Consider the following 54,884-nt stretch of genomic DNA (forward strand, 5'->3'; position numbering starts at 1 on the left):
GACTTCCCCCGATGACCACCGCGTGACGTGTCGCGCGGTGCTCCAAGTCGTCGGCCATACCCGCCCTTTCGTGTCGTCGGAACTCCAACGACCCAGTATCCACGGGGGTACGTGTCCATGGGCGGCACCGCCACCCGGTTTCGGCCGCCCGGGAGCCCGGCGAGGGTGAGGTACGTGACACACCGCGCGCGATCCGCCGCACCGTGGCCCTGTACGACTGGCCCCGCTTCCGGCAGGACTGCAGTGCTCCGGTCTCTGGTTCGCCTGAACGCGGCGGCCCGGGCGGGTCCGGAGAGGACCCGGTCGGGCCGTCACTCCGTCCCGAGCTCCGCCAGCGCCCCCGTCAGCCACTCCACCCAGAAGCGCTCCATCTCGATCCCGCCCCGCAGGACGAGATGGCGCAGCCGGTCGGGTTCCGACCGGCGGCGTTCGCTCGGGAAGTCGCGGGTCTCGATCGCGAGGTACTCATCCAACTGCTCCTGGTGCAGCGCCAGATGACGGGTCAGTTCGGCGCGCAGACCCGACGCGCCGACCACCGCGGCCGCCCGCATCCGGAGCAGCAGGGCGGCCCGCATCGGCTTCGGGTCCTCGGACCTCGCCACCCAGGTGCCGAGCTCCTCGCGGCCCGCGGGCAGCACCTCGTACTCCTTGCGCTGCCCCCGTACCGGCACCGGGGCGGGCAGGGCACGGATGTGCCCCGCCTGCTCCAGCCTGCCCAGCTCGCGGTAGATCTGCTGGTGCGTGGCCGACCAGAAGTAGCCGATCGACTTGTCGAAGCGGCGCGTCAGTTCGAGACCGGAGGACGGCTTCTCGAGCAGCGCGGTGAGGATCGCGTGCGGGAGGGACATGAACGCATCCTAGGAGTGGCCGGCCACGGTGATCACAGGCTGGCCGCGAGGCGGGTGCCCTGGTCGATGGCCCGCTTGGCGTCCAGCTCGGCGGCCACGTCGGCGCCGCCGATCAGGTGCGCCACGCGGCCGGCCGCGACCAGCTCCTCGTACAGGTCCCGGCGCGGCTCCTGGCCCGCGCAGAGCACGACGGTGTCGACGGGCAGGAGCTGCCGCTCGCCGCCGATGGTGACGTGCAGGCCCTCGTCGTCGATCCGGTCGTACGAGACACCCGCGACCATCGCGACGCCGCGGTGCTTGAGCTCGGTGCGGTGGATCCACCCCGTGGTCTTGCCGAGGCCGGCGCCGACCTTGGTCTCCTTGCGCTGGAGCAGGTGCACCTGGCGGGGCGGCGCGCCGCGCTCGGGGGCGCGCAGCCCGCCGCGGTTCTCGTACGAGGTGTCCACACCCCACTGGCGGAAGTACGTCTCGGGGTCCTGGCTCGCGCCCTCCCCGCCGTCCGTCAGGTACTCCGCGACGTCGAAGCCGATGCCGCCCGCGCCGATGATGGCGACCCGCTCGCCGACGGGCGCGCCGTCCCGCAGCACGTCCAGGTAGCTGAGGACGCTCGGGTGGTCCACGCCCGCGATGCCGGGGGTGCGGGGGGAGACGCCGGTGGCGACGACGACCTCGTCGAAGTCGCCCAGGTCGGACGAGGAGACCGGGGTGTTCAGACGGACGTCGACCCCGCGCTCGGCCAGCTGCACGCGGAAGTAGCGCAGCGTCTCGTCGAACTCCTCCTTGCCGGGGACCTTCTTGGCGATGTTCAGCTGACCGCCGATCTCGGCGGCCGCGTCGAACAGGGTCACGGCGTGACCGCGCTCGGCCGCCGACACCGCGCAGGACAGGCCCGCTGGGCCCGCGCCGACGACGGCGATCCGCTTGGCACGGCGGGTGGGGGAGAGGACCAGCTCGGTCTCGTGGCACGCGCGGGGGTTGACCAGGCAGGACGTGATCTTCAGGTTGAAGGTGTGGTCGAGGCAGGCCTGGTTGCAGCCGATGCAGGTGTTGATGGTGTCGGCGCGGTCGGCCGTGGCCTTGGCGACGAACTCCGGGTCGGCGAGGAAGGGGCGGGCCAGCGAGACGAGGTCGGCGCGGCCGTCGGCGAGGATCTCCTCGGCGACCTCGGGGGTGTTGATGCGGTTGCTGGTGACGAGCGGCACGGAGACCGCGCCCATCAGCCTCTTCGTCACCCAGGTGTAGGCGCCGCGCGGCACGGAGGTGGCGATGGTGGGGATGCGCGCCTCGTGCCAGCCGATGCCGGTGTTGATGATGGTGGCGCCGGCGGCCTCGATCTCCTTGGCGAGCTGGACGACCTCTTCCAGGGTGGAGCCGCCGGGCACGAGGTCCAGCATGGAGAGGCGGTAGACGAGGATGAAGTCCTCGCCGACGCGCTCGCGGATCCGGCGGACGATCTCCAGCGGGAAGCGGACGCGGTTCTCGTAGGAGCCGCCCCAGCGGTCGGTGCGCTGGTTGGTCGCGGCGGCGATGAACTCGTTGATGAGGTAGCCCTCGGAGCCCATCACCTCGACGCCGTCGTAGCCGGCCTCCTTGGCGAGCTCGGCGCAGCGGGCGTAGTCCTCGACGGTCTGCTCGACCTCGGCGTCCGTCAGCTCGTTCGGTACGAAGGGGCTGATGGGGGCCTTGAGGGCGCTGGGCGCGACGAGCGCGGGGTGGTACGCGTACCGGCCGAAGTGCAGGATCTGCATGGCGATCCGGCCGCCCTCGGCGTGCACGGCGTCGGTGATCAGCCGGTGCTCGGCGACCTCGTCGGCGGTGGTGAGCTTTGCGCCGCCGTCCCAGGGACGGCCGGCGTCGTTGGGCGCGATGCCACCGGTGACGATGAGGCCCACGCCACCGCGGGCCCGCTCGGCGTAGAAGGCGGCCATGCGCTCGAAGCCGTGCTCGGTCTCCTCGAGGCCGACGTGCATCGATCCCATGATCACCCGGTTGGGCAGGGTGGTGAACCCGAGGTCGAGCGGGCTCAGCAGGTGCGGGTACGGGGTCATGCGGGCGCCTCCTCGCGCAGGATCGTCGCCCTCAGTTCTAGGGGACCCCCTCCCTTTGTGCAACTAGTTGCAGAAGATTCGGGACGTGATGTCTACTACTCGGTAGCTTCCGGTGGCCGCCCGCTCCGAGCTACTCGGTACCGAACGGAGCCGCCGCCGCACCGAGCCACGCGTCCAGCTCCTCCGGCGTCCGCGGCTCGGTCGCCCCCTCCGCCAGCAGGCCGTGGGTACGGAGCAGCCGGGCCACCGCCGTACCCCAGGGGCGGCGCAGCCGGGCCTCGTCGAGCAGCGCGTCGTCCGCGAGGAGCTCCGCGACCGGCCCGGTCCGCAGCCCCGACGGGGCGAGCACCGCCGCCTCGTCCGCCCAGCGCAACGCCAGATCAACGTCGTGCGTGGCCATCAGCACCGTCGTACCGGCCTCCCGCAGCCGCTGGAGCGCGTCGAGCAGCCGCTCCTGCCCGTGCGGATCGAGACCGGCCGTCGGCTCGTCCATGATCAGGACCCGGGGGCGCATCGCCACCGCGCCCGCGATCGCCGCCCGCTTGCGCTGCCCGTACGAGAGCAGATGCGTCGGCCGGTCGGCGAGCGCCGTGATGTCCAGCGCCTCCAGGGCCTCGCGGACCCGTCGCCGGACCTCCTCCTCGGGCAGTCCCAGGTTCATCGGACCGAACGACACGTCCTGCTCCACCGACGCGGCGAACAGCTGGTCGTCGGGATCCTGCACCACCAGCTGCACGGTCGTCCGCAGCCGGGTCAGTCCCTTCCGGTCGTACGCCACCTCCGTACCGTCCAGGCGGAGCGAGCCGCTCACGCACCGCAGCCCGCCGCTGAGCAGGCGCAGCAGCGTCGTCTTGCCGCTGCCGTTGCGCCCGAGCAGCGCGACCGCCCGCCCCTCCGCGACGGCGAAGTCCACGCCGGACAGGACCGGGGGCCCGTCCTCGTAGGCGAAGCCGGCGTGCACCAGTTCCACGACAGGGGTCGGAGACGTCACGGAAGGAGCCTTTCCAGTACGAGGGTGAGGGCGACGAGTCCGGCGAGCAGCGCGCCCGTCGCCGCGAGGAACGGGCGGGACAGCGCACACGCGGGCACCAGGACCCGCAGCGTCCCGTCGTACCCGCGCCCGGCGAGCCCCGACTGCAGGCGCTGCGCCCGGTCGAAGGCCCGGACGAAGGTGGTCGCACCGAGGCCCGCGAGGGAACGCCAGGTCGCGGCCCGCGTGGTGTGCCCGAGCCGGGCCGCCTGCGCCTGCCGGATCTTGGACATCGCGTCGAGCAGCAGGAAGATGATCCGGTACATCACCAGCGCCACGTCCACCACCGGCGCCGGCACCCCGGCCCCTACCAGCCGGGGCAGGACGTCGGACACCGGCGTCGTGAACGCGAAGAGCAGCACCCCGAGCGAGGCTGAGGCGGTCCGCAGCAGCAACTCGCCCGCGTGCGTCGGACCGTCCGGCGCGAGGGCCACGAGCCCCCGGGCGCTGCCCACCTCGAAGAGCAGCGGAATCGCGCCCGTGACACAGAACCCGAGCGGGATCCGGAACGCGCGCCACAGCGCCCGGCCCGGCACACCGGCCGGACCGAGCAGCACCGTGAGCGTGGCCGCCGCGACGAGCACCGCGCCCGGCCACGGCGGCAGACCGACCGCGCACAGGGTGAGACCGAAGCCGAGAAGCGCCTTCTCGGCGGGATGGCGGCGGCGCCAGCGACTGCTGTGCGCCGCCGCGTCGATCGGCAGCATCGGCGGCTACGCGCCCGGCCCGCCGACGGACCCGCCACCGGAGCCGCCCGCGTGGTCCGCGGTCGCGCTCGCGGTCGGGACCGCAGTCGAGGCATCGGCATCGGCATCGGCGTCGGTATCGGCCGGCCCGGCCGTCTCCGCCCGCGCCGCCCCCTGTCGGCGGCCACGCCGCAGGCCGAAGTAGTACGCCAGGACACCGGCGCCGAGGGCCGCCTGCAGGGCGAACAGCGCCGACTCGATCTCACCGGAGGGCGGCTCGTAGAGCGGGCTGAACCACGGCTCGTAGTCGGGCTGGAGTTCCGAGATCGCCGTCTCGGCCTCCGCGTCGGCCCCCGCGAAGGGTTCCTCCTTGTGGTCCCCGAGCCCCAGCGCGAGCGGCAGGACCGCGAGCGCCGCGACGACGAGCAGCAGCAGGGCGTTGATCTTCGTGTTCCGGCTCATCGCGCGGTCGCCTCCTCGCGGCGCTCCGACGTGCGTCCGGCGAGGACACCGAGCCGGACCAGGTCGCCCTTGCTGGACTGGGTGAGCAGGCGCATCACGAGCACGGTCAGCAGGCCCTCGCTGACCGCGAGCGGAATCTGCGTGACGGCGAAGATCCCGCCGAACTTGGCGAGTGCGCCGGGGATGCCGCTGCCCGGGTCGGGGAAGGCGAGCGCCAGCTGGACGCTGGTCACGCAGTACGTGGACAGGTCGGCGACGAACGCGCCGAAGAAGACGGCGACCATCAGCGGCGCGCCGAACCGGCGCAGCAGAACGAAGGCCCCGTACCCGGCCCAGGGTCCGACGATCGCCATCGAGAAGACGTTCGCGCCGAGCGTGGTCAGGCCGCCGTGGGCGAGCAGCAGGGCCTGGAAGAGCAGGGTGATCGTCCCCAGGACCGCCATGATCGGCGGCCGGAACAGGATGGCGCCCAGACCTGTACCGGTCGGGTGCGAGCAGCTACCGGTCACCGAGGGCAACTTGAGTGCCGACAGGACGAACGTGAAGGCGCCGGCGGCGCCGAGCAACAGGGTGGACTCAGGATTCGACCGCACCTCGCGGGTCAGCGCGCGGACCCCGTGGACGACGAACGGCGCGGACGCGACGCCCCAGGCGGCCGCGTGCACAGGGGGCAGATACCCCTCGGCTATATGCATGGTTGGGAGACCCTCTCCAGCACCTCGTGGATGGACAACGCACCCTGGCCGGTCTCCTGGCTGACGGTCATTCCGCCCGACTCCGCCTTCCCACACCACGACGGTCTCCCGACGTGGTCCAGTGGCTTCCCCGAGGGCGTTTCCCGCGGGGGTGGAGCCGGACCTCCCGATCACAGTGGCGAGGGCCGCACCGGTACTGCACCGGTTTCCCGTACACCAAGGCCCTGCGACATTAGTGCGTTGACCAGGTACATCACAATGTGGGCGCTTGCCGGGTCCCGTGGGCGGGGCCGTGGATCCCCCGGATTCCCGCCGCCTGGCTGTTCCTGCCGTGGCGCACGAGGGCCGCGAGGGCACCGGGCGCCACGACGACCGCCGCCGTGAGCGCCGCGAGGAGCGTCCCGCGCCCTCACTCCTTGCGGTAGGCGTACGCCTCCGACGCGGCCGCCGCCACGGCGTCGAGGTCCCCGCCGGCGCTCGCCGTGACCAGGGCGGCGACCGTGCCCTCGACGAACGGCGCGTCGACGAGCCGGGCACCCTCGGGCAGTTCGTCGCCCTCGGCGAGGAGGGCCTTCACGGTGAGCACCGCGCTTCCCAGATCGACGAGGACCGCCACACCGGCGCCCCGGTCGACGGCCTTCGCCGCTTCCAAGATCAGCTCGGAACTCGTTCCGAGACCACCGTCGGGAGTCCCGCCGGCCGGACGGATCGGGGCGAGGTCACCGCCGCCCGCGAGCCCCCGGGCCAGCTCGGCCACGGCGGTCGCGACGGCGGCGCTGTGCGAGACGAGCACGATGCCGACGGCACCCGAACCGGCACCGGCACCGCCACCCGATCCGGCGCCGGAACCGGAACCGGCGGTGCCGGGTTCGACCGCATCCGGGCCGGTCCCGTTCCCCCTGCTCATGACGTCTCCTCGGCGTCCGCGGTCTCCGTACGGGCGATCTCGTCGAGCGCGGCGAACAGCAGCGCCGAGGACGTGGCCCCGGGATCCTGGTGCCCCACCGACCGCTCGCCCAGATAGCTGGCCCTGCCCTTGCGCGCCCGCAGGGGTACGGTCGCGAGCGCGCCCTCCTCGGCCGCCGCGCGAGCCGCGCCGAACGAGTCCCGCAGCCCCTCCACGGCCGGCACGAGCGCGTCGAGCATCGTCTTGTCGCCCACCTGCGCGCCGCCCAGCTGGGACACGGCGGCCACGCCGGAGCCGAGCGCCTCCGCCAACTGCTCGCGGGTGACACGCTCGTCGTCGCCGAGCGTCTTGCCGGTACGGCGGAGCAGCGTGCCGTACAGCGGCCCCGAAGCGCCGCCCACGGTGGAGATCAGATGCCGCCCGGCGGCGGTGAGCACCGCGCCGGGCGTTGCCGGCGGGTCCTTGGCCAGGGTCTCGGTCACGGCGGCGAAGCCGCGCCTGAGATTGGCGCCGTGGTCGGCGTCGCCGATGGCCGAGTCGAGTTCGGTGAGCCGGTCCGCCTCCCGGTCGACGGCCTCGGCCACGGCGGCCAGCCAGCGCACGAGGAAGTCGGCGTCGAAGGTCTGCGTCATGTCGGTCTCCTCTTCCCTCGCTCGTCTCACCGGCCCCAGCGCAGCGCGGGCGTCTCCACGGGCGCGTCCCAGAGGCGCAGGAGCTCCTCGTCAACCTCGCACAGGGTCACGGAACAGCCGGCCATGTCGAGCGAGGTCACGTAGTTCCCGACGAGGGTCCTGGCCACCGGCACACTCCGCTCGCCCAGGACGCGCTGCACCTCGGCGTTGAACCCGTACAGCTCGAGGAGCGGGGTGGCGCCCATCCCGTTCACCAGGGCGATGACGGGACCGGACGGGCGGAGGTCCTCCACGACGGCGTCGACGGCGAAGTCCGCGATCTCGCGGGAGGTCATCATCGGACGCCGCTCGCGTCCCGGTTCGCCGTGGATGCCGATGCCCAACTCCAGTTCCCCCTCGGGGAGGTCGAAGGTGGGGCTGCCCTTGGCGGGCGTCGTGCACGCGCTCAGGGCGACGCCGAAGGAACGGCAGCGCTCGTTGACCCGGCGGGCGATCGCCTCCACCCGCTCCAGGGGTGCGCCCTCCTCGGCGGCGGCGCCCGCGATCTTCTCGACGAAGAGCGTGCCGCCGGTCCCGCGCCGGCCGGCCGTGTAGAGGCTGTCCGTGACGGCGACGTCGTCGTCGACCAGGACCTTGGCGACCTGGATGCCCTCGTCCTCGGCGAGCTCCGCGGCCATCTCGAAGTTCAGCACGTCACCGGTGTAGTTCTTGACGACGAACAACACCCCGGCGCCACTGTCGACGGCGGCCGCGGCCCGCACCATCTGATCGGGGACCGGTGAGGTGAACACCTCCCCGGGACAGGCCGCCGCCAGCATCCCGGGCCCCACGAAGCCCCCGTGCAACGGTTCGTGCCCGGAGCCGCCGCCGGACACCAGCGCGACCTTCCCGGCCACGGGCGCGTCCCGCCGCACCACGACCCGCCGCTCCACGTCGACGGTGAGCTCGGGATGAGCGGCGGCCATCCCGCGCAGCGCGTCTGCGACGACGGTCTCGGGGACGTTGATCAGCATCCTCATGGGTGTCTCCTTAGGACTCCAGCGGAAGGGTTGTGGCCTGTGTGTTCGCAGATCAGATGATGTTCCCGAGAGTGATGACCTTGGCGCTGCGTGGCGACCGGAAGTCCCTCCTGCCGGTTCGGATGCCGCCCTGATGCCGGCTTGCGTGATGGTGCGTCGGTTCTGTGCTCTGCCCGGATAAGCGGCGATCGAGACTCCCGGATCGGACGATATCGACATTGCCGCCGCACAGGCCATGTGGGCGAGACCGATTCCTGCGAGTGTCCTCCTGTCACGCCAGAGGGCGCCGGCGGGGGGTGGCGACCAGCAGGCGGTAGCCGTAGTCGACGGAGTCCCGGGTCAGCAGCTCCGCACGGCGTCGGTGCCACGCCCGTACCTTGGGCGAGTCCGGGTGGGCCGGTTCCCAGCCCGCACGTCCGACCGACCTCTCGCCGCGCTGTTGCGGCCACGAGACCGTGTCCGCCCCGGAGTGCGGGTGGGACTGCCTGTCGTCCCCAAGGGGCTGCTGGCAGACTGTCCGGCGATCTGCCGAAGGAGCACCTCGTGTCGATGATTCACCGCCTGCGCAGCGCCGTCCGCCGTACGTACCGGCGTGCTGTGGACCTCAGTCACCCGGCGCGTTCGCCGCTCGGCAGCACGGTGGTCAACTGCGTGGTCTACCGCGACGGAGTGCGGCAGGACGAGGTCCGGTCGGTCGACGAGGCCCTGCGGCGCGTGCGCACGTCGGGTGACGGGTTCGTGTGGATCGGTCTGCACGAGCCGGAGGAGAAGGAGTTCGCGGGGCTTGCCGAGCTCTTCGGGCTGCACCCGCTCGCGGTGGAGGACGCCGTCCACGCCCACCAGCGGCCGAAGCTGGAGCAGTACGACGACGTGCTGTTCGCCGTCTTCAAGACGGTGTGCTACGTCGAGCACGAGGAGCTGACCGCGTCGAGCGAGGTGGTGGACACGGGTGAGCTGATGGCGTTCACCGGACGCGACTTCGTCATCACGATCCGCCATGGAGGGCACGGTTCGCTCGGCCCGCTCCGCGAGGCCCTGGAATCGGAGCCGGAGCAGCTGGCCAAGGGGCCCTCCGCGGTGCTGCACGCGATCGCGGACCATGTCGTCGACGACTACCTCGCCGTCGCCGAGGCCGTGCAGGACGATCTGGACGCGATCGAGACCGCGGTCTTCTCCGAGCAGGGCCACCGGAGCGACGTCGGCCGGATCTACCAGCTCAAGCGCGAGCTCCTCGAACTCAAGCGGGCCGTGGCGCCGCTGGGCCGTCCGCTCCAGCGCCTCGCGGCCGAACCGCTGCCGATGGTCGCGGCGGAGATACGCGCGTACTTCCGCGACGTGACCGATCACCTGGCGCGGGTCACCGAGCAGGTCGCCTCGTACGACACGCTCCTCGACTCGATCCTCCAGGCCCACCTCGCGCAGGTGACCGTCGCGCAGAACGAGGACATGCGCAAGATCACCGCCTGGGCCGCGATCATCGCGGTCCCGACCATGGTCTGCGGCGTCTACGGCATGAACTTCGACACCATGCCCGAGCTGCGCTGGACCTACGGCTACCCCATGGTCCTCGGTGTCATGGCCGTCGCCTGCTTCGTCATCCACCGCGGCTTCCGCCGCAACGGCTGGCTCTGACCTCCCCCTTGTGCGACGCACGACCGCGTCGCCGGTCGATGACACCTCCACTACTCAGTGATACCGTGTAGTGGTACTCGGTACTACGCAGTACCTCGGAGGCCGAGGAGGGCTCGCGATGGAGGACCTGACGGAGATGCTGAAGGGCACGCTCGAAGGGTGCGTGCTCGAGATCATCGGCGGCGAGGAGACCTACGGGTACGCCATCACCCGCCGGTTGAACGAGCTCGGCTTCGCCGACGTCGTCGAGGGGACGGTGTACACGATCCTGCTGCGACTGGAGCGGAACGGCCTCGTCCAGGTGACGAGGCGACCGTCCGGCGTCGGTCCGCCGCGCAAGTTCTACGCACTCAACGACGCCGGTCGCGAGGAGCTCGCGAGGTTCTGGGCGAAATGGCAGTACGTCTCATCACGCATCGACAGGCTCAGGGAGGGCGGGAGATGAACTTCTGGGAGACCGTCACGGGCAGTGATCTCACCAGGGAATGGAAGGCGTTCGAGGCCCGGGCCGCGGCCCTGCCGGCCGACCACCGGGCCGCTTGGGAAGAGATCAAGTGCCATCTCTTCCCGCACGGGGACTTCACCGGACGCAACCTGCTGCCGATCCTCGACGCCGCCCTGGGCCTGCTCGAAGAGACAGCGGCGGACGGGCAGAGCGTCCACGAGGCCCTCGGCGACGACATCCGGGGCTTCTGCACGGCACTGGCCGGCGGAGCAGGGGCTCGCACCTACCGCGACCGTTGGCGCGAGCAGTTGAACAGGAACGTCGCGAGGAAACTGAGCCGGCTGGGAGGCTGACGTGGGCATCCAGGACATCATCGAGGGCAAGAGGCAGTGGCGGGAGCACAGGGCCCGGGTCAAGGCGCTCCCGCCGGACTACCGCATCGTCTACGAGGAGATGCAGAGGTACTTCTTCAAGGTCGGGCCGATCGACCTGCCCGACGGGCCCCTGCTCCCCGGGATCGTCGACTTCTTCGAGGAGGGCGCCGCCTCGGGCCAGGGGGTCCTGGAGCTCATCGGCGACGACGTCGCCGCGTTCTGCGACGACCTGGTCAAGGACGCACGCACCCACGCGGACGCCTACCAGGAATCCCTCAGGGGAGAACCCGGCCCGGCCGGGCAGTAGCCGCCGCGGCCGCTCAGGGTGCGAGCGGCGCGGCGATCTGCCGGCAGGACGCCTGACGTGCGTCGGGCAGACCGGTGAGGGTGAGTACGACGACCCGGGCGGCGTCCTCGCGGCCGGCCCGCGCGCCCTTCGCTTCCCGGAGCCGGTTCCGGGGCGTCACCCGGAAGCGAAGCTCCGCATCAGGTCGGCCGCGACGCTCAGGGCGATCGTGGCGGGTTCCTTGCCCGTGATCTCGGCGATGCCGATCGGTGTCTTGATCCGGTCGATGGCGTCGTCGTCGTGGCCCCCTTCGGTGGCCAGGCGCCGTCGGAACCGCGTCCACTTGGCGGCCGAGCCGATCAGTCCGATCGAGCCGAGACCCGTGGTGCGCAACGCGGCGTCGCACAGCGCGGCGTCCTCGGCATGATCATGGGTCATGATCAGGACGTGGGTGCCGGCCGGCAGCTCCGCGAGCGTCTCCTCGGGAAGCAGCGGAGTGTGGTGCACATGGATCTGTGCCACCGCGTCCGCGAGCACGCCGAGCCGGCCGTCCGTGAGCATGTCGGCGCGGCTGTCGGTCAGGTGCAGGTCGAGGTCGTGGCGGGCCAGGATGCGTGCCAGCTCGAGGCCGACGTGCCCGACACCGAAGACCGCCACGGCCTGAACCACCGGCAGCGGTTCGAGCAGTACGGTGACGGCTCCGCCGCAGCACTGCACCCCGTGCCGGCTCGTGACCTTGTCGTTGAGGGCGAACTCCATCAGCTCCGGCTCCGGACCGGGTGCGCCGATCAGTTCGCGAGCCCGGTCGATCGCGACGGCCTCGATGTTGCCGCCGCCGATCGAACCCCAGGCCTCCGTCTGCCCCACGACGAGTTTGGCACCGGCCCGGCGGGGCGCGTGGCCGCGCACGGTCGCGACGGTCACGAGCACGCCGGGTTCCCGGCGGGCCCGCAACCGCGCGACCGCGGTGACCCAGGTCATGTCAGGCATGGCTCGCGGAGCCCGCGTCGATGCGGAGCGCGGCGCCGTCGCGAGCGTGGTCCCCTTCTCGCGCGGCGCCGCCGCCGCGAGCCGCCTCGATCGCCCAGTACACCGCTTCCGGCGTGGCGGGCGAGGCGAGTTCCACGCTGACTCCGGCGGGCCCGAACGCCGCGGCGGCCTGCCGCAACGCCTCGCGCACCGAGAACGCCAGCATCAGCGGAGGCTCACCGACGGCCTTGGAGCCGTAGACCGCGCCCTCCTCGGTGGCGTTCTCCAGCAGCCGTACGTGGAACTCCTCGGGCATCTCGGAGAAGCTCGGCAGTTTGTACGTACTGGCCGCCCGCGTCAGCAGCCGCCCGCGGTTCGGCCCCTCACCGGTGTCCCAGCGCAGGTCCTCCAGCGTCAGCCACCCCGCGCCCTGGACGAAGCCTCCTTCGACCTGACCGATGTCGATCAACGGGGAGAGGCTGTCGCCGACGTCGTGCACGATGTCCACCCGCCGGATCCGGTACGCGCCGGTGAAGCCGTCCACCTCCACCTCGGCGGCGGCCGCGCCGTAGGAGAAGTACTTGAACGGGGAGCCCTGGAACGCCTTGGCGTCCCAGTGCAGGCCTTCGGTCCGGTAGAAACCGGCCGCCGACAACTGCACCCGCTGGAGGTACGCGGTGCGCACCAGGTCGTCCCAGGCCAGTTCCCCGTCGCGGCCCAGGGCGCGCGCGACGCCCTCGACGATGCGTACGTCCGAGGCGTTCACACCCAGCTGGGTGGCCGCCACCTGCGACAACCGCCCGCGCAACTGCTCGCAGGCGTTCTTCACCGCCGCGCCGTTGAGGTCCGCTCCGGCACTGGCGGCCGTGGCGGAGGTGTTCGGCACCTTGTCGGTGCGCGTCGGGGCCAGCCGCACCTTGTGCAGCGGGATGCCCAGCGTGGTCGCGGCCACCTGCAGCATCTTGGTGTGCAGGCCCTGCCCCATCTCGGTGCCGCCGTGGTTGATCAGGACAGAGCCGTCCTTGTAGATCAGCACCAGCGCGCCGCCCTGGTTGAAGGCGGTGAGGTTGAACGAGATGCCGAACTTGATCCCGGTGAGCGCGAGCCCCCGCTTGGTGTGCGGGTGCGCGGCGTTGAAGGCCGCGATCTCGCGCTTTCGATCGGCGAGGGCGGCGTCGTCCCGTACCCGCTGCCAGACGGTCGAGATCCGTTCGGCGTGCGTCACCGGCTGCCCGTACGGCGTCGTCTGGCCCTGACCCGGCCGGTAGAAGTTGCGTTCCCGCAGCTCCGTCGGATCCAGGCCGAGCAGCGGCGCGCACCGGCCCATGATGTCCTCGATCACCAGCATGCCCTGCGGTCCGCCGAAGCCGCGGAAGGCGGTGTTGGAGACCTTGTTGGTCCTGGCGATGCGGCCGGTGACGCGGGCGTGGGGAATCCAGTAGGTGTTGTCGATGTGGCAGAGCGCGCGGGCGACCACCGGTTCGGACAGGTCCAGGCTCCAGCCGCCGTCGGCGGTCAGGGTGGCGTCCAGGGCCTGGATGCGGCCGTCGCCGTCGAAGCCGATCTTCCACTCGGCGTGAAACCCGTGGCGCTTGCCGGACATGGTCAGGTCCTGGGTCCTGTTGAGCCGTACGCGGACCGGCCGTCCGGTCAGCCGGGCGCCGAGCGCGGCGACGGCCGCGAAGCCGTGCGGCTGCATCTCCTTGCCGCCGAAGCCGCCACCCATCCGCAGGCACTGCACGGTCACCTCGTGGCTGTGCAGGCCGAGGACGTGCGCGACGATCTCCTGCGTCTCCGAAGGATGCTGGGTACTGCTCTGGACGAACATCTGCCCGTTCTCGTCGACGAGGGCCAGCGCCGTGTGCGTCTCGAGATAGAAGTGTTCCTGGTCGGAGAACTGGAACTCGCCCGTGAACACGTGCGCGGAGTCCGCGAAGCCGGCGTCGACGTCGCCGGTCCGCATCACGGGCCGGGCGCCGTGGAAGCTCCCGGCCTCGATCGCGTCCCGCAGCGCGATCAGGGAGGGCCGCTCGTCGAGTTCCACCTCGACGGCCGCCGCACCGAGCCGCGCCGCCTCCAGGGTCTCGCCGAGCACCCAGGCGACCGCATGGCCGTGAAACATGACCTCGTCGGGGAAGAGCGGTTCGTCGTGCTTCATCCCGGCGTCGTTGACGCCGGGCACATCGGCACCGGTCAGCACGCGGACCACACCGGGGACGGCCAGCGCGGGCCCGGTGTGCAGCGCGACGATCCTGCCGTGCGCCTTCGCGGCCTGGACCGGGTAGGCGTGCAGGACGTCCTTGGTGCGATGGACCAGGTCGTCGGTGTAGAGCGCGGCGCCCGTGACGTGCAGGTGGGCGCTCTCGTGCGGCATCGACACGCCGACGACGGGCTTTTCGGGACGCTCGGACAACTGGCTCATGACGACACCGCCTCGGTGGTTCGCGCGTACAGCTTCAGCAGGCTCTGGCCGAGCATCGCGGCGCGGTAGTCGGCGCTGGCGCGGTGATCGTCCATGGGGGTGCCCTGGGTTCGCAGCACCCGGGCCGCGGCCTCGACGGTCTCGGCCGTCCACGGCTCGCCCTCCAGGGCAGCCTCCGCGGCGAGGGCGCGGAGCGGGGTCGCGGCCACGCCGCCCAGGCCGATGCGCGCCTTGCGGACGATCCCGCCCTCGATGTCGAGCGCGAAGGCGACCGCCACGCTGGAGATGTCGTCGAAGCGCCGTTTGGCGATCTTGTGGAAGGCCGCGACCGGCGACAGCGGCAGCGGGACGCGCACCGCGCGGATCAGCTCACCGGGACGGCGCACGCTCTGCCGGTAGCCCGTGAAGTAGTCGGAGAGGGGCACCTCGCGCTCGCCGTCGGCGTCGGCGAGGACCACCGACGCCTCGAGAGCGAGCAGTACCGGCGGACTGTCCCCGATGGGGGACCCGGTCCCCAGATTGCCGCCCAGCGTCGCGCTGTTGCGGATGAGGCGGGACGCGAACTGCGGGAACAGCTGCGCCAGCAGGGGGACTTCGCCGTCCAGGCGGCGTTCGATCTCGGTGAGTGTCAGCCCCGCCCCGATCTCGATGTGGTCGGATGCGACGCGCAGTTCCCGCAGCTCGGGCAGCCGGTCGACGGCGACCACGCAGTCCGCGCGGCGGGAGGCGATGTTGACCTCCACGCCCCAGTCCGTGGAACCGGCGACCACGACCGCGCCGGGCCGCTCACGCAGCACCCGCAGGGTCTCGGTCAGGGTGCTCCTGCGCAGGAACACCCTGTCGTCCTGGGAGTACTCGGTGGCCACCGGTTCGGGCGGGGACAGCTCGCGACGCCGCGCCAGGGGGTCGTCCTCGGCGGGCGTACCGACGGCGAACGCGGCATCGCGAATGGGACGGTAGCCGGTGCAGCGGCAGAGGTTTCCGCTCAGCGCGTGCAGATCGAAACCGTTGGGACCGTGCTCGGGGTCCTCGGTGCCGGCCGGATCCGCGTACGCGCAGCGGTTCGGCCGGTAGTACTCGGCGGCCATGCTGCAGACGAAACCCGGTGTGCAGTAACCGCATTGGGAGCCGCCGCGGACGGCCATCTCCTCCTGCACCGGGTGCAGCGTGGCGGGCGCGCCGCCCACACCGGGGGTGGCGAGCCCCTCGGAGGTGACGATCTCCTGGCCGTCGAGGGAGGCGACCGGGACCAGGCAGGCGTTGACCGCCACCCAGTCCGTCGGCTTGTCCGTCCCGGGACGGGCCACGAGGACCGAACAGGCGCCGCACTCGCCCTCGGCGCAGCCCTCCTTGGTGCCGGTGAGGCCGCGTTCGCGCAGGAAGTCCAGCACGGTGGTGTGGGGCGCGGCCGGTGAGATCGTCGCTTCTCCGCCGTTGACCGTGACGGTGGGCCGCGCCGCTACCACGGAACGTCCCCGTCCGGGCGCGTGGTTGTCGTGACTATCCAAGTCGCCATTTCAGGAGCTTTCTCTCTCGGTGGCGCGGCTCGATGACCCGGAGCGCGCCACGCAGGGCACGCGACGGCGTGTCCCGGGCGGTGACAGACATGCGAAAGTGCCGGGGCCGCGAGCGGGCACGCCGGAAGGGGGCTGTTCAGCAGCCGTGTGCTATGAGACCCGGAGCCCAGGCGGTCTGGTGAGGGAGGCGGGACGCTTCGGAGATGATCGACATCCGACGTCGCCTCCTTCCAGTGACTCGCGGTGACTCGGTGCGCCCGAACCTACGGTGCCGCGGTTCGCCGGTCAACCCCTCGCAGGCGGTGCCCAGCGGTACCTGGGGACCGCCCGAGCGGTCACCCGGCACCGGGTCGCCGACGACCCGGCGTGAGATCCCGGCGTCAGACGGGCGGCATCAGATCGCTCTCGCTGATCGTGTACGTCAGCGGGGGGTAGACGAAGTCCGTCTCCTCGTTCTCACGGCGCCTCAGTCGGTAGAACTCGCGACTCTGCTCGTCGTCGGCCGCCACGAGCCGCGCGCCCTGCGGGAGGTACGCCTGTCCGTCGCGGAACCGCACCAAGGTCTTCGACGTGCGAAAGGTCACGCCCAACCACTGGTTGTCCGCCGCCGGGACGGGCTTCTCCAGCACGATCCTGTGCCGGAGCCGCCGGTTCGCGTCGACGGAGAACACGACGACGCCGTGGTGCGCGAGCGGGACCTCGAACGTCTCGCCGGCGGACTGCTTCGACGCGAAGAGCAGCTTCCTCGGCGGGCCCGCCTCGGGGTGCCGGTAGCAGGAGAAGACGGCGATGAACGAGTCGTCGGCCAGATCGAGGGCCTGGTCGGAATGGCCGCCCATGGTGGTGTAGGCGTTCGTGTAGGTCTCGATGAGAGCGTTGTTGAAGCCGACCGGGAGCGCCGCACGTTCCTGAATCCGCCGTGCCAGCCGTTCGTGCACCGCCCGGAAGCGCTGCGCCGGGCTGCCGTATCGAGTCGTCGTCCGTACGAGAGGGAAACGGCCCGCCTCGTCGGTCTTGGTGAGCGTGGCGCCGCGCCGGCCCTTCCCCACGTCCTCCAGGAGAGCCGACGCGGACAGCTCGGCGAAGAGATTCTCCTCGCCCGGAACGGCGTACGCGCGGATCGCGTCCGAGATCCTAGACACGGGGGGCAAGATAGTCTCCCGTGTTCATGCTGAAGAGGAACCTGTCGCCGTAGTCGATGAAGGACGAGGTCCTGTTCTCCTCGGCGTACAGCCTCCGCAGCTCGTTCATCCCGTCCTCCGTGGGCGGCTCCAGCCGCACCAGGTCTCCGGCCACTTCGAGAAAGGTGTGCCCGTTCCTGTGCACGGCCTCCGTGCTGGAACACCGCACCACGTATCCCAGCCGTGTCGGGAGCGACTCGGCGTCCAGCGAGGCGGGCCGGATCTCATGCGTGTAGAGGCGGTTGGTGGAGAGCGGCATCAGGAAGACAGAGCCGGGGTACAGCGTCACGGTGAACTGAGGGGGGAGCGCGGGCGCGTCCCCGTCGCGTTCCGCGGTCTGCTCCTTGAGGCGGAAGTGGAGTCTGGTGAGTCCGCTGACGCCCTTCACGCCGTGGTCGAAGGGGTCGTCGGCGAGGGGTCGCAGCTTGTCGAGCCCGCCGTAGAACGTGCAGAAGGCCATGACGCCGTTGACGGGCATGTCCTTGGTCTTGTCGGCGTGGGCCGAGATCCTGGCCTTGGACTGCTTGCGCTCGGCCGTGGCGCGGGTGTTGTGGTAGATCTGGGCGAGGACGTGATTGAGCGGTGCATGGTTCCGGAACACGGCGGAGGCCTCGCGGTTCAGCGCTTCGACGATGTCCGCGTCCGTCGGACGGAAGCTCTCGGTCGGCCCCGAGAAGTTCGTGGAGCACCGGAGCAGGCGGAAGCGCAGGTCGTCGCCGTCCCGTGTGACGGGCGTCAGATAGATTCCGCTGCGATGGGCTGTTCCGGGCTTGGTGGACTCCGTCAGGGACTGGAAGGCGTGCTTCGCGGCGATCCGTCCGAAGTGGTCGGCGTCGGGGTCGAAGAAGCGGCGGTAGTACACGCCGACGCCGTGGACGCGGACGGGCACGCGACCGAGGCCGACGAGGGGCCAGGGCGCGTCGACGCTCCCGGAGCCACCGTGCGACAGCTCCCTGATGACGAACACCCGCGCTGCAGAACGCAGTTGAGGGCTGCTGATGCCGGACACATCGCCGCACAGGTAGACGCTCTTCCCCGCGAGACCGGGCGAACCGGAGGCGAGGTCCTCCGGTGTGATGGTGGACCCGAAGAAGTCCCTGACCACGTGATGGTCCCGCAACGTCGAAGGGGCGACGAGGATGTTGCCCGCGTCCTCGATGCGGGCCTCCGCCTCTGCCGGCTCTGTCGTGTACGTCAAACCGTGCCTGCCATTCGAACGCCGCCGTGAACCTCCGGACGGTACTGCGTCGTCCGCGCTGTCCACAACGGGGTTCCGCGGTACGGCGACGGTGGGGCGCCCGATCGTGGACTCCGATCGGGCGCCCCGCCTTTCGGGGCCACTGACCTACGGGGCGTCCACCAGGGTGCGGCCGTCGGTGACGACGAGCGAGGCGGCACCGGCGGCGTAGGCGGACTCCACCCGGGCCTGTTCGGCCGCGTTGGGGATCGCGTTCACGCATGCCGTACCGGCGCTCGACCCCGACATCAGCTGCGAGCACGGGCCGGGCTTCGTGTCCGGGAGGCCCAGGCTGTGGCCGAGTTCATGGGCGGCGATACGGGTCTTGTCGTACCCCTGGCTCACGGCCTGACTGCCGAGTTCGACACGGACCTGCCGGCCGGGACGGACCGGCCCGAGAGTGGCCTGGGGCCAGCCGGTGGTCGCCACGATCACGATCTCCGCCCGGGTGCCCGGCGCGGCCTCGACCAGCTTGACGTTGTCGACGTTCGCGTTCCAGGAGGCGACGCCGGCGGCGATGGCCGCCTCCCACCCTCCGGCGCGGCTGTCGTCGTAGCGAAGTGTCACCACGGCCGCGGCGCTCGCCGTGGCCGACGGTTCCGCTGCCGGCGCGGGTGCGGCGTTCGCCGCTGTGGCCGTCGCCGTGGCGAGGACGACCGCGACGCCGACGGTGGCCGTCCTCAGCCATGTGTAGAGCGACATGCTGCTCCTTCACTCGTGGGGGACCCGGAACCTGGAGGAACCGGGAGTGCGGGAGGAGCGGCGCTGGTACGGGTCGACCTGGGGCGGGCCGGGCCGCCGATCCTCCGGGCCTTCCGACGGTATGCGCCGACGACCCGAAAAGGCATGCACCTGACAAGCCAAACTTCGTCAACCAGGCAGCCCGAAAGTTCAGTTGGGATTCGAGGGCTTTCACGCCGACGGCGGAGGGCCCGAACTCGTCGAGTTCGGGCCCTCCGCGGCGCGGGGTGTCAGACCAGGCGGTTGCCGAAAGGGCCGCCCAGCATGTAGTACGCGCCCAGCTGCTGGCGGTAGGCGGGGTCGTCCAGGTGTGTGTCGCGGTGGAACTCGGGAGCGTCCTTGACCTGCTCCTTGGTCCCGTCGACGAAGACCTTCCGCTCGTCCACGTCGACGCGGACGACGGTTCCGGCCGGCAGCAGGACTTCCTTGCCGAAGATCCAGGGACCGGTGTCCACGACCAGATAGGCGTCATCGACCTCGTCGGAGTGCTTGTCGACCTTCCCGATACTGCCGTCGGTCGCCTCGACCTTGTAGCCGGTCAGATCGGTCCCGGCCAAGTGGCCCGCGGTCGACTTGTAACTCCAGATGTTCTCGGTCACGCGAAAACAACTCCTCCGGTAGGCAGCGGACGGCGCGCGGTTCCCCGCCGTCCTCCCTTTCCGTGCTTCGTGCTTCGTGCTTCGTGCGCGGCGAGTTGCGTACCCGCCTGTGCTCCGCCTGCCCCGGCCTCCGCCACCCATGCCCTCGATCGCCGACGGGATCACTTCCGTCGTCTCACCCTCCGCGTCACACGGGGCAGCTCGTCGTCGAACAGGCGCCCGACGAGCGCCCCGCCGAACACGACCACGCCCACCGCGAGGAGCCAGGTCTGGATGACCAGGAACGCGCCGAACGGCCCGTAGCTGACGGCACTCGACGCGATCAGCGGAGAGAAGACGAGCCGGGAGAACACGCTGAGCCCCAGCAGCCCGAGCACGGTGGCCACCGCACCGGGCAACAGTGCGGACCACGCGACCCTGCCCCCGAGCAGCAGGTGCTGCGACCACCAGAAGAACAGGATGCCGCTGAGCGCGGTGACGACACCCCCGGTCGGACCCTGGCGCCAGAAGGAGGCGACGGCGATCAGATACAGGACCCCCAAGAGGACGGCCAGCCACAGCACATGGCGCCACCTGGCCCGCCAGTGCGCCGGGGGCAGGTCCCACACCTTCTCGTAGCCGCTCTGTACCGCGGTGCCGAACGAGAGCCCGAACACGGCGAGCAGAGCGAGGCCGAACGCCGTCGTGGTCCGCCGCACCTGGCCGGGGAGAGCGAACAGCCGTTCGATCTCCGCTCGGGCGGGCTCCGAGACCCCGAGTCCGTCGCCGAGCCACTGCGCGAAGCCCTTGCCGCTGCCCGCCCCGGCCGCGGACACCACGATCAGCAGCGGGATCAGGGTGAGGAAGCCCAGCGCCGCGAACCCCAGCGAACGCTGCCACAGGTCGAGTTCGCTGACGGGACCCCACCGGTGCCCGGCGCGCGCTCGGCGGATCCCGCTTCGGATCCGCTCGAACGGGGACCTACGCTCAGCGGGACGGCCGGTCATCAGCTGTCCCGCGCGCGAGCCGTGCCCCGTACCGTCGGCCTACCGGCGGGATCGGCGTCACCAGTAGTGGCGTCGGCCTCCCACCGCATGGCCGAGGGCTCCGAGGATCCACAGGATGGCCCCGATGACGACCAGGACGATTCCGATGGTCCACAGAATCGAGATGCCGGCGACGAAACCGATGACGAGCAGAATGACTCCGACCAGGATCATGGTGTGCCTCGCTCTCTGGAGGTGAGCCGCCCGGGTAACGGGCCGCGGGCCCGATACGGGCGGCGTAGGCGTGTCCCAGCCACCTCATGAACAGCGTCTGCCCCGTCCCACTGCGGAGACGCGGCCGAGGGCGGGCCGGGGACCGGGGGCCTTGTCCAACCCGCCCCGCACCGCGGACGCCCCGGCACCGGCAGTGCGTCGCACTGCCCGTGCCCGCACCGCGGACGGTGGACCGGCGGTGCTAGTCCTTCATCGTGTCCTTGATCTTCTCCTTGGCCTGCCGGGCGTCCCCCTTCATCTGCTCGGCGCGGCCTTCCGCCGTGAGGCGCTCGTTCCCGACGGCCCGACCGGTCGTCTCCTGGACCTTGCCCTTGGCCTGTTCCTTCTTGGCCTTCATCTTCTCCTCGCCCGACACGGCGTGCTCCTCTCGTGCGGCGACGTCTGATGTATCGCGGCTAGCCCGTTTCGTCCCCCGTAAACATGCGGCCCGCGCACCGCTCCAGCCCCGGTCCTACCGTCCCGTACATGGGGAAGCGCGCTCCCGCGCGCCGCTTCGGGACGGTTGCCGGATACTGGATCCACCACCCCTTGCTTCCTCTCGCCCACAGAGGACCGGGGCACCGGGTGGACCGACGTGTGGCAGGAGGGTTCATGCTCATCAGCCATGTCTTCGAGGATCGCGTCCTGCACGTGACCCTGCTGCGCGACCTCGATGTCACCGGCCGTGCGGCCGTCGCCCTGCACATCGAGACACTCCTTGCCGTCCATGGCCCACGGCATGTCCGGATACAGCTGCCCACGTCGGACCCCTCCCCGGCCTCACTCAGCGTGCTCGCCCGCGCCCGCCGCCTGTGCGAGGGCCTGGGGACCCCGCTGACGGTCGTCGGGCCGACCCGCATCGCCCCGCACTCACGGCCCGCGGCGGCGTAGCCTCACCGACGCCCGAAACCCTTCACCGGGTGCGGTCGTCCGGACCGCCGGGACCGCCGCGTCGGAGAACGGGGCGCAGCGCGTCGATGACGCCCGCGTCGTCGACGGTGGAGGGGACGGGCTCGTCGCCGCCGTCCGCGATGCCGCGCATCGTCTTGCGGAGGATCTTTCCCGACCGGGTCTTGGGCAGCGCGGCCACGACCGCCACGTCCTTGAGGGAGGCGACCGCCCCGATCCGGTCGCGTACGAGCTGGACGAGTTCGGCCTCCACCTCGCCCGGTTCACGGGCGGTGCCGGCTTTCAGGACGACGAAGCCCCGCGGCACCTGGCCCTTGAGGGGGTCGGCGACGCCGATGACCGCGCACTCGGCGACGTCGGGGTGGGCGGCCAGGGCCTCCTCCATGCTGCCCGTGGACAGCCGGTGCCCGGCGACGTTGATGACGTCGTCGGTGCGGCCCATGACGAAGACGTAGCCGTCGTCGTCGATGTGCCCGCTGTCTCCCGTGAGGTAGTAGCCGTCGTAGGCGGACAGGTAGGAGGCGACGTAGCGGTCGTCGTCGTTCCAGAGGGTGGGGAGCGCTCCGGGCGGCAGGGGCAGCCTGACCACGATCGCGCCGTCGACGCCCGCGGGCGCGGGCTCGCCCGAGGGGTCGAGGACGCGGACGTCCCAGCCGGGCAGCGGACGGGTGGGGGAGCCGGGTTTGACGGGGGCGGCCTCGATGCCGACCGGGTTGGCGACGATGGGCCAGCCGGTCTCGGTCTGCCACCAGTGGTCGATCACGGGGACGTCCAGGAGGGCGCTCGCCCAGCGATAGGTCTCTGGGTCGAGGCGCTCACCGGCGAGGAACAGATAGCGCAGGCGGGAGAGGTCGTGGTCCGCGGCGAGTGTTCCCTCCGGGTCCTCCCTGCGGATCGCCCGGAAGGCGGTGGGCGCCGTGAACATGGTCTTGACGCCGTAGTCGGCCGCCACGCGCCAGAACTGCCCCGCGTCCGGTGTGCCGACCGGCTTGCCCTCGTACAGGACGGTCGTGGCGCCGGCCAGCAGGGGCCCGTAGACGATGTACGAATGGCCGACGACCCAGCCGACGTCGGATCCGGTGAACATCGTCTCGCCGGGGCCGACGTCGTACACGGCGCCCATCGACCAGTGCAGGGCGACCGCGTAACCGCCGCAGTCACGCACCACTCCCTTGGGCTTTCCGGTGGTCCCGGAGGTGTAGAGGATGTACAGGGGATCGTTCGCGGACACGGGAACGCACGCGGCCGCAGGTGCGGCTGCCACCAGGTCGGCCCAGTCGAGGTCGTCGGGTCCCAACTCGGCCGGACCCTGGGGCCGTTGCAGGATCACGCTCTTCTCGGGCTTGTGCGAGGCGAGTTCGATGGCCCGGTCGAGCAGCGGCTTGTACGCGATGACCCGCCTGCCCTCGATGCCGCAGGAGGCGGAGACGACCACCTTGGGCGCGGCGTCGTCGATGCGGAGGGCGAGCTCGCGCGGGGCGAACCCGCCGAAGACGACCGAGTGGACGGCGCCGATCCGGGCGCAGGCCAGCATCGCGACGGCGGCCTCCGGAACCATCGGCAGGTAGATCACCACGCGGTCACCACGTCCCACGCCGAGCTGGGCGAGCGCCCCGGCGAAGACCGCCACCTCGTCCCTCAGCCGCGTGTAGCTGTAGGTACGCCGGGTGTCGGTGACGGGGGAGTCGTAGACGAGCGCGGGCTGGTCGCCGCGGCCTGCTTCGACGTGCCGGTCGAGCGCGTTGAAGCAGACGTTGAGCCGGCCGTCGGGAAACCAGCGGTGGAAGGGGGCGCCCGAGGAGTCCAGGGCCCGTCGCGGGGCGACGTCCCAGTCGATGCCCTCGGCGGCGTCGAGCCAGAAGGTCTCGGGGTCCTCCGTGCTGGCGCGGAAGACGTCCTCGTACTTTCCCATCGCGGACTCCTCTCGTCGCGTCGGGGTTCCAACGCCGTGGGGTCGGGCTGCGGTTGTGGCGCCTGCAGGCCGGGCGGGGCGGTGCGGGGCCTGGTGGAGCGGACCAGGCATACCGTATGTCGGCGGTCCGGGGTCTGCGACCGCGATCGGCCGGACACGCGGGTCCCGTCCGGCCGGTGTCCCGGGGCCGGCACGGGACGACGAGCCGGACGACGTGATGCGTGCCACTGTCGGGACGATTCGCGTCCGGCATGCGTGATCATGACCGGATGGACGCTCGTTTCCTTGGTATCGCCGAGATTTCCGAAGCCCCGTCCGTGGCGGTGGTGATCGACGTCATGCGGGCGTACACGGTGGCCGCCTGGGCCTTCGCCCGGGGCGCTGAGAAGATCGTTCTCGCCGAGTCGCTGGACGACGCCCTGGCGCTCAAGGCCCGTCACCCGGACTGGGTGGCGCTCAAGGACGGCCCGCCCGCGCCCGGCTTCGACGCGGTCAACTCGCCGGGGCTGCTGCGGTCCGCCGACCTCGCAGGGCGGACCGTCGTGCAGAAGACCACGGCCGGGACGGTCGGCGCCCTCGCGGTCAGGGACGCGTCGCTCGTGCTGTGCGCCGGCTTCGTGGTGGCGGAGGCGACGGCCCGGACCCTGCGGTCGCACGGCTGCGACGACGTCACGTTCGTGGTCACCGGCGAGGACGGCCGGGCCGAAGAGGACCTGGCGTGCGCGCAGTACATCGCCCGGAGGGCGGCCGGGACCGTGACGGACGCGGCCGGGTTCCTCCACCGCGCCGGCGCTTCGCGCGCCGCCACCGAGCTGAAGGAGGGCGTCCGCGAGGGAGCCCACCCCGACGACGTCGCCCTCTGTCTCGAACTCGACCGCTTCCCTTTCGCCATGGTGGCGACCCCGGAGGGCGGGCTCATGGTCCTCCGCCCTCACGACGTGCCGTCGGTCGGCGACACGGCCGTGACCTGATCGCCGACGCGTTCCCACCCCTTCCGGCTGCTCCGATCGGCGCAAGTCCCGTCCGGCGTGCGGCGCGGCCCGTGCGTGCCCTCCCCGGCCGCGCGTCGGCCTCTGGTACGACGGTGGCCCGACCACTCGGAGGAGGACGTGGGTGTCCGACAACGCGGAGCCGAACCGGCGGACCGGTGAGCAGACGAAGGCGCTGGCGGAAGCCGCGGCGGTGGTCGTCGCCGCGCGACGCGAGGCCGCGGCGATCCTGCGGAGGGCGGACACGGAGCTGCTGCCCGAGGAACGCGAATGGTTCGTGGGCGACGGCTGCGGGGGTGCGTTGGCGCCGCCGCCCACTCCCCACTTCTGCCTGTGCCCGCGCTACCGCGGCAACGGCCACGAGCCCTGTGTGAACACCTTCGTCGACGACACGGGCCCTGATCTCGGCACGGGATCCCCCCGCGTCCGCTGCCGCCACCCGAAGGACACGCACGGCCAGATCTGACCGCCGGTCACCGGTTCGTGTCCCGAGCCGTACGTCCCGGGTGACCGGCGGTCATCACATCGGAGTAACAAGATCGGATCAGTGGGTGTAGGTGGGGGTGTGTCGGGGGAAGACCCGAGTGGCGCCCGTGGATAGGGCGTCGCGACGATCCCACCCCGGACCGTCGCCGGACTGACCAGAAGGACGAGCATGGCCAGCGGCACCGTGAAGTGGTTCAACTCCGAGAAGGGCTTCGGCTTCATCGCCCAGGACGGCGGCGGACCGGACGTCTTCGCCCACTACTCCAACATCTCGGGCAACGGCTACCGCGAGCTGACCGAGGGCGAGGCCGTGACGTTCGACATCACCCAGGGCCAGAAGGGTCCGCAGGCGGAGAACATCGTCCGGGGCTGATCCCCGGCCCGCTCCGGCGGGCTGTTCTCCCTCCTGACGGCGACCCGCTGTCGACGGCGCCCGCACTTCGTGCGGGCGCCGTCGGGGCGTCATGACCCGTCTGGCGACTGCGGTCAGCCGACGCCGCTGCGGAAGATCCCGGCGTGGAGCGGGCCTGGCCGGCCCGGACCCTCAGGAGGATCCGATGGCCCGGGCGGCGTAGAAGGCGCCGATCGTGGCGGCGAGTACGCCGAGCAGCGGACGCAGCGCCCGCTCGGGCAGGCGGGGCTGGAGGCGGGCGCCGAGATAGCCGCCGACGAGTCCGCCGAGGCCGCAGGCCAGGCCGAGCCACCAGTCGGGGGCGACGTCGCCGGAGCTCACCAGGGACAGCACCACGAAGGCGGCCGCACCCACGAGGGAGGTCGCGAACGTGGCGGCGAGCGCAGCCGGTGCCACCCGGCTCATCGGCACGCCGCGGGCGGCCAGGATCGGCCCGAGCAGTGAGCCGCCGCCGATGCCGTAGATCCCGCCGAACACCCCCACCGCCACGGCCAGGGCGGTGAGCACGGCCGGGCGCGGTTCCGCCGGTGAGGCGGCGGGGGTCGGGGCGCGGTGCGCGGGGGCGAGCGTGCGGGCGCACAGCCAGAGTCCGAGGGGCAGCAGGAGGACCGCGACCAGCATCTGGAAGACCTCAGGGCCCGGGAGGGCGTAGACGCGGATCGCGGCGCCGAGGACGACTCCCGGCAGGGTGCCGGCGATCAGACGCCGGGTCAGAGGGCCGCGCAGCGTGCCGTCGCGGCGGTAGCGCCACAGGGCACCGGGGCCGGCCACCACGTTGTACAGGAGGTTCGTCGGGGTGATCGCCGGGTTCGGTATGCCGAAGACGCTGAGGTGCACGGGAAGGAGGAACACCGCCCCGGACACGCCGACCGGCGCCGTCAGCATCGCGATCAGCAGCCCGGCGACCAGGCCCGCCCACATCGTCCAGTCCACCGGGCTCCCCGTTCCTCCGTCGCCGCCCGGACAGTACCGGACCGTGTCCGCGGGCCGTACGGCCAGGGGCTCGGGGGATACGGGATGTTCATACGCCGATGCGCGGCGCACTCGACGCCCTGCCCGGCTCGCCGGGCGTTCGCCGGCCGCCGCCGATCGTCGGCGCACCGTCGCCGCCGCTGATCGTCAGCGCGTCGCCGCGGCCGTGTCGGTCATGCCGAGGCGGAGATGCTCCACGTGGTAGAGCGCCTGGTCGAGGAGGCCCGCGACGTGGTCGTCGTGGAGCGCGTAGACGACGGAGCGGCCCTCGCGGGTGCCGGTGACGAGGCCGAGGTTGCGCAGCAGGCGCAGCTGGTGGGAGCAGGCGGACTGCTCCATGCCCACGGCCGCAGCCAGTTCGGTCGCCGCGCACGGCCCTTCGCGCAGCCGGGCCAGGATCAGCAGCCGCGACGGGGTGGACAGTGCCTGGAGCGTGGTGGCGACCTGCTGGGCGTTCTCGGGGGTCAGACGGGTGCGCGGTGCCGCGCTGCTGTCCGTTGCGTTCACTCCGTGGCCCATGGGTGCCATCCTACGGAAGGCGATACATGAATGGGTGTTCAAGTGTTCCTGTACGGTGAGGGCGTACGACACCTCCCGTGAAGGACTCCCTCTGTCATGGCCTCCACCCTGACCAAGCCCGCACGGCCCTCCACCGAGCCCCGGTCCCCGCGCCGCCGCACCCGCGTCCTGGCCCTGCCGGAAGCCCGCTGGGCACTGGCCGCCCTGGTGCTGTTCCTCGTCGGGCTTCCCCTCGACCTGCTCGGTGCTCCGGCGTGGACGTGGGGGCCGCTCTTCGCCGCCACCTACCTCACCGGCGGCTGGGAACCGGCCTGGGAGGGCCTGAAAGCCCTCAGGGACAAGTCCCTCGACGTCGATCTGCTCATGGTGGTCGCCGCCCTCGGCGCCGCCGCCATCGGACAGGTCCTCGACGGAGCGCTCCTGATCGTCATCTTCGCGACCTCCGGCGCCCTGGAGGCGGTGGCCACCGCCCGTACCGCCGACTCGGTGCGCGGGCTGCTCGACCTCGCCCCCGCCACCGCGACCCGGCTCCTCGACGGCGGCGCCGAGGAGACGGTCGCGACCGCCGAACTCGTGGTCGGGGACATCGTCGTGATCCGCCCGGGGGAGCGGATCGGGGCCGACGGCCGGGTCCTTGAGGGGGCGAGCGAGGTCGACCAGGCCACCATCACGGGAGAACCGCTGCCCGTGCTCAAGAAGACCGGCGACGAGGTCTTCGCCGGCACCCTCAACGGCACCGGCGCGCTCCGCGTCGAGGTCGGGCGGGACCCGTCGGAGTCGGTGATCGCCCGGATCGTGCGGATGGTCGAGGAGGCCTCCGAGACCAAGGCCCCCACGCAGCTCTTCATCGAGAAGGTCGAACAGCGCTACTCGCTCGGCATGGTGGTGGCCACCCTCGCGGTGTTCTTCGTGCCCCTCGCGTTCGGCGCCGGGCCGACCGACGCCCTGCTGCGCGCGATGACCTTCATGATCGTCGCCTCGCCGTGCGCCGTGGTGCTCGCCACCATGCCGCCGCTGCTCTCCGCCCTCGCCAACGCCGGCCGGCACGGCGTCCTCGTGAAGTCCGCCGTCGTCATGGAGCGGCTCGGGCAGGTCGACACCGTGGCCCTCGACAAGACGGGCACGCTGACCGAGGGCACCCCGCGCGTCACCGCCGTCCGCCCCGTGCCCGGCGGGCGTGACGCCGACGAGGGCCGGCTCCTGGCCCTCGCGGCGGCCGCCGAGCATCCCAGCGAACACCCGCTGGCCCGCGCCGTCGTCCTCGCCGCCCGCGCCCGCGGCCACCGGATCCTGCCCGCCGAGGACTTCACGTCCACCCCCGGCATCGGCGTCACCGCCACCGTCGGCGGCGTCACCGTCGAGGTCGGCGCCCCCGCCCGCCTCCTGCCTGCCGCCGAGGACGCGCGCACCGCCCGCGCCGCCACCGAGGCCGCGACCCTCGCGGCCGAACTGGAGGCGGACGGACACACCGCCGTCCTGGTCAAGGTCGACGGCATGCCCGTCGGCGTCCTCGGCATCGCGGACCGGCTGCGCCCGGACGCCGCCGCCACCGTCGCCGCCCTGACCGGGCTGACCGGCACCGCGCCGACGCTGCTCACCGGAGACAATCCGCGCGCCGCCGCCCGCCTCGCCGCCGACGTCGGCCTCGCCGACGTACGCGCCGGGCTCCTGCCCCAGGACAAGGTCGCCGCCGTCCAGGAGTGGGAGGGGGCCGGGCGCAGGGTCCTGGTGATCGGGGACGGCGTCAACGACGCGCCCGCACTGGCCGCGGCCCACACCGGCATCGCCATGGGCCGCGCGGGCTCCGACCTCGCCCTGGAGACGGCGGACGCGGTGATCGTCCGCGACGAACTCGCCACCGTCCCCACGGTCGTCGCACTCTCCCGCCGCGCCCGCGGCCTGGTCGTGCAGAACCTCGTCATCGCGGGAGCGTTCATCAGCGGCCTGGTGCTCTGGGACCTCGCGGGCACTCTGCCGCTGCCCCTCGGAGTCCTCGGCCACGAGGGTTCCACGGTCCTGGTCGGCCTCAACGGTCTGCGCCTCCTCCGGGAGGCCGCCTGGCAGCGCGCGACCGCGACCGCGGCTGCGACGTCGACAGCCGGGGCCCCGTCCGCCGGGACCGTATCCGCCGGGAACGAGTCCGCCGGGAACGGTTCCTGACGCAGCGTCACCAGGTGCGTCCGGCTTCCACCAGGAGGTCGCGGACGCGGGTGACGTCGGGGTTGGCGGGGCGGCCGGGGCGCTGTGTGAGATAGGCGGTGTTGATGGGCGGGTCGTCCGGCAGATGCAGGGGTACGAGGGCCCCCGAGGTCAGTTCGGCTTCGCAGAGGTAGCGGGGCAGGACCGTGAAGCCCGCCCCCGCGGTGACCGCCGCGAGGACGCCGCGGAGGTCGGGGACGGTGACGGCGGCGGAGCGGGAGAGCCGGCTGCCGAAGACATGGCGCCAGTAGCGACGGGCTATCGGCAGGTCCTCGGCGTACGTGATCAGGGGGACGGCAGTCAGCGCCGCCGGACCCTCCACCGCCGGCCGCTCACCGACGCGGTCGGCCCAGGCGGGGGCGGCGACGAGCACGAACTCCTCGTCCATCAGCGGTACGGCGGTCAGCGCGCGCCCACGGGGACGGAAGGTCGCGATCACCAGGTCGTGTCTTCCCGCCCGGAGTTCGTCGAGGAGCGGTTCGGTGAGGCCCGGCGTGATCCGGAGCCGTACCCCTTCGGCCGCCAGCGGCGCCAGGGCCGGCAGGACGCGGGTGCAGAGCAGTTCGGCGGGGCCCGCCAGATGTACGGGGGCGGCCCGCTCGTGGGGTTCGGTGTCCTGGCCGGCGGCGCCGGCGAGCGCGTCGAGGGGAGCGGCGACGCGGGCCGCGAGGTCGTGGGCGACCGTGGTCGGGGCGACGCCGCGCGGCAGCCGCTCGAACAGCTCGCGGCCCGTCTGTCGCTCCAGGGAGCGGATCTGGGTCGTCACCGTGGGCTGGGAAAGCCCCAGGAGCCCGGCGGCCGCCGTGAACGAACCGGAGCGGTAGACCGCCAGGAAGGTGCGCAGCAGGTTCAGGTCCGCCGGTCCGGTGCCGCCGCCGGGCGTCGTCGTACCGGGGCGGGGAAGACCGGCCGGCCCATCAGGATCCGTATGCCTCACATCGGAAGCCTACTGGTATCCCTATGACGCATCCCGGAGAGGCATGCCCATGCCGCATCCCATGACGTTCCCGACGACGTGTCCCCATGGCGGGACGCCCCGCGCCCTGAGAGTGCGGGGCGTCCGGCCGTCGGCGCCGTGCGGGCGTCGTATCAGCCCAGTTCCTTGAGGACCCGGTCCGCGAGCGGAGCGGACGAGGCCGGGTTCTGGCCGGTGATGAGGTTGCGGTCGACGACGACCTTCGGCACCCACGGCTCGCCGACCTGGACGTCGACGCCGGCCTCGACCAGGCGGGTCTCCAGGAGCCACTTCGCCTTGTCGGCGAAACCGGACTGGGTCTCCTCGTCGTTGGTGAACGCGGCGACCTTGTATCCGGCGAAGGCGTTGGTGCCGTCGTCCTTCGTGGCGGCGAGGAGCGCGGCCGGGCCGTGGCAGACGACGGCCAGGGGCTTGCCGGAGTCCAGGGCTTCGACCAGCAGCCGGCCCGAGGTCGCGTCGACCGCGAGGTCCTCCATGGGGCCGTGGCCGCCCGGGTAGAAGACGGCCGCGTAGTCGGCCAGGTCCACGTCCTCGAGGCGGACCGGATGCTGGAGTTCGGTGAGCGAAGCGATGACGGCGGCCACCTTGTCGGCCCCCTCCTGGCCGCCGTTGAACTCCGGGGCGAGGCTGCTCCTGTCGACGGTCGGGACGACACCGCCGGGGGTGGCGACGACGACCTCGTACCCGGCGGCCGTGAACGCCTGGTACGGCGCGGCCGCCTCCTCGGCCCAGAAGCCGGTCGGGTGCTTCGTACCGTCGGCCAGGGTCCAGAAGTCGGTGCCGGTCAACACGAAAAGGATCTTGGGCATGAGGGTTCTCCCGGGAGATGCGGGCCGGGTTCCGGCCCGAAGAGCGGTGATCGCCCACCCGGGCCCCGGAGCGGGGCCCGTCGGTGTGGCGATGACCTCGAACGTAGTCCCGTCCCGGAGACCTTTCCAATGCGCAATCCAATGGCTGCCATGGGAACTCCGATGGCTCCACGGGAATACGACCGCCCCCTGGCCTGCGGAAAGGCCAGGCGCTCGCCGCCTCGGCCTTCGCCGGCACCGTGCCCCGGAAGGTGCGCCGATGGGCGAGCGGGGTGACCCCGATGGCGGCACGCGGATCCTGGCGCACGGACGGCGCTCGGGTCGAGGTTCCACGGGCCCGAGCGTCGGCAGCGCGGCCGGAGGCGTCGAAGGAACGTTCACACGTCAGCGGAGTGTATGCATCGGGCCGCCGCGCGTCAGGGCCGCGTCAGGGTGGACCCGGGAGTGGTGATCACCGGGCATAGCGTCGAAGACACCTCCGGCGCGACCGTGCCGGGGACCGTGTTCCGCTCCTTGGGAGGACCCATGGAAGACGCCCTGTACGGAGACGACCCGGAGCCTGCGGAACCGCTCACGGCCGGACGCCTCTGCGTGCCCGTCCGGCCGGGCACCCGCGGCCTCGTGACCCGCCTGTTCCGCACGCCGGTCGGCGGCAGGACCGCCGTCGCGTTCACCGACCCGGCGCGGCTGAGGGCCGTCCTGGGCGCCGACCAGCCCTGGATCCCGCTGTCGGAGCCCGCGCTGCGGGCACTGACGGAGCCGCTGGGCGTCCGCGCGCTGAGGATCGACCCGGTCCTGACGGCTCCGCGGCCCGCCGCCGGCTCCGTACCCCTGCCGGAGCCGCTGTCGCGGCCCCTGACCGCGCTCGCGAGCTGACGGGAGTCCCGGAGATGACCACGCTCGACACCCGGACCCGCTCCGCGGCCGGCCCCGGCGCCGACGCGCTCTCCGTCTGGCCCGCGTCCACCACCGTGCGGCCGCACGGCGTCCTCCTCGTCGGAGGCGTGCCCCTCACCGAGATCGTCGAGAGCCACGGCACGCCCGTGTACGTCCTGGACGAGAACGAGGTACGCGAACGCTGCCGCACCTACCGCAGCGCCTTCCCCGATGCCGAGATCCACTACGCCGCCAAGGCCTTCCTCTGCCGCGCCCTCGCCCGCTGGGTGGAGGAGGAGGGACTCGGCCTCGACGTGTGCTCCGCCGGTGAGCTGGAGCTCGCCGTCACCACCGGCTTCCCGGCCGACCGGATCCTGCTCCACGGCAACGCCAAGTCCCCCCGGGACCTGGGCACCGCCCTGCGTCTGGGCGTGGGCCGGATCGTCATCGACACCCCCGCCGAGATCGCGCGCATCGCCGCCGCGGTCGGCACCGGTGGCCGTCAGAGGGTCATGGTCCGTGTGACGCCGGGGATCAGCGCGGGCGGCCACCGGAAGATCCGCACGGGCTCCGACGACCAGAAGTTCGGCCTCTCCCTCCGGGACGGCCACGCCCAGCACGCGATCGCCCGGATACTCGACCAGCCGCAGCTCGAACTCACCGGAGTCCACTGCCACCTGGGCTCTCAGATCACGGACGTCAAGCCGTATCTCGTGGCCGTACGGCGGCTCGTCGGCCTCATGGCCCGGGTGCGTGACACCCATGGCGTCACCCTGCCGGAGCTCGACCTCGGCGGCGGGCACGGCATCGCGTACCGTCCGGGCGAGCCCGCCCTCGACCTCACCGCGCTCGCCCGCAAGGTCCGCGCCGAACTGGCCGAGAGCTGCGCCGCCGCCGGTCTTCCCGTCCCGCGCCTCGTCATCGAGCCGGGCCGCGCGGTCTCCGGACCGGCCGGAGTCGCCGTCTACCGGGTCCTCGCGGTCAAGCGCACCCCCGGACGGACCTTCGTGGCGGTGGACGGCGGGATGAGCGACAACCCGCGACCCGCGCTCTACGGGGTGCGCTACGCCCCGCGTCTGATCGGCCGTCACTCCACGGCCGGCAGCGAGAGCGTGACGGTCGTCGGACGCCACTGCGAGGCCGGGGACGTCCTGGCCGAGGACGTGCCGCTGCCCGCCGACACTCACCCGGGCGACCTGCTCGCGGTACCGGTGGCAGGCGCGTACCACCTCTCGATGGCCTCCTCGTACAACCTCGTGGGCCGCCCGCCGGTGGTCGCCGTGCTCGACGGGCACGCACGGCTCCTGGTGCGCAGGGAGACGCTGGAGGACCTCAGGGCCCGGGACGTCGGGATGTGAGCCCGTGGAACGGGGGCGTGAGCCCGTGGGACGGGCCGGCCGGGGCGGCCGGCCCGTCGACGAGGCGCTGGGACGACCACGGCCGACCTTGACGTACGGCTGACGCGACCGGTGCCGATGGACCTACTCACTGGTACGGTCCCTCACCAACCGGTGCTTCACGTGGGGCCGCCGGGTCGGGAGGGGTGCGGAGTGACGTGGGGACGCGTGGGCGCGGTCGGTGTGCTGCCCGAGGGGCTCGCCGAGGCGATACGGGGGACGGCCGAGGACATCGCCACGGTGCTGCGCGTGGCCCCCGGCGGGGACGGCGCCGGACTGCCCGTACCCCGGTCCACCTGGAGCCTCGGGGAGGCCGCCGCCCATCTGGCGCAGGCCAACGCCCTCATGGCCGACCTGGCCGCCGGTCACGAGCGCCCCTACGGCGACGGCACGCCCGGGAGCCTCGCCGACGCCAACGAACGCGCGCTGGCCGGATTCGAGGAGCGGGCCCCCGGGCCCCTCGCCGAGATGATCACCGCCCAGGCCGAGGCCTTCCTCGCGTCCGTCGAGGACCGCGACCCGGAGGAGCTCCTCTCCACCCCGCTCGGAGCCATGCGCCCGGCCGTCCTCGGCTCGTACCTCCTGACGCACATGCTCGGGCACGGCTACGACCTGGCCCTCGCCGTCGGCCGTCCCCACATGCTGGACGCGCGCCGGGTCGACCTCACCCTGCCGTTCATGATCGAGGCGATGCCCCGGGTCACCGACCCGGCCGCCGTCGACGGTCTGACGGCCCGCTTCGCGGTGCGGCTCCGGAGCGGCCCGAGCTTCGGCGTCCTCGTCGCGGACGGGGCCGTCGAGACCACCCACGAACCGCCCGCCCGCCCGGACTGCACCATCCTCACCGAGCCGGTCGCCTTCCTCCTCCTCGGCCTGGGCCGGCTCGACCCCTGGCCTGTGATCGCCCGGGGCAAGGCCCTCGGCTGGGGCCGCAAGCCCTGGCTGGCCCCGCGCTTCCCGCGCCTCTTCCGCGCCCCGTAGGCCGGAGCGCCGTCCGCGCCCACCGGCGGCCACCGAGCGTACGCGCACCCTCCGGCTCCGTGACCGCCTCAGGCGCGCGGCGTGCCGCTCGGCGCGCGCCGATGGATCCTGGAGGTATCGGAAGGGGCCGCGCCTCGGTCGCGCGAGGCCGGCTGTGCGAGGAGGCAGATCATGACCCGCACTCTGGAGTGGACGGTCGGCGTGGAACTGGTCGAGGAGGACGGCAGGACCAAGGCCGAGGCCCGGCTCCTGACCGGCAACTCGACCCTCACGGGCCACGGCTCCGCCCGCTGCAACCCGTCGGACGTCGACGTTCCGGCGATCGGTGACGAGCTCGCGGCGAGCAGGGCGATGAGGGACCTGGCCGGCAAGCTCATGCGCGAGGCCAACCGCGAGATGGAGGCGGTGGGAGCCGGGACCGTACCCCAGCACACCGGACCCGGCTACGGCTGGCCGGAAGCGGTCTCCTGACCGGCCCGCGGGCGCCGGCGGGGCGAGGACCCGGCGGCGGCACGTGAGCAAGGCGCCGGGTCAGGGGGTGGTTGCGCCCTGACCGGCCCTCGCCCTCGCGTAGCGCCGGGCACTCGACCTCCTCCTACGCCGCGCCCTCCGCGCCCTCGGCGTCCCGCTCGTCCGCCGGGCCCGTCTCGTCCTCGTACGTCAGCCGGTCCTCGACCTCCACCACCCCGTCCACGGTCTCGCACAGGCGGACGAGGATCGGACCGATCCCCGCGCGGTCCAGCGTGCCGCTCAGCGTCACCCGGCCCTCCTCGACGTCGATGTGGACGGCGGAGGGGGAGAGGCGCAGGATGCGGACGACCACGTCCTCACGGACCTCCTCCTGGATCGAGCGGTCCCGGCGCAGGAACAGCTGGAGCAGGTCGCTCCGGCTCAGCACCCCGATCAGCCTCCCCTCGGCGTCGACGACCGGCAGCCGCTTCACCCGGTGCCGTTCCATGAGGCGGGCCGCCTCCACGGCCGTCCAGGAGGGTCTGGCCGTCACGACGGGGCTCGACATCATGGCCTCCGCGGTGCTCGGACCGTCCTTCGCGGTGTGCCGCCGCAGGAGGTCGGCCTCGGAGACCACGCCCACGGGCCGGTTCTCGTCGTCGACCACCGGGACGGCGGTGATGCCGTACTCGTCGAGGAGCCGCGCGATCTCCTTGAACGACGTCCCTGGCTGTACCGCCACCGCGGTCGGCGTCATCAGGTCGGCGACACTGCGGTGCCTCATCGTCCGTTCCGTCCCTTCTGGGTTCCGGAGTCCATGATCTCCTACCGGGCGCCGGAGCGGGACAAGGGGACCGCGGGGACTTGCGAGACTTGTCATGGACATGGTTACTTCGGGTAAGCCGCGCCGGACGTCGCATCTGAAGTGAGCCCTGGAGTCACCTCTCGAGCCACCTCTTGAGTCGCTTCTCGAGTCACCCCTCAAGCCGCACTTCGACCCGCACCTCAAACCGCACCTCAAGCCGCACCGCAAGTCAGCCCTTCGAGCCGGAAGAAGGACCCCCGTATGCCCTCTCTCCGCACGCCGTCCACCCGCCCCCGCCGCCTCGTCGCCGCCCTCGCGGCAGCCGTCGCCCTCGTCGCCACGGCCGGCGGCACCGGTGCGGCCGTCCCCGGACCGGCCGCCACCGGGGCGCCGGCCGCCGCACTCCGCGAGGCGATGTTCGTCGGCAACAACTGGGACGGAACGGCCGACGTCATCGCCGCCCGGGGCGACTTTCACCGCATCGGCCGCGTGAACGTCATCCCCGACAAGGAGGAGCGCCTCCGTGAGATCCATCTGAACCCCATCAAGCTCGCGTTCTTCCTCGGCGTGCGCAACGGCCCGGGGGAGGGTCACGACCAGTTCGTCGACGACATGTACGCGACCCCCGACGGCTCCTCCATGGTCGTCTCCCGGCCGAGCTTCGCCGATGTCGTCTCCCTCGACCTGCGCACCGGACGGATCAACTGGCGCTTCCCCGTGGCCGGTTACCGCGCCGACCACATGGCCGTCTCGCCCGACGGCACCCGGGTCGCGGTCTCCGCCTCCACGGCCAACACCGTGCACGTCCTCGACATCGGCACCGGCCGCGAGATCGGCTCCTTCAAGACGGGCGACAAGCCCCACGAGAACGTCTTCACCTCCGACGGCCTCCTGTGGAACATGTCCATAGGCGAGGTGACCACCGCCCTCGACGCCCCCTGGCTCGACTGGACCAAGGGCGACCGCCGCATCACCGTCGTCGACGCCACGACCTTCAGGACCGTCCGCGTCATCGACATGCGCGAGCGCCTCGACGCCTTCGGCCGCGGCGACCTCTCCGACGCCGTGCGGCCCGTCGCGTTCACCCCGGACGAGAAGAAGCTCTACCTCCAGGTCTCGTTCTACAACGGCCTCCTGGAGTACGACGTCACCACCGACCGCATCACCCGGGCCAAGGTCCTCCCCGGCAACCCGAGGACCGACCCCGACCGCACCACCTGGGTCAACGACTCGCGCCACCATGGCCTTTCGATGAGCCCCGACGGCGCCAAGCTCTGCGTCGCGGGAACGATGGACGACTACGCCACCGTGGTCGACCGCGCCACGCTCCAGGAGGGCCCGCTCGTCGAGGCGTCCAAGCCGTACTGGGCGACCGTGAGCGGCGACGGACGGTCCTGCGTCATCTCCGAGAGCGGCGCCGACCGCGTCACCGCGATCGACTTCGCCACCGGGCGACGCGTGGCCTCCGTGGACGTCGGCGACCACCCGCAGCGGGTGCGGCTGGCTCGTGTCCCGGCCGACTGGGGCGCTTCCGAGGGGAGTTGAGCAGCCGCGGCGGGGGCCGGTCGGACCACGAGGTGATCCGGCCGGCCCCCGCCGCTTCGTGCTCAGGCTCTGTGCACCGCGACCTCGTAGAGCGAGTAGCCCCACTGGGTCGCCCGCCGCTCGCCGTGGATCCGTACGTAACGGGCCGACGTCGACGGGAACTCCGCCGTGTCGTACCCGCCGTCGCCGGCGCTCGTGGACCACACCGTCCGCCAGTCCGTGCCGTTCTCCGACACGTCGATCCGGTACTGGCGCGCGTACGCCCGCTCCCAGTCCAGGGTGACCCTGCCCACCCTGCGGACGGCTCCGAGGTCCACGCCCATCCACTGGTCGTCCGACCAGTCGCTGGCCCAGCGCGAGCCGGTGTCGCCGTCGAGGGCGCGGCCCGGCGCGTAGCTGACGAACGGGTTCCACTCCGAGGAGCTCGCCGAACCCGGCTGGCCCTTCGCGAGGTTGACTCCCGGTTCGTGGTTCTCGGTCGCCTTCCACGTGGTCAGGTACGACTCCGCACCGGCCGCCAGTTCGTCGACGACGCCCTGGCCGCCGCTGAGCCGGATCTGCTCGACCCAGTCCGGCACCAGGCCGTTGTGCGCCGCGCCGTCGGTGTTCAGGTCCCAGGTGCGCTCGCCCGTCACCTGCCGGTCGATCACCGAGCCGCCGTCGAAGCTGCGGAAGGGGTACTTCACCGCGTTCGGCGCTCCGCTGCCCACCGGGGCCGGCCAGCCGCCGACGCCGTTCATGTCGGTGCCGTAGCCGAGACCGACCTTGTACTTCGCGCGCAGCGCGGCCTTCTGACCCGCCTCGCCGACGAAGCCCTCCGCGCCGTGCATGTACTGGGCGACGAAACCGCCCAGCTTGTAGAGGCGCTCCGTCCAGTCCAGGTCCATCCAGCTGTGGCTGGACAGGACGCCCGGGTACTCCTCGGACTCCAGGATGTCGAGCGCCCGCCCCGCCGCCTTGACGCTCATGTGGTCCAGCTCCAGCATCATGCCGCGGTCGATCATGCCCCGCAGGGCGTGCTCACCGAGCCGGGTCAGACCTCGCGTGTTGCATTTCGCGTCGGAGGCGTACGAGGGGGTGCTCACGCCCGGCGGCAGCTTGGACGCCATCACCGGGGCGGCCCCGAGCCCGATCGGGTTGTCGTGCTGCGGGCCCGCGCACTTCTCCGTCGCCCAGAACGTGCCCGTCGACAGGAACTGGCCGATGTTGACCGCCGTACCGATGGCGCCCGAGTCGAAGCGGACACCGCACAGCGCGTTGTCGAACTTGTGGCACAGGAACATGCTGCGGACCCCGAGCCCGTACAGCTCGTCGAGACCGCGGTCGATGTCCTCCTTGCTGCACTGCGCGACATCGAGGATCTGCTTGCAGCCGAACGGCTCCGAGGTCTCGACGCCCAGGACGACCGCGAGCTTGCCCTGCTCGACCACCGAGCGCGCCTGCGCCGCGGACGTGACGATCCTGAACCAGCCCTTGCCGGGTCCGCCGTACATCCCGTCGACGTAGTCCTGGAGTTCGTACGTCTTACGGGCCTGGAGGCGGATCGACGTCATCTCGTCGCAGCTCCGGTCACGGGGCAGGATCGAGCAGATGAGGCCGTTCGTCACCAGGTCGTTGACGAGCACGCGCTGCCCGCCGCGCCAGGCGCGCTCCACCCACGCGTAGTAGTTCTGCTGGTGCGTCAGGGAGTTGTGGGCGGGCCAGTCCTTGAACGTGGGCCAGCCGACCGGGTCGTGGTGGCCGTCGGCCCCGCCGGTGATGTTCTCGAACAGGGCGCCCGAGCCGTCGGGATAGTGCTCGGGACAGTCCTTGAGCGCCTCGGCGGCGCCCGCCGTGGAGAACGTCTGGCCGCAGATGAGCCGGCCGCCGAACCCCTCGTTGGACATCAGGTGGTTGTGGGCGTCGACGAAGCCGCGCACCTTCCCCTGCGCGTCCGTTCCCGTGAACGGGGTGCCCGTGACGTTGATCTGCGAGTCGGCCGCGGGCCGGGAGGCGGGCTCCCACCACCCACCGCCGGCGGCGGCGGCGGGGACGGGACCGGAGCCGAAGAGGACGGCGGCCAGGGCGAGGAACAGCGCGAGAAGGGCGGATCTGCCGCCGGTCCTGCGCGAAATGGGTCGAGTCATGGTCAGCGATGCCTCCGGACGGTGGGGGAGTACCGGGCGCCCCGAGGATCGCGGTGATGGAGGAGTGAGTCAATAGTCCGGGACAGATGACCTGTTGATGGTCATGAGGCTCCCCCAGAGTGCACGGCCGGACCCCTATCCGTCGATGAGCGACACGAGGTGATCGGCCGTCAGATCGAGCAGCGTGGCCGCCGTCCGCTCGTCCCCGACGACCAGGAACTGGAGGGTGAGACCGTCGATCGCCGCCGCCAGGTACCGGGCGATCGTCTCCACCGGTACCCGCGGTTCGATGCCCCGCATCGCGCGGACCTGCTCGACGAGCGCGGCGGCCGACACCACGTACTGCTCGTACTGGGCGCGCGCCAGATGCTCGAACCCCGGCTCCCGCAGGGCGTACTGGGTGAGGTCGTACGTCAGCATGTGCTCGCCGGGGTGGGCCGTGACATGGTCCCAGTACGACTGGAGCGCGCCCCGTACGGTCTCGCGCAGGGTGGCGCCCGGCTCGACCGCCGACATCACACGCGCCACGTAGTCGCTGTTGATCGTCTCGATCGCGGCTTCCAGGAGGGCCTGCTTGGAGTCGAAGCAGTAGTGGAAGACGCTCAGCGAGACACCCGCCTCGGCGCAGATCGACCGGGTGGTGGTCCGGGCGACCCCGTCCCTGGTCATCGCCCTGATCGCCGCGTCGACCAGCTGTCTGCGTCGTTCGGCCGACGGCATCCGCCCCATGGTTCCTCCTCGCGTCCGGCGCCAGGGTAACCGCAGGTCCCCGAGGCGCCTACGGAACGTCCACCGCGCCGGCCGGCGGCCACGCGCCGCGCTCCGCGAGCCGCAGCACCAACGCCGCGATGTTCCAGGCGTCGTCCTCGCCCCGGTGGTGACGTCCCTCCAGGGGCAGCCCCGCGATCTCCAGGGCGCGTGCCATACCGGGGCGCTTGCGAAGGCCGTACGCCTCGGTGAACACGGCCTTGGCGTTGGTGTGGTGGCGCCCGAAGGGATACGGGGTGCCGGACACCCGGCACTGGTGGGTGAACTGCTTGCGGTCGTAGTCGCCCCAGCTCGCCCAGGGCCGACGACCCGCCTCGTACGTGGTCGCCAGGAGCCGGCAGGCGGCGGCGAAGTCCAGACCCGTGTCCACCTCCGCCTGGGTGAGTCCGGTCAGTTCGGTGCAGAACGCGCTGACCTTCGAACGGGTCGGCCGCACCAGGATCCGATGCCGGGAGACCCGCTCGCCCGCGATCGGATCGACCACCGTCAGCCCGATCTCGATGATCTCGCTGACCGCGCCGGGCGGACGCTCGCCGTCCCAGCAGGTCGCCTCGACGTCGACGATGTTGACCCGTTCCCCCTGATACATGGCCAGGAGCCTATGCGGTCGCGCCACCAGGATGCACCGATGTTTCGGATCAGGGGGATCCCCGTCCCCGTCGGCGAGCACCTCTGCCGGTGATTCAGTCCCGCTCCAGGTCCAGGACCTCGCGCAGGGCCGCCACCGCGTGCGCCCGGTGCTCGTCCAACCAGCGGACGGCGGCGTCCTCGTCGCCGTGGCGCAGCGCGGAGATGACGGCGCGGTGCTCGCGGACGGCCTGCTTCCGGTGCGGCTCCTCGGTGTAGTAGAGCGAGCGGTACGCGTCGGTGGAGTCCCACAGGGTCGCGATCAGGCGGACCAGGCGCGGCATCCCCGACGCCTCGATGAGCGTGAAGTGGAAGAGCCGGTTCGCCGCCGCCATCGCCGGCACGTCGCCCTCGTCGGCCGCCTGCTCCACCTCACGCTGGACGCGTTCCAGGGCGGCCACGACGCCGTCCGGCATCCGTCGCACGGCCCTCCGCACGGCCTCCGTCTCCAGGAGCTCGCGGATGCGGTAGATCTCCTCCAGATCGGCGAGCGAGAGCTCCGCGACGAAGTAGCCCCGGTGGATGTGGTGGACGACCAGCCCCTCGGCCTCCAGGGCCTTCAGGGCCTCGCGCAGCGGCACCCGGCTCACCTCGAACCGGGCCGCGAGGGCGTCCTGACGGATCTGCCCACCGGGCCTCAGCTCCCCGCTGGTGATGGCGCGCCGCAGTTCCTCCAGAACGAACTGCTGGGCGGTCTGCGGACGCCGCTTCTGCACCGCGCTGCTCATCGCCTGTGACCTTCCGATCCCTCGTGCTGCCCACCGGACGATCTCTCCACCGGTGCCGACCATCTTCCTACGCGCGCGTGGTCACGGATCTCCCGCTGCGCTCTCCTCCGCCCGCCCCAGGCAGGCCAGCACGCCCTCCGTGTGCTCGCCGAGCCGCGGGGGAGCGGCGCGGTACGTGGGCGGGGTCGCGCCGAGCCGGACCGGATGGGCGACCTGGCCGGGACCCGCGGCCGACTCCGGGACCCGCGGGGCGAGCCCCAGCCGGTCGGCGAGCTCGAACGCGGCGGCCAGGTCGTTGATCGGCCCGCACGGCACCCCGACCGCCGTGAGCTCCTCGAACCAGCGGTCGGCGGTACGGGACCCCAGCGGCCCGGCGAGCGCCGCCACCAGCTCGTCCCGGTGCGCGACCCGGGCCGTGTTGGTCGCGAACCGCGGATCGTCGGCGAGCCCGGGCAGGCCGAGCCGCTCGCACAGGACCCCGAACTGCCGGTCGTTGCCCACGGCCAGGACCAGCGGCCGGTCCCGCGCCTCGAACACCTCGTACGGCGCGATGCTCGGGTGCCGGTTGCCCATCGCGCGCGGCACGACCCCCGCCCCGAGATGGGCGGCCGCCTGGTTGGTGAGCGCCGACAGGAGGGAGGAGAGCAGCGAGACCTCGACCCGCTGGCCCACGCCGGTGCGCTCGCGGTGCCGGAGGGCGGCGAGGACGCCCATGCCCGCGTGCAGCCCGGTGATGACGTCGACCAGGGCGACCCCGGCCTTCGTCCCCTGCCCGCCGGGTTCGCCCGTCACGCTCATGAGGCCGCCCATGGCCTGGACGAGCAGGTCGTAGCCGGGCAGCCGGGCGCCCGCGTCGGCGCCGAAGCCGGTCACCGAGCAGTAGACGAGACCGGGGTTGGAGGCCCGCACGTCCTCGTACCCGAGGCCCAGCTTCTCCATCGTGCCGGGGCGGAAGTTCTCCACCAGGACGTCCGCGCGGTCCACGATCGCGCGCGCCGCCGCAAGGCCGTCGGGGTCGGTGAGGTCGAGTGCTACCGAGCGCTTGTTGCGGTTCACCCCGAGGAAGTAGGTGGCCTCGCCGCCGGCGAACGGCGGCCCCCACGCGCGCGTGTCGTCGCCGGACCCCGGCCGCTCGATCTTGATCACGTCCGCGCCCAGGTCGGCGAGGAGCATCGTCATGTACGGCCCCGCCAGGACCCGGCCGAAGTCGGCGACCACGATCCCGGACAGGGCGCCGGCCGTCGTGGGCCCCGGTGGGCCCGGCTGGTCTGCGCGCATTCCGCTCTCCCTCGGTGGTGATCGGATCTCTTCGGACCGTACGACCGGGATAAGGGATTTTCAATACTGGATCCAATATCCGGTCTGGGGCTACGCTTCGCCTCGCCGAGTCGCCACAGCCGCCAGGAGGCCGTCCGTGAAGTCGTCGCAGTCGCCATCGCCGTCGCAGTCCAGCTCCGCCCCCGTCCACCCCTTCGACCTGCTCGCCATCGACGGACTGCTGACCGACGAGGAGCGCGAGATCCGCCGGACCGTGCGCGCCGTCGCCGACCGCGAGCTGCGCCCGCACGTCGCCGGCTGGTTCGAGAAGGGCGAGATCCCCGCCCGCGAACTCGCCCGCACCCTCGGCGGCATCGGTGTGCTCGGCATGCACCTGGAGGGCTACGGCTGCGCGGGCACCGACGCCGTCGCCTACGGCCTCGCCTGTCTGGAGCTGGAGGCGGTCGACTCCGGACTGCGCTCGCTCGTCTCCGTGCAGGGCTCGCTCGCCATGTACGCGATCTGGAAGTACGGCTCCGAGGAGCAGAAGCAGCAGTGGCTGCCGAAGATGGCGGCGGGGGAGTACATCGGCTGCTTCGGCCTCACCGAGCCCGACGCCGGGTCCGACCCGGGCGCCATGCGGACCAACGCCAAGCGCGACGGCTCCGACTGGATCCTCAACGGCACCAAGATGTGGATCACCAACGGCTCGGTGGCCGATGTCGCCGTCGTCTGGGCCCGTACCGAGGACGGCGTACGCGGCTTCCTCGTGCCGGCCGGCACCCCCGGGTTCAGCGCCCCGGAGATCAAGATGAAGCTGTCGCTGCGCGCGAGCGTCACCAGCGAACTGGTCATGGAGGACGTCCGCCTCCCGGCCGACGCCGTGCTGCCCGAGGCCCGGGGCCTGTCCGGCCCGCTCGGCTGCCTCAACGAGGCCCGCTTCGGCATCGTCTTCGGCGCCCTCGGCGCCGCCCGCGACTGCCTGGAGACGGCGATCTCGTACGCCCGCGACCGGACCGTCTTCGCCCGCTCCCTCGCCTCGTACCAGCTGACGCAGCAGAAGCTCGCCGACATGTCCGTCGAACTCGGCAAGGGCATGCTGCTCGCCGTCCACCTGGGGCGGCTCAAGGACGCGGGCGCGCTCACCCCGGAGCAGGTCAGCGTGGGCAAGCTGAACAACGTCCGCGAGGCCATCACCATCGCCCGCGAGTGCCGCACGATCCTGGGCGCCAACGGCATCACCCTGGAGTACCCGGTGCTGCGCCACGCCAACAACCTGGAGTCGGTGCTCACCTACGAGGGCACGAGCGAGGTCCACTCCCTGGTCATCGGCAAGGCGCTCACCGGCGAACAGGCCTTCCGCTGACCCGCGCGGGAAGGCCGGCCTGACGCGGGCCCGGCCGGTCTCGGCCCGACGTCGGCCCGGCCTGACGGGGTCTCGGCCCGACGTCGGCCCGGCCTGACGCGGTCTCGGCCCGACGCGGGGCCGGCCCGGACGTCGGCTCAGCCCGACGTCACCCGGTCCACGAAGGCGTCCAGGTTGCCCGTCAGGCGGGCGACCTGCTCGTCGACCGTGAGGGACTCCTCCTGACGTCGGCCGCGCAGCTTCGGCTGCCGCTTGCCCCGCACGTACAGGGAGCAGGCGAGGTCGGCGCAGAGGTACATCCCGACGGTGTTCCCGTCGCGGCCCCGGGGCCCGGCGAGCGGCGCCACCAGCAGCGTGACGCCCGAGGAGGCGTGCCCGGTCAGACACACCTGGCACATGCTCGACTTCATGGCGCTGGTCCGCCCGGCGGCCGGCACCCGCAGGCTCACGCCGACCGGACCGTCCGCGCGGGGAACGACCAGGTGGGCGCGGAGCGGCGCACCGGGGTCGACCCAGCCGAGGAAGTCCAGGTCCTCCCAGGGGAGTTCGGCGAAGTCGAGCGGCAGCTTGAGGCGTGCCGCCTCGCCCTTGGTGCAGTTCACGAAGGACGAGCGGATCTGTTTGTCGGTCAATGGTTCCACTCGGTGGACCGTACACGGACCCCGGCCGGCGGGCATCCGGATAACACCCCGTGGCGAGGGGCGCCTCAGGCCACCCAGTCCGGCAGCGCCGGGTCGGTGAAGCGCCCCGGCGCCCCGTCGAGGGCCGCCGCGAGCCGCTCCGCAGCCGGTTCGTACACCTCCTCGGGCAGGGTGAACGGAATGCGCAGCCGGTGCTCGTGCGTGCCGGGGTCCACACCGAAACGGGCGCCGCCCTCCACCCGCACCCCGTGCCGCAGACCGCGGGCCGCGAGGTTCGAGGCACCCGGCCGGCCCAGATCGATCCACAGGCACATCCCGCCGGGCGGCACCGTCCACCGCCACTCGGGCAGATGGCGGGCCAGGGCCGAGGTCAGCGCGTCCCTGCGCAGCCGCAGCTCCGCCAGGCGCTTCGGCAGGATCACGTCGAGCCGGTCCATGAGGGCGACGGCCACCAGCTGGTCCAGTACGGAACCGGACAGGTCCGCGGTGATCCGGACCCGGGCCAGTTCGGTCACGACCCGGGACGCGGCCCGCACCCAGCCGACCCGGAGTCCGCCCCAGCAGCTCTTGCTCAGCGAGCCCACGGAGACGATCTGCTCGCTGTCACCGCCGGCGGCCGCCGCCGCGAACGGCGGCGGCGCGGGCACGTCGAGCGCGATGTCCGTCAGCGTCTCGTCCACCACCAGCCAGGTCCCGGTGGCCCGCGCCGACCGTGCCAGGTCACGCCGCTGCTCCTGCGGCATCAGGTGCCCGGTCGGGTTGTGGAAGTCGGGGATCAGATAGGCGAGGCGCGGTGCGGTCTGCCGCAGTGCGGCATCGACGAGCCCGGTGTCCCAGCCGGTCTCGGTGACCGGCACCGGGGTGATGCGGAGCATGCGGCCCCGCATCGCGTCGAGTGCGTTGGTGTACGAGGGGTTCTCGGCGAGCACGCGGTCACCGGAGCGGCCCAGCAGCGTCAGCGCCAGGGAGAGGGCCTGCTGCGCCCCCGTGGTGACGAGGATCTGCTCCGGGAGCGTCGGCAGGCCCCGGGCCGTGTAGCGCGCGGCGACGGCGGCGCGCAGCGCGGGCAGCCCGTACGGGTGATAGCCCTGCGTGCCGGCGTAGCGGGGGAGCTCGGCGGCGGCCGAGGCGAGGGCGGCGGAGAGTTCCTCGGCGGGGGCCTCCGGCGCGGCCAGGGCGAGGTCGATGGTCGCCCCGGTCTCGTCGTGGAAGGCCCCGAGCGCGGTCGGGGCCTGGCCCTCCGGGAGCGCGGTCCAGGTGCCCGCGCCCCGTCGGCTGTGCGCGTACCCGCTCTCCCGGAGCAGGTCGTACGCCCCCGTGACCGTCGTCCGGCTCACGGCGAGCACCGTGGCGAGCTCCCGCTCGGCCGGCAGCCGCAGCCGCAGCGCCACCCGCCCGTCGAGCAGGGCCTCCCGCACAGCCCGCGCGAGCTCCCGGTAGCCGAACCGGCCCTCGGCGGGCGGGGTGAGGAGCGAGGCCAGCTGACGGCCCGTGAGGGTCCGGTCCGCTGTATGGACCACGCGTGCCACTGCCATGCCAATCACTCCTCATTGGCTCTGCTGTCCGGGCCAATAAGGTTACAGACTCCTCTCCAGTGGCCTGGTGGCCACCTTCCAGCGGGGAAAGGGGACGACCGATGTCCGGGCACTTCACCGACCGTGACGAGCGGATGTGGCAGCAGCGTGCGGAGGAGCGGGCGGCCCGGCCCCTGCGGATCGGGGCGTGGCTGCGGAGCCTGCGGAATCTGGAGCTCCTGCGCGTGGCGCGCCCGGCTAACTCTGGGTGACCGGCGCGGACTCGGGACCCGACGTCGACGTGCCGGCCGACGGTGACGTGTCGTCCTGCGCGGTGGTGTCGTCCGAGGGTGTGGTGTCGGACGGGGGCGTGTCGGTGGACGGGGAGGACGGCGAGGACGGGGGCGTGTCCGAGGGGGACGTCGGCGGCGCGGACGTCGACTCCGAGGGGGTCAGCGTCGAGGGGCACGGCGACGGTGTCACGCCGTTGCTCGGCGTCGGGGTCTCGTCGCCCGTCACCGTCACGCACGGCACCGGCGTCGAGGGGGAGAGGGACGGGGACGTCGAGGTGGAGGTGGAAGGAGACACCGAGGTCGACGGGGACTTGGTGGGCGGCGGGGGAGGCGGCGGGGTCGGCCTGTCGTTCTTGCCGTGGTCCCCGTGCTGCCGCGCGAACCAGCTGTCGTCCTCCGGGTCGTACACCACGAAGACGTTCACGACCGTCACCGACGGCGCCACCACGACCACCTGGCTGGAGTTGTAGCCCTGCCACGGCGTGCCCGTCGTCTTCGGCGACTTCTGCGCCACGGGCAGGGTCAGCGGGTTGCCGCAGGCGCAGCGCACCCGGGGCACTCCGCGGTCGTCGACCAGGACCGCCGTTCCGGCCTGGAGCACCGCCTGGTACGTGGTGGCCGCGCCGTTCCTGTAGCCGTGGTTCGTCACCCGTGTGTCGGCCCGGAGCTGGAGCGGGGTCAGGGAGCGCAGGTAGCCGGGCACCTGGTTCGCCTGGATGCCGAGGGTGGAGGCGAAGGCGGCGTTCTTCGCGGGCTCGGCGGAGAGATAGCGGACCTGCTGTTCCACGTCGCAGCTGGCCACCGACTGCGTCCCGCCGTAGAGGCCGGGTGTCGAGCCCGACACCTCGGGGGTGGCCGAGGCGGTACGGGGAGGCAGTGAGGCCGGTGAGGCGGAGGCCGGCTCGGTACGGGCCGTCGACTTGGTGAACGGATCGGGACCGGAGGCGGCCGCGTTCTGGAGGAACACCTCGCCGCCGCCGGAACCCGCCGTGTCGTTCTTGTCGTCGGGGCTGTTGGTGAGCACCACGGCCAGCGCGGCGGCCGCGACCACGACGGCCGCGATGGAGGCGACCTTCGGGACGGAACGCCACCAGGGACGCTTGCCGGGGCCGCCGTTCCCCGGGACGCCGTGGGTGCCGTCGCCGGAACCGCCTGCCCCGCCGGGGCCACCGGCGCCACCTGAGCTGCCCGAACCGCCGCCGCTGCCGCCGGAAGAGCCGCCGCCCGAACCGCCGCCCGCGCCGCTGTGGGGCGGCCCTGGGGGCGGTGGCGGGTGTCCGGCGGAACCCGGGCGTGCGCCCGGGCCCGAGAGAGGGCCCGAGGGGGGACCTGCGGGAGGAACCGACGGAGGGCCGGACGGCGGGTGGGAAGTCACGTTTTTCCCTTTCTTCCGTTCCGGGCCCATTGTGTGCGCCGAACGGTGGGTGCCCGCAAGCGGAGAACCCCGAGTGGCAGAACCCGGCAACCCGAGTGGCGGAGCCCGGGCAGCCCGAGTGGCAGTGCCCGGAACCCGGGTGGCAGTGCCCGGCACCCCGGGTGGCAGTGCCCGGCGCGGGGCGGTCGCATCCACGGGCGACCCGTACCTGAGCGGCCTCGTACCCGAGCGGCCGATCAGCGGGCCCGTACCCGTGCGGTCCCGTCCACAAGCGTGCGACCGGCACCGGTACTAGCGTGGGCAGGGTGAGCAGTCGGCTCCCCACCTCCACGCGGCCCGCCGCGACCACCACCGGGCTTCTCGCCCGCGTCGGCCTGCAGTCCCTGGCCGCGGTGGTCGCCGGTTACGTCGCGATGGGCATCGTCGCCGGCCTCGGCCTCTGGGCGGCCGGCGCGGGCGATCTGCCCGGCGGCTTCGCCTCCGTCCTGGCCGCCGTCGTCGTCATGGCCGCGGGCGGCAAGGTCGAACTCTCCGGCGACGCCGGCGGCCTCGCCGGAACCCAGGCCGAACTGACCGCCATGCCGCTGACCGTCACCCTGGTGGGCGCACTGGTCACCGGCTACTGCTTCCTGCGGCCCCTGCGGCACCACGCCGTGGCCGAATCCCGCGAGCTCCTGCTCCGCGTCGTGAGCACGGTCGTCCTCTGGATGGCGGCCCTGGCGGGAGTCTCCGCCGTCGCCCGGCACGACTTCCCCCTCACCATCGGCGGCGGGGACCAGCAGGACGCCCTGATGGACATCTTCGGTGAGCTGCTCGACGCCGTGAACCCCACCGTCGGCTTCCGCACCGACTTCGGACCCACCCTCTTCTACGGGCTGCTGTGGATCCTCGGCGTGCTCGTCGTCGCGCTCCTCGTGTCCCGGCGGACCCCGCTGCCGCCCCGGCTGGTCCGCTACCACGAACCCGTACGGCCGGCGGCGCACGCGATGCTCCTGCTGCTCCTCGCGTACGTGGTCGTGGGCCTGGTCATCGGCGTGGTGGTCGCGGCCACCAAGGGCCACGCCGCGGAGACCTTCGCCGTCCTCCTGCTCGGCCTGCCGAACGTCACCTGGCTCGCGCTCGGGGTGGGCGTCGGAGGCTCCTGGGAGGGCAGGGTCGACGGTCCGTTCGGCCTGCCGATGCCGCAGATCCTCGACGCCGTCCTGCGCCAGGGCGACAGCACGGGCGACAGCACGGACCTCTCGACGATCGACCTGGGCTCGCTCGCGGCGGAGGACGCGCGGGCGTGGTGGCTGCTCCCGGTGGCGGCCGTGCTGGTCCTCGCGGCGGCCTTCGTGGCGGCGGTCCGCTCCCCGGCGAGGATCAAGCTCTGGCAGCACGCCCTGCACCTGGGAATCGCCTTCGCGCTGACGATGCTGGTGGCCGCCCCCCTGACCCTGGTGGAGGCCCGCCTCGGGCTCTCGGTCCTCGGCATCGGCGACCTGGACGCCCTGGGCGGCGAAGTGATCCTTCGCCCCCACATCTGGAGGACGGTCGGCTTCGCCCTGCTCTGGGGCCTGTTCTTCGGCTTCCTCGGCGGCCTCCTCGCCACCCGCGTCCGCCGCAAGGGCGAGACCGAGACCAGGACCGAGCCGCCACCGCCACGGCCCCGGAAGTAGAACGGGGCCGAGCCGCGTCGGCTCCGGGACTCCGGGGGCCACCGGGGCGACCGCAAGGGGCCCCGGCCCCTTCGCGGCAGGGCCCGCGGGCAGGACCGTCAGGAACAGCCCGGTCCCGTGCCTCCCCCGTGCACGGGACCGGGCGGTGCGCCGTGTGCGTGCCCTACGCGGCGCTTTCCTCGATGCCCTCCTCGAAGCCCTCGTCGAACCCCTCGTCGAGGCCCGCGTCCGGCATCATGGCGCCGAAGAAGCCGCCCATGAGCTCCTCCAGGTTCATCTCGGTGGCACCGGCCGGGGCCACCGGCTTGGTGCCGGCGCTCATCTTCAGCACCAGGCCGAACTTCTTGACCTTCGCGTTCTCGGCCAGCTTGGCGAGGTCGACGTACACCTCGGTCAGCTCGCCGTTCTTGAGCGTGAAGTCGGCCGAGACCTTGGTGTCGGGGGTGTCCTTCAGGTCCTTGTCCGACGGCAGGTCCATGCCGGGCGGCAGGTCCTTGGTGAGCGGACGCAGCTCGCCGATGAGTTCCGTCATCAGGGTGCGGAGCGGCGCCGTGGCCGTGATGTGCTCGGTGCCGTCCTGGCCGCCGGCGGTCTTGAAGTCGACCTCACGGGCGATGACCTCGCGGAGGGCCTCCACGAGCTTCTTCTGGGTCTTGGGGTCCAGGGAGGCCTCCGGCGACGGCGTGGCGCCGGAGGCCTCGCCCATCCCCTCGGCCATGTCCTGGCCGGCCTTCTCCACGTCCTTGGTGTTGAGCTTGATCCACTCGCCGTCGAGCACCTTCCTGAGGCCCTTCGCCTCCGGCGGCAGCTGGTCGGCGGGCGGCATGGGCGCGCCCATGGCCTTGCTGAGGGACTCGACGTCGGACCGGACGTACATGTAGTCGCCGACGACCCGGTAGTCGAGGAGGTCACCGCCCGGGGTGCTGACCTTCACGGCCACACCGACGAAGTCCTTCTCCTCGGACTCGTCGATCGCCTTCTTCGACTCCACCGTGACGCTGATCTTCGCACCGCTGATCAGTTCCGCGGCCTCGTCGGGGATCTCGTCGCCGGGCTCCGGGTCCGACTCGGCGTCCATCAGCTTGACGGTCTTCGCGTCGACGTCCAGGTCCAGCTCGAAGGAGATCGACTTCTCCTTGCCCAGCTTCTCGAAGGCCTGGTCCAGCTTCTTCCCGGCGGAGAGCTGCTCCACCGTGCCGCAGGCGGCCGAACCCGCCAGGACCGCGCCGACGACTGCGGTGGCGGTGAGGGTCTTGCGTATGGCGGTGATGATGGTCTCCTCGTAGGTTCGATCACCGGCGTGATCGAACAGGAGACTCACCACTGCGCGGAATGGTTGCCCTGGTGTCCGTGTTCCCTGCGTCACCACGGTGGCAGGGGCTTCCGGAGCCCTTCCGGAGCCCTTCCGGAGCCCCGGGGGGTCAGGAGGCGACCCGTGTCACCTCGGTGATCCGGCAGGTGACGGGCTCGTCGACCTGGGTCAGGCTCTGCGCCCGCTCGTGGGCGACCTGGTCGGGAGCCAGGTGGGTGACAGCGGCGTGGGCCTCGCTCAGGCGCTCTCCCGACGCCGCAGTGAACTCCACGCCGATGACGTAGTCGCTCGCCTTGCTGCTGCGGTTGGTGATGTCCAGTTCGGCGTGCGGCCACTTCGTACCGGCGTCCACCTGGCACGCCGTGATCCTCACATCCCCCGAGGGTCCGTCCGGATCGTCCCGACCGGGGTCGTCCACCGTGACCACGAGGGCGATGACGCCGATCACGGCGAGCAGCGCGAGGCCGCCGAGGACGAGACCGACGACCAGACAGGTCCTCGACTTCCGCGGAGGCTGCGGCGGCACGCCACCCCAGCCTCCGCCCGGGGGAGGCTGCTGACCTCCCCAGCCTCCGCCCGGGGGAGGTTGCTGACCTCCCCGGCCTCCGCCGGAGGGAGGCGGACCACCCCAGGACGGGGGCTGCTGACCGGGTGTGACTCCCATGCCCGTCACCTTCTTCGAACGACTACCTCCACAGTGCTCCCGGAGAGCCGCGCGAGCAGGTCGACGAGCGCACGCGCGTAAGCGGACACGGGCGGCACCGGAACACCGGAACCGGTAGCGGCCAACCCGGGCCGCCCCCTCGTGCCGGGCGCGCCGGCACGAGGGGGCGGAGGCGCCGCAGTCGCGTCACGCGACGGCGGTGCCCTCGAGCTCGACCAGCTGGCCGGGGATCGCCAGGCGCGTCACCCCGAGCATCGTGGTGGCCGGTGCCACCCCGGCGGCGCCCAACCGGCCCGCCAGCTCGCCGTAGTGCTGGAAGAGCAGGTCGACGTCGGTCGTGTGGACGTTGAGCCGTACGAGGTTCGCGAGGGACATGCCCGCCTCACCGAGTACGGCCTCGACGTTGTCGATGCTCAGCGCCAACTGCCCCGCCATGTCGCCCTCGTGCTGGGGCTTGCCCTCGTCGCTCATCGCCGTCTGGCCCGAGACGTACAGGGTCCGGGTGTGCCCGGAGACGAGCTCACCCTGGTTGAACCCCAGCTCCACCGACCACGTCACCGGGTTGACCGCCGTTCGCTCCATCGCCACATCAGCTCCATTCGCTTCGTTCGACCCATGAAGATCCATGGGAGTACGTACGTCCATCGCCGTGGCGGCCGCCTGCTCCGATGTCGTGCTGACGAGCCTCCCAACAATTCACGACACCCTCGGTCATGTATTCCGTTAGCGTTCTCGCATGCGCGCCGACCGGCTGGTCTCCCTGGTGCTCCTGCTGCGTCAGCGCGGTCGCCTGACCGCGGACACACTCGCCCGTGAGCTGGGGGTGTCCACCCGTACGGTGCTGCGCGACATCGAGGCACTCTCCTCGGCCGGCGTCCCCGTCTACGCCGAGCGCGGCCGGCACGGCGGCTTCGCCCTGCTGCCCGGATTCCGGACCGAGCTCACCGGCCTGAACCACGACGAGGCCCTTGCCCTGCTGACCGCCGGACCGGGGCGCGGGGAACAGGCGTTCGGCCTCGGCTCGGCCCGCACCTCCGCCATGCGGAAGGTCCTCGACGCGCTCCCCGAGAACCACCGGACCGCCGCGAGCGACGCCGTCCAGCGCTTTCTCGTCGAGCCGGACGCGGACCTGCTCTCGCGGAGGGCGGCCGCCGACGAGGTCCCCGGCACCACGATGATGGAGGTCCGGCGCGCGGTGCTCGCCGGACACAAGCTGCGCATCCACTACGCGCCCACGGGCCGGGAACCGGAGTGGCGCACGGTGGACCCGATCGGCCTGGTCACGGTGCGGGACCGGGGCTACCTGCTGGCCACGCGAGCGGGCGCGGACCGTACGTACCGGCTGTCGCGGGTGCTGGCCGCCGAGGAGCTGGCCGAGACGGCCGAGCGGCCCGACCGGGTCGACCTGGACCGGATCTGGCGGGAACGCTCCGCGCGGTTCCTCAGCGACGGCCACCTCACCGTGCTCGTACGGGTGAACCCGGCCCGCCGGGAGGACCTGCTGGACACCGCGGTGGCCGTCCGAGCCGAAGAGCCGGACGCGGACGGCCGGCTGCGTCTGGAGCTGACCTACCAGGACGCACGGCACGCCGAATGGGCCCTGTGGCAGCTCGGCATGGACGCGGAGGCCCTGGCACCGCAGTCCCTGCGCACCGCCCTGCACGACCGCGCCACCGCACTGGCCGACCGCTACGGAGGAGCCTCGGCCTGAGGCCGGCGCCCCGGCACCGAGCCCCGGCGCCGCCTGACGGGCCCGCCCCCGACGATGAGGGTGCGCCGGCGGCCCGACAGGACGATGGAGGGTTGCTGCGAACTCATCGACGTGCTGGTGGTTATGCAGGCATCGACGCCGAGCTGCCGCTCCGGCACATGGACAGGCTGGTCGAGGTTACCCCAGGATCCTCCAGGACGGGGAACTGCGCGGCCTGGTCGAGGAAGCCCTCGGGTGTGCGAACACCCGCGCTCCGGCGGACACCGTCATAACAGGCTTCTGACGAAGTCGAAGAACCAGTTCATGCCGACGACCACGAGGATCGCGAGACCGATCAGGACCACGTAGAACCAGGAGCAGCCGCCTCCCGCGTCCAGCTGGTGCTCGTCGCGACCGCCCAGCTCTCCGTCGAACAGGTCCACGTTCGTCCCCTCTCCCCGCCCGGTCCGTTCCCGGCCCCCCGGCCCCTATGGACGCACTTTCGCACGCCCGGGTTCCGGAGCCGAAGGGGTCGCGTACTCAGGCGTGTACTCAAGAACGCGGGGCGGGTACCCGGGTGGTGGGAGGAACGGCCTAACGGTTCCGGAACATCGGCCTCGCCCACGCGGGCGGGTCCCGGGGCGGTGTCAGCGGATCCCGGCTCTTCGTCACGATCGGCCCGCCACCGCCCGTCGTCAGCGCCGCCCGCAGCTCGGCCACGAACTCCAGGCACGTCCCGTACCGCTCCTCGGGCGTCTTCGCCAGCGCCTTCGCGAACACCGCGTCCGCCGACTCCGGCAGCCCGGGGCGGACCTCGGAGAGCGGGGGCGGCGGGTCGTACTGCTGCGCCCACAGCACCGCCCAGTCGGTGTCACGGCGGAACGGCGGCGCTCCCACCAGCGTCTCGAACACCACACACGCCAGGCTGTACACGTCGCACCGGCCGTCCACCGGCTTCCCCGAGATCTGCTCGGGCGCCACGTAGTCCAGCGTGCCGACGAACTCGCCCACCGTGGTGAACCCCGTCAGCGACAGCGACTTCTTCGTCAGGCCGAAGTCCGTGAGGTACACGTGCTCCGGATGGTCCCGGTCCGTGCCCTCCGCGACCAGGATGTTGCCGGGCTTCACATCCCGGTGGACCAGGTCGTGGGCGTGCGCCGCGTCCAGGGCCGAGGCCACCTGTACCGCGATCCGCCCCGCCTTCCCGGGCGGCAGCGGCCCCTCGCGGTCCAGCAGGGCCACCAGGTCCTGCCCCGCCACGTACCGCATGGCGATGTACAGCACCCCCTCCGTCTCGCCCGCGTCGAAGACCGGCACGATGTGGGGGTGGTCGATCGAGGCGGCGACCCGCGACTCGTGCGCGAAGCGCCTGCGGAAGGTGTCGTTGCGGGCCAGCTCGGGGGCGAGCAGCTTCAGCGCCACCGTCCGGTCGAGCCGCAGATCCCGCGCCCGGTACACGACCGCCATCCCGCCGCGGCCGATCTCGCTCTCCACCCGGTAGCCCGCGATCTCCTTGCCGAGGAGTCCGGAGGGACGGCCCGCCGGCAGCTCCGGTTCGTCGCGCGGCGCGCCGGTCATCACTCCTCACCGGCCGTTCGGCGCGGCGGGCGCTCCACGATCTGGGTGGGCGGCGGCGCCGCGGCCGGGGCGGGGTCCGCCT

59 protein-coding genes and 1 riboswitch (2 of these 60 cut by a window edge) are annotated in these 54,884 nt (G+C 72.2%); of the genes, 18 read left to right on the plus strand and 41 right to left on the minus strand.

Annotated features, from left to right (window positions below; translation table 11 throughout):
• The 10 genes from ACIP84_RS09635 to dhaK all read right to left on the minus strand — a co-directional run.
• On the minus strand, positions 1-58 hold the beginning of the coding sequence (locus ACIP84_RS09635) for an FAD-dependent oxidoreductase (protein WP_401796638.1). It extends 1,331 nt beyond the left edge of the window; 58 of the gene's 1,389 nt are visible here — the first part of the coding sequence; its start codon is at positions 56-58; its stop codon lies beyond the left edge, outside the window.
• Positions 59-311: 253 nt separating this feature from the next.
• Positions 312-848: a PadR family transcriptional regulator gene (locus ACIP84_RS09640; protein ID WP_401796640.1), complete on the minus strand. Its 537-nt coding sequence runs from the start codon at positions 846-848 to the stop codon at positions 312-314.
• 32 nt (positions 849-880) lie between these two features.
• Positions 881-2,896, minus strand: a complete 2,016-nt coding sequence (locus tag ACIP84_RS09645) for an FAD-dependent oxidoreductase (protein ID WP_401796642.1) — start codon at positions 2,894-2,896, stop codon at positions 881-883.
• Positions 2,897-3,026: 130 nt separating this feature from the next.
• Positions 3,027-3,887, minus strand: a complete 861-nt coding sequence (locus ACIP84_RS09650; protein ID WP_401796645.1) for an energy-coupling factor ABC transporter ATP-binding protein — start codon at positions 3,885-3,887, stop codon at positions 3,027-3,029.
• The gene (gene cbiQ, locus ACIP84_RS09655) at positions 3,884-4,633 is read right to left on the minus strand and encodes a cobalt ECF transporter T component CbiQ (protein ID WP_401796648.1); all 750 of its coding nucleotides are present in this window, start codon (positions 4,631-4,633) and stop codon (positions 3,884-3,886) included. Before cbiQ ends, ACIP84_RS09650 begins: the two co-directional genes overlap by 4 nt.
• Before the next feature lie 6 nt (positions 4,634-4,639).
• Entirely contained in the window at positions 4,640-5,074 is a 435-nt protein-coding gene (locus ACIP84_RS09660; protein ID WP_401796651.1) for an energy-coupling factor ABC transporter substrate-binding protein, read from the minus strand.
• The gene (locus tag ACIP84_RS09665; protein WP_355964432.1) at positions 5,071-5,769 is read right to left on the minus strand and encodes an energy-coupling factor ABC transporter permease; all 699 of its coding nucleotides are present in this window, start codon (positions 5,767-5,769) and stop codon (positions 5,071-5,073) included. Before ACIP84_RS09665 ends, ACIP84_RS09660 begins: the two co-directional genes overlap by 4 nt.
• 28 nt (positions 5,770-5,797) lie before the next feature.
• A riboswitch (cobalamin riboswitch) is annotated at positions 5,798-6,033 on the minus strand.
• Positions 6,034-6,178: 145 nt separating this feature from the next.
• Positions 6,179-6,676 carry a PTS-dependent dihydroxyacetone kinase phosphotransferase subunit DhaM gene (locus ACIP84_RS09670; protein WP_401796655.1) on the minus strand — a complete coding sequence of 166 codons (498 nt, stop codon included), beginning with the start codon at positions 6,674-6,676 and terminating at the stop codon, positions 6,179-6,181.
• Positions 6,673-7,308 (minus strand): dihydroxyacetone kinase subunit DhaL, encoded by a 636-nt coding sequence (dhaL, locus tag ACIP84_RS09675; protein ID WP_355964430.1) that lies wholly within the window; start codon positions 7,306-7,308, stop codon positions 6,673-6,675. Before dhaL ends, ACIP84_RS09670 begins: the two co-directional genes overlap by 4 nt.
• A gap of 26 nt (positions 7,309-7,334) precedes the next feature.
• Positions 7,335-8,327 (minus strand): dihydroxyacetone kinase subunit DhaK, encoded by a 993-nt coding sequence (gene dhaK / locus ACIP84_RS09680; RefSeq protein WP_355964429.1) that lies wholly within the window; start codon positions 8,325-8,327, stop codon positions 7,335-7,337.
• A gap of 549 nt (positions 8,328-8,876) precedes the next feature.
• Between dhaK and corA the strand changes: the two genes are divergently transcribed.
• The 4 genes from corA (at position 8,877) to ACIP84_RS09700 (ending at position 11,085) form a co-directional block, all read left to right on the plus strand.
• Positions 8,877-9,959, plus strand: coding sequence for a magnesium/cobalt transporter CorA (corA, locus tag ACIP84_RS09685; protein ID WP_355964501.1), 1,083 nt, complete (start codon positions 8,877-8,879; stop codon positions 9,957-9,959).
• Positions 9,960-10,077: 118 nt separating this feature from the next.
• Entirely contained in the window at positions 10,078-10,404 is a 327-nt protein-coding gene (locus ACIP84_RS09690) for a PadR family transcriptional regulator (RefSeq protein WP_401796659.1), read from the plus strand.
• Entirely contained in the window at positions 10,401-10,757 is a 357-nt protein-coding gene (locus tag ACIP84_RS09695) for a DUF1048 domain-containing protein (protein ID WP_401796662.1), read from the plus strand. Before ACIP84_RS09690 ends, ACIP84_RS09695 begins: the two co-directional genes overlap by 4 nt.
• 1 nt (position 10,758) lies before the next feature.
• The gene (locus ACIP84_RS09700) at positions 10,759-11,085 is read left to right on the plus strand and encodes a DUF1048 domain-containing protein (RefSeq protein ID WP_401796665.1); all 327 of its coding nucleotides are present in this window, start codon (positions 10,759-10,761) and stop codon (positions 11,083-11,085) included.
• Between the two features lie 13 nt (positions 11,086-11,098).
• On the opposite strand, the gene ACIP84_RS09705 is transcribed toward ACIP84_RS09700, so the two are convergent.
• The 11 genes from ACIP84_RS09705 to ACIP84_RS09755 all read right to left on the minus strand — a co-directional run bounded on the left by ACIP84_RS09705 (position 11,099) and on the right by ACIP84_RS09755 (position 21,326).
• Positions 11,099-11,245 (minus strand): hypothetical protein, encoded by a 147-nt coding sequence (locus ACIP84_RS09705; protein WP_401796668.1) that lies wholly within the window; start codon positions 11,243-11,245, stop codon positions 11,099-11,101.
• Complete coding sequence (gene xdhC, locus ACIP84_RS09710; protein WP_401796671.1) at positions 11,242-12,045, minus strand: xanthine dehydrogenase accessory protein XdhC; 804 nt, start codon at positions 12,043-12,045, stop codon at positions 11,242-11,244. The genes ACIP84_RS09705 and xdhC overlap by 4 nt, the downstream gene beginning before the upstream one ends.
• 1 nt (position 12,046) lies before the next feature.
• Positions 12,047-14,455: a xanthine dehydrogenase molybdopterin binding subunit gene (gene xdhB / locus ACIP84_RS09715; RefSeq protein ID WP_401796674.1), complete on the minus strand. Its 2,409-nt coding sequence runs from the start codon at positions 14,453-14,455 to the stop codon at positions 12,047-12,049.
• Entirely contained in the window at positions 14,452-15,921 is a 1,470-nt protein-coding gene (locus ACIP84_RS09720; RefSeq protein ID WP_401796677.1) for a xanthine dehydrogenase small subunit, read from the minus strand. The genes xdhB and ACIP84_RS09720 overlap by 4 nt, the downstream gene beginning before the upstream one ends.
• 431 nt (positions 15,922-16,352) lie before the next feature.
• Positions 16,353-17,123 carry an alpha-ketoglutarate-dependent dioxygenase AlkB gene (locus ACIP84_RS09725; RefSeq protein ID WP_401796680.1) on the minus strand — a complete coding sequence of 257 codons (771 nt, stop codon included), beginning with the start codon at positions 17,121-17,123 and terminating at the stop codon, positions 16,353-16,355.
• A complete protein-coding gene (locus ACIP84_RS09730; protein ID WP_401796683.1) occupies positions 17,107-18,351 on the minus strand; it encodes a hypothetical protein in 1,245 nt (414 codons plus the stop codon). The genes ACIP84_RS09725 and ACIP84_RS09730 overlap by 17 nt, the downstream gene beginning before the upstream one ends.
• Before the next feature lie 147 nt (positions 18,352-18,498).
• Complete coding sequence (locus tag ACIP84_RS09735) at positions 18,499-19,092, minus strand: snapalysin family zinc-dependent metalloprotease (protein ID WP_355964420.1); 594 nt, start codon at positions 19,090-19,092, stop codon at positions 18,499-18,501.
• 269 nt (positions 19,093-19,361) lie between these two features.
• Positions 19,362-19,730: a PRC-barrel domain-containing protein gene (locus tag ACIP84_RS09740; RefSeq protein WP_355958766.1), complete on the minus strand. Its 369-nt coding sequence runs from the start codon at positions 19,728-19,730 to the stop codon at positions 19,362-19,364.
• A 161-nt stretch (positions 19,731-19,891) separates the two neighbouring features.
• On the minus strand, positions 19,892-20,716 hold the full coding sequence (locus ACIP84_RS09745; protein ID WP_401796687.1) for a YhjD/YihY/BrkB family envelope integrity protein: 825 nt from the start codon (positions 20,714-20,716) through the stop codon (positions 19,892-19,894).
• Positions 20,717-20,773: 57 nt separating this feature from the next.
• Complete coding sequence (locus ACIP84_RS09750; RefSeq protein WP_266974719.1) at positions 20,774-20,929, minus strand: DUF6131 family protein; 156 nt, start codon at positions 20,927-20,929, stop codon at positions 20,774-20,776.
• Positions 20,930-21,170: 241 nt separating this feature from the next.
• Positions 21,171-21,326, minus strand: a complete 156-nt coding sequence (locus ACIP84_RS09755; protein WP_401797110.1) for a CsbD family protein — start codon at positions 21,324-21,326, stop codon at positions 21,171-21,173.
• A gap of 254 nt (positions 21,327-21,580) precedes the next feature.
• Here ACIP84_RS09755 and ACIP84_RS09760 point away from each other — a divergent pair, with 254 nt between their 5' ends.
• A complete protein-coding gene (locus ACIP84_RS09760; RefSeq protein ID WP_355958760.1) occupies positions 21,581-21,859 on the plus strand; it encodes a hypothetical protein in 279 nt (92 codons plus the stop codon).
• 22 nt (positions 21,860-21,881) lie between these two features.
• Here ACIP84_RS09760 and ACIP84_RS09765 read toward each other — a convergent pair whose 3' ends face one another.
• On the minus strand, positions 21,882-23,789 hold the full coding sequence (locus tag ACIP84_RS09765) for an AMP-binding protein (protein ID WP_401796692.1): 1,908 nt from the start codon (positions 23,787-23,789) through the stop codon (positions 21,882-21,884).
• A 269-nt stretch (positions 23,790-24,058) separates the two neighbouring features.
• Here ACIP84_RS09765 and ACIP84_RS09770 point away from each other — a divergent pair, with 269 nt between their 5' ends.
• From ACIP84_RS09770 to ACIP84_RS09780, 3 genes are all read left to right on the plus strand, one after another.
• Positions 24,059-24,760: a 2-phosphosulfolactate phosphatase gene (locus ACIP84_RS09770; protein WP_401796695.1), complete on the plus strand. Its 702-nt coding sequence runs from the start codon at positions 24,059-24,061 to the stop codon at positions 24,758-24,760.
• A gap of 142 nt (positions 24,761-24,902) precedes the next feature.
• Positions 24,903-25,244 (plus strand): DUF6422 family protein, encoded by a 342-nt coding sequence (locus tag ACIP84_RS09775; protein ID WP_355958755.1) that lies wholly within the window; start codon positions 24,903-24,905, stop codon positions 25,242-25,244.
• A 189-nt stretch (positions 25,245-25,433) separates the two neighbouring features.
• The gene (locus ACIP84_RS09780) at positions 25,434-25,637 is read left to right on the plus strand and encodes a cold-shock protein (protein ID WP_030213732.1); all 204 of its coding nucleotides are present in this window, start codon (positions 25,434-25,436) and stop codon (positions 25,635-25,637) included.
• A 171-nt stretch (positions 25,638-25,808) separates the two neighbouring features.
• On the opposite strand, the gene ACIP84_RS09785 is transcribed toward ACIP84_RS09780, so the two are convergent.
• Positions 25,809-26,609 (minus strand): sulfite exporter TauE/SafE family protein, encoded by an 801-nt coding sequence (locus ACIP84_RS09785; protein ID WP_401796698.1) that lies wholly within the window; start codon positions 26,607-26,609, stop codon positions 25,809-25,811.
• A 186-nt stretch (positions 26,610-26,795) separates the two neighbouring features.
• Complete coding sequence (locus ACIP84_RS09790; RefSeq protein ID WP_355958751.1) at positions 26,796-27,167, minus strand: metalloregulator ArsR/SmtB family transcription factor; 372 nt, start codon at positions 27,165-27,167, stop codon at positions 26,796-26,798.
• Between the two features lie 96 nt (positions 27,168-27,263).
• Here ACIP84_RS09790 and ACIP84_RS09795 point away from each other — a divergent pair, with 96 nt between their 5' ends.
• A complete protein-coding gene (locus ACIP84_RS09795) occupies positions 27,264-29,327 on the plus strand; it encodes a heavy metal translocating P-type ATPase (protein ID WP_401796701.1) in 2,064 nt (687 codons plus the stop codon).
• A gap of 7 nt (positions 29,328-29,334) precedes the next feature.
• On the opposite strand, the gene ACIP84_RS09800 is transcribed toward ACIP84_RS09795, so the two are convergent.
• The gene (locus ACIP84_RS09800) at positions 29,335-30,303 is read right to left on the minus strand and encodes a LysR family transcriptional regulator (RefSeq protein WP_401796704.1); all 969 of its coding nucleotides are present in this window, start codon (positions 30,301-30,303) and stop codon (positions 29,335-29,337) included.
• Positions 30,304-30,455: 152 nt separating this feature from the next.
• Positions 30,456-31,151, minus strand: a complete 696-nt coding sequence (locus ACIP84_RS09805) for a type 1 glutamine amidotransferase domain-containing protein (RefSeq protein ID WP_401796707.1) — start codon at positions 31,149-31,151, stop codon at positions 30,456-30,458.
• 525 nt (positions 31,152-31,676) lie between these two features.
• Here ACIP84_RS09805 and ACIP84_RS09810 point away from each other — a divergent pair.
• From ACIP84_RS09810 to ACIP84_RS09825, 4 genes are all read left to right on the plus strand, one after another.
• Complete coding sequence (locus ACIP84_RS09810; RefSeq protein ID WP_401796710.1) at positions 31,677-32,027, plus strand: SAV_915 family protein; 351 nt, start codon at positions 31,677-31,679, stop codon at positions 32,025-32,027.
• A 14-nt stretch (positions 32,028-32,041) separates the two neighbouring features.
• Positions 32,042-33,385: a diaminopimelate decarboxylase gene (gene lysA, locus ACIP84_RS09815; protein ID WP_401796712.1), complete on the plus strand. Its 1,344-nt coding sequence runs from the start codon at positions 32,042-32,044 to the stop codon at positions 33,383-33,385.
• Positions 33,386-33,577: 192 nt separating this feature from the next.
• Positions 33,578-34,405, plus strand: a complete 828-nt coding sequence (locus ACIP84_RS09820; RefSeq protein ID WP_401796714.1) for a maleylpyruvate isomerase family mycothiol-dependent enzyme — start codon at positions 33,578-33,580, stop codon at positions 34,403-34,405.
• Between the two features lie 171 nt (positions 34,406-34,576).
• Entirely contained in the window at positions 34,577-34,876 is a 300-nt protein-coding gene (locus ACIP84_RS09825) for a DUF1876 domain-containing protein (protein ID WP_355958741.1), read from the plus strand.
• Positions 34,877-35,000: 124 nt separating this feature from the next.
• On the opposite strand, the gene ACIP84_RS09830 is transcribed toward ACIP84_RS09825, so the two are convergent.
• Complete coding sequence (locus tag ACIP84_RS09830) at positions 35,001-35,639, minus strand: CBS domain-containing protein (protein ID WP_401796717.1); 639 nt, start codon at positions 35,637-35,639, stop codon at positions 35,001-35,003.
• A 282-nt stretch (positions 35,640-35,921) separates the two neighbouring features.
• Here ACIP84_RS09830 and ACIP84_RS09835 point away from each other — a divergent pair, with 282 nt between their 5' ends.
• Complete coding sequence (locus tag ACIP84_RS09835; RefSeq protein ID WP_355958738.1) at positions 35,922-37,205, plus strand: YncE family protein; 1,284 nt, start codon at positions 35,922-35,924, stop codon at positions 37,203-37,205.
• A 62-nt stretch (positions 37,206-37,267) separates the two neighbouring features.
• Here ACIP84_RS09835 and ACIP84_RS09840 read toward each other — a convergent pair whose 3' ends face one another.
• From ACIP84_RS09840 to ACIP84_RS09860, 5 genes are all read right to left on the minus strand, one after another.
• Complete coding sequence (locus tag ACIP84_RS09840; RefSeq protein ID WP_401796719.1) at positions 37,268-39,331, minus strand: discoidin domain-containing protein; 2,064 nt, start codon at positions 39,329-39,331, stop codon at positions 37,268-37,270.
• Positions 39,332-39,466: 135 nt separating this feature from the next.
• Entirely contained in the window at positions 39,467-40,060 is a 594-nt protein-coding gene (locus tag ACIP84_RS09845) for a TetR/AcrR family transcriptional regulator (protein ID WP_401796721.1), read from the minus strand.
• Positions 40,061-40,109: 49 nt separating this feature from the next.
• Positions 40,110-40,688, minus strand: a complete 579-nt coding sequence (locus ACIP84_RS09850; protein WP_401796724.1) for an exonuclease domain-containing protein — start codon at positions 40,686-40,688, stop codon at positions 40,110-40,112.
• Between the two features lie 94 nt (positions 40,689-40,782).
• A complete protein-coding gene (locus tag ACIP84_RS09855) occupies positions 40,783-41,454 on the minus strand; it encodes a GntR family transcriptional regulator (protein WP_401796726.1) in 672 nt (223 codons plus the stop codon).
• A gap of 81 nt (positions 41,455-41,535) precedes the next feature.
• On the minus strand, positions 41,536-42,732 hold the full coding sequence (locus ACIP84_RS09860; protein WP_401796729.1) for a CaiB/BaiF CoA transferase family protein: 1,197 nt from the start codon (positions 42,730-42,732) through the stop codon (positions 41,536-41,538).
• Positions 42,733-42,868: 136 nt separating this feature from the next.
• Here ACIP84_RS09860 and ACIP84_RS09865 point away from each other — a divergent pair, with 136 nt between their 5' ends.
• Positions 42,869-44,077 (plus strand): acyl-CoA dehydrogenase family protein, encoded by a 1,209-nt coding sequence (locus tag ACIP84_RS09865; protein ID WP_401796732.1) that lies wholly within the window; start codon positions 42,869-42,871, stop codon positions 44,075-44,077.
• A 137-nt stretch (positions 44,078-44,214) separates the two neighbouring features.
• On the opposite strand, the gene ACIP84_RS09870 is transcribed toward ACIP84_RS09865, so the two are convergent.
• Positions 44,215-44,718, minus strand: coding sequence for an FBP domain-containing protein (locus tag ACIP84_RS09870; protein ID WP_355958730.1), 504 nt, complete (start codon positions 44,716-44,718; stop codon positions 44,215-44,217).
• 65 nt (positions 44,719-44,783) lie between these two features.
• Positions 44,784-46,253, minus strand: a complete 1,470-nt coding sequence (locus tag ACIP84_RS09875; protein WP_401796734.1) for a PLP-dependent aminotransferase family protein — start codon at positions 46,251-46,253, stop codon at positions 44,784-44,786.
• 101 nt (positions 46,254-46,354) lie between these two features.
• Between ACIP84_RS09875 and ACIP84_RS09880 the strand changes: the two genes are divergently transcribed.
• A complete protein-coding gene (locus tag ACIP84_RS09880) occupies positions 46,355-46,504 on the plus strand; it encodes a hypothetical protein (protein WP_401796737.1) in 150 nt (49 codons plus the stop codon).
• Here ACIP84_RS09880 and ACIP84_RS09885 read toward each other — a convergent pair.
• Positions 46,491-47,930 carry a DUF6777 domain-containing protein gene (locus ACIP84_RS09885; protein WP_401796740.1) on the minus strand — a complete coding sequence of 480 codons (1,440 nt, stop codon included), beginning with the start codon at positions 47,928-47,930 and terminating at the stop codon, positions 46,491-46,493. The genes ACIP84_RS09880 and ACIP84_RS09885 overlap by 14 nt on opposite strands.
• Positions 47,931-48,196: 266 nt before the next feature.
• On the opposite strand from ACIP84_RS09885, the gene ACIP84_RS09890 reads away from it, so the two are divergent.
• Positions 48,197-49,558 (plus strand): streptophobe family protein, encoded by a 1,362-nt coding sequence (locus tag ACIP84_RS09890; RefSeq protein WP_401796743.1) that lies wholly within the window; start codon positions 48,197-48,199, stop codon positions 49,556-49,558.
• Positions 49,559-49,721: 163 nt separating this feature from the next.
• Here the strand turns inward: ACIP84_RS09890 and ACIP84_RS09895 are convergent, their stop codons facing one another.
• From ACIP84_RS09895 to ACIP84_RS09905, 3 genes are all read right to left on the minus strand, one after another.
• Positions 49,722-50,750 carry a hypothetical protein gene (locus tag ACIP84_RS09895; protein ID WP_401797113.1) on the minus strand — a complete coding sequence of 343 codons (1,029 nt, stop codon included), beginning with the start codon at positions 50,748-50,750 and terminating at the stop codon, positions 49,722-49,724.
• A 229-nt stretch (positions 50,751-50,979) separates the two neighbouring features.
• Positions 50,980-51,396 carry a hypothetical protein gene (locus tag ACIP84_RS09900; RefSeq protein WP_355958723.1) on the minus strand — a complete coding sequence of 139 codons (417 nt, stop codon included), beginning with the start codon at positions 51,394-51,396 and terminating at the stop codon, positions 50,980-50,982.
• 324 nt (positions 51,397-51,720) lie between these two features.
• Positions 51,721-52,116 (minus strand): RidA family protein, encoded by a 396-nt coding sequence (locus tag ACIP84_RS09905; RefSeq protein ID WP_401797115.1) that lies wholly within the window; start codon positions 52,114-52,116, stop codon positions 51,721-51,723.
• Positions 52,117-52,270: 154 nt separating this feature from the next.
• On the opposite strand from ACIP84_RS09905, the gene ACIP84_RS09910 reads away from it, so the two are divergent.
• Entirely contained in the window at positions 52,271-53,245 is a 975-nt protein-coding gene (locus ACIP84_RS09910) for a helix-turn-helix transcriptional regulator (RefSeq protein ID WP_401796746.1), read from the plus strand.
• A 266-nt stretch (positions 53,246-53,511) separates the two neighbouring features.
• On the opposite strand, the gene ACIP84_RS09915 is transcribed toward ACIP84_RS09910, so the two are convergent.
• The 3 genes from ACIP84_RS09915 to ACIP84_RS09925 all read right to left on the minus strand — a co-directional run.
• A complete protein-coding gene (locus ACIP84_RS09915) occupies positions 53,512-53,667 on the minus strand; it encodes a hypothetical protein (protein WP_401796749.1) in 156 nt (51 codons plus the stop codon).
• Positions 53,668-53,818: 151 nt separating this feature from the next.
• On the minus strand, positions 53,819-54,802 hold the full coding sequence (locus ACIP84_RS09920; protein WP_355958717.1) for a serine/threonine-protein kinase: 984 nt from the start codon (positions 54,800-54,802) through the stop codon (positions 53,819-53,821).
• Positions 54,802-54,884 carry the end of a hypothetical protein gene (locus ACIP84_RS09925; RefSeq protein ID WP_401796752.1) on the minus strand. The gene runs 700 nt beyond the window's last position, so the window shows 83 of its 783 coding nt (coding positions 701-783); the start codon falls outside the window, past its right edge — the gene reads right to left on this strand; its stop codon occupies positions 54,802-54,804. Before ACIP84_RS09925 ends, ACIP84_RS09920 begins: the two co-directional genes overlap by 1 nt.

It is taken from the genome of Streptomyces sp. NPDC088707 (genome assembly GCF_044752725.1).
In the GTDB taxonomy this organism is placed as follows: domain Bacteria; phylum Actinomycetota; class Actinomycetes; order Streptomycetales; family Streptomycetaceae; genus Streptomyces.

Coding starts and splice junctions, on each gene's coding strand:
- ACIP84_RS09640 (WP_401796640.1), bottom strand. CDS start 848: ATGTCCCTCCCGCACGCGATCCTCACCGCGCTGCTCGAGAAGCCGTCC.
- ACIP84_RS09645 (WP_401796642.1), bottom strand. CDS start 2,896: ATGACCCCGTACCCGCACCTGCTGAGCCCGCTCGACCTCGGGTTCACC.
- cbiQ (WP_401796648.1), bottom strand. CDS start 4,633: ATGCTGCCGATCGACGCGGCGGCGCACAGCAGTCGCTGGCGCCGCCGC.
- ACIP84_RS09660 (WP_401796651.1), bottom strand. CDS start 5,074: ATGAGCCGGAACACGAAGATCAACGCCCTGCTGCTGCTCGTCGTCGCG.
- ACIP84_RS09665 (WP_355964432.1), bottom strand. CDS start 5,769: ATGCATATAGCCGAGGGGTATCTGCCCCCTGTGCACGCGGCCGCCTGG.
- ACIP84_RS09670 (WP_401796655.1), bottom strand. CDS start 6,676: ATGAGCAGGGGGAACGGGACCGGCCCGGATGCGGTCGAACCCGGCACC.
- dhaL (WP_355964430.1), bottom strand. CDS start 7,308: ATGACGCAGACCTTCGACGCCGACTTCCTCGTGCGCTGGCTGGCCGCC.
- dhaK (WP_355964429.1), bottom strand. CDS start 8,327: ATGAGGATGCTGATCAACGTCCCCGAGACCGTCGTCGCAGACGCGCTG.
- corA (WP_355964501.1), top strand. CDS start 8,877: ATGATTCACCGCCTGCGCAGCGCCGTCCGCCGTACGTACCGGCGTGCT.
- ACIP84_RS09690 (WP_401796659.1), top strand. CDS start 10,078: ATGGAGGACCTGACGGAGATGCTGAAGGGCACGCTCGAAGGGTGCGTG.
- ACIP84_RS09695 (WP_401796662.1), top strand. CDS start 10,401: ATGAACTTCTGGGAGACCGTCACGGGCAGTGATCTCACCAGGGAATGG.
- xdhC (WP_401796671.1), bottom strand. CDS start 12,045: ATGACCTGGGTCACCGCGGTCGCGCGGTTGCGGGCCCGCCGGGAACCC.
- xdhB (WP_401796674.1), bottom strand. CDS start 14,455: ATGAGCCAGTTGTCCGAGCGTCCCGAAAAGCCCGTCGTCGGCGTGTCG.
- ACIP84_RS09735 (WP_355964420.1), bottom strand. CDS start 19,092: ATGTCGCTCTACACATGGCTGAGGACGGCCACCGTCGGCGTCGCGGTC.
- ACIP84_RS09745 (WP_401796687.1), bottom strand. CDS start 20,716: ATGACCGGCCGTCCCGCTGAGCGTAGGTCCCCGTTCGAGCGGATCCGA.
- ACIP84_RS09750 (WP_266974719.1), bottom strand. CDS start 20,929: ATGATCCTGGTCGGAGTCATTCTGCTCGTCATCGGTTTCGTCGCCGGC.
- ACIP84_RS09755 (WP_401797110.1), bottom strand. CDS start 21,326: ATGAAGGCCAAGAAGGAACAGGCCAAGGGCAAGGTCCAGGAGACGACC.
- ACIP84_RS09760 (WP_355958760.1), top strand. CDS start 21,581: ATGCTCATCAGCCATGTCTTCGAGGATCGCGTCCTGCACGTGACCCTG.
- ACIP84_RS09765 (WP_401796692.1), bottom strand. CDS start 23,789: ATGGGAAAGTACGAGGACGTCTTCCGCGCCAGCACGGAGGACCCCGAG.
- ACIP84_RS09770 (WP_401796695.1), top strand. CDS start 24,059: ATGGACGCTCGTTTCCTTGGTATCGCCGAGATTTCCGAAGCCCCGTCC.
- ACIP84_RS09780 (WP_030213732.1), top strand. CDS start 25,434: ATGGCCAGCGGCACCGTGAAGTGGTTCAACTCCGAGAAGGGCTTCGGC.
- ACIP84_RS09790 (WP_355958751.1), bottom strand. CDS start 27,167: ATGGGCCACGGAGTGAACGCAACGGACAGCAGCGCGGCACCGCGCACC.
- ACIP84_RS09795 (WP_401796701.1), top strand. CDS start 27,264: ATGGCCTCCACCCTGACCAAGCCCGCACGGCCCTCCACCGAGCCCCGG.
- ACIP84_RS09805 (WP_401796707.1), bottom strand. CDS start 31,151: ATGCCCAAGATCCTTTTCGTGTTGACCGGCACCGACTTCTGGACCCTG.
- ACIP84_RS09810 (WP_401796710.1), top strand. CDS start 31,677: ATGGAAGACGCCCTGTACGGAGACGACCCGGAGCCTGCGGAACCGCTC.
- lysA (WP_401796712.1), top strand. CDS start 32,042: ATGACCACGCTCGACACCCGGACCCGCTCCGCGGCCGGCCCCGGCGCC.
- ACIP84_RS09825 (WP_355958741.1), top strand. CDS start 34,577: ATGACCCGCACTCTGGAGTGGACGGTCGGCGTGGAACTGGTCGAGGAG.
- ACIP84_RS09830 (WP_401796717.1), bottom strand. CDS start 35,639: ATGAGGCACCGCAGTGTCGCCGACCTGATGACGCCGACCGCGGTGGCG.
- ACIP84_RS09835 (WP_355958738.1), top strand. CDS start 35,922: ATGCCCTCTCTCCGCACGCCGTCCACCCGCCCCCGCCGCCTCGTCGCC.
- ACIP84_RS09840 (WP_401796719.1), bottom strand. CDS start 39,331: ATGACTCGACCCATTTCGCGCAGGACCGGCGGCAGATCCGCCCTTCTC.
- ACIP84_RS09845 (WP_401796721.1), bottom strand. CDS start 40,060: ATGGGGCGGATGCCGTCGGCCGAACGACGCAGACAGCTGGTCGACGCG.
- ACIP84_RS09850 (WP_401796724.1), bottom strand. CDS start 40,688: ATGTATCAGGGGGAACGGGTCAACATCGTCGACGTCGAGGCGACCTGC.
- ACIP84_RS09855 (WP_401796726.1), bottom strand. CDS start 41,454: ATGAGCAGCGCGGTGCAGAAGCGGCGTCCGCAGACCGCCCAGCAGTTC.
- ACIP84_RS09860 (WP_401796729.1), bottom strand. CDS start 42,732: ATGCGCGCAGACCAGCCGGGCCCACCGGGGCCCACGACGGCCGGCGCC.
- ACIP84_RS09875 (WP_401796734.1), bottom strand. CDS start 46,253: ATGGCAGTGGCACGCGTGGTCCATACAGCGGACCGGACCCTCACGGGC.
- ACIP84_RS09880 (WP_401796737.1), top strand. CDS start 46,355: ATGTCCGGGCACTTCACCGACCGTGACGAGCGGATGTGGCAGCAGCGT.
- ACIP84_RS09885 (WP_401796740.1), bottom strand. CDS start 47,930: ATGGGCCCGGAACGGAAGAAAGGGAAAAACGTGACTTCCCACCCGCCG.
- ACIP84_RS09905 (WP_401797115.1), bottom strand. CDS start 52,116: ATGGAGCGAACGGCGGTCAACCCGGTGACGTGGTCGGTGGAGCTGGGG.
- ACIP84_RS09910 (WP_401796746.1), top strand. CDS start 52,271: ATGCGCGCCGACCGGCTGGTCTCCCTGGTGCTCCTGCTGCGTCAGCGC.
- ACIP84_RS09920 (WP_355958717.1), bottom strand. CDS start 54,802: ATGACCGGCGCGCCGCGCGACGAACCGGAGCTGCCGGCGGGCCGTCCC.